Source organism: Aminobacter sp. 01T433 (genome assembly GCF_056398585.1).
In genome coordinates, this window is the sequence record NZ_JBFTPR010000013.1 from 1 (window position 1) to 54,986 (window position 54,986).

60 protein-coding genes and 5 pseudogenes (1 of these 65 running past the window's edge) are annotated in these 54,986 nt (G+C 59.4%); 35 read left to right on the plus strand and 30 right to left on the minus strand.

Translation table 11 applies throughout. From position 1 onward, the window contains the following. Window positions 1-282 (plus strand): response regulator transcription factor (locus AC1DLV_RS20905; protein WP_476836226.1); only part of this gene is annotated, 282 nt, incomplete at its 5' end. Window positions 283-1,177: 895 nt separating this feature from the next. After that, window positions 1,178-1,453 carry a hypothetical protein gene (locus AC1DLV_RS20910; RefSeq protein ID WP_476801995.1) on the plus strand — a complete coding sequence of 92 codons (276 nt, stop codon included), beginning with the start codon at window positions 1,178-1,180 and terminating at the stop codon, window positions 1,451-1,453. A gap of 99 nt (window positions 1,454-1,552) precedes the next feature. Here AC1DLV_RS20910 and AC1DLV_RS20915 read toward each other — a convergent pair whose 3' ends face one another. From AC1DLV_RS20915 to AC1DLV_RS20925, 3 genes are all read right to left on the minus strand, one after another. Further along, complete coding sequence (locus tag AC1DLV_RS20915) at window positions 1,553-1,957, minus strand: nuclear transport factor 2 family protein (protein WP_476836227.1); 405 nt, start codon at window positions 1,955-1,957, stop codon at window positions 1,553-1,555. Between the two features lie 57 nt (window positions 1,958-2,014). Continuing rightward, window positions 2,015-3,400: an aminotransferase class V-fold PLP-dependent enzyme gene (locus AC1DLV_RS20920; protein WP_476836228.1), complete on the minus strand. Its 1,386-nt coding sequence runs from the start codon at window positions 3,398-3,400 to the stop codon at window positions 2,015-2,017. Between the two features lie 140 nt (window positions 3,401-3,540). Beyond that, complete coding sequence (locus tag AC1DLV_RS20925; RefSeq protein ID WP_476836229.1) at window positions 3,541-4,488, minus strand: D-2-hydroxyacid dehydrogenase; 948 nt, start codon at window positions 4,486-4,488, stop codon at window positions 3,541-3,543. A gap of 197 nt (window positions 4,489-4,685) precedes the next feature. On the opposite strand from AC1DLV_RS20925, the gene AC1DLV_RS20930 reads away from it, so the two are divergent. Both AC1DLV_RS20930 and AC1DLV_RS20935 read left to right on the plus strand, forming a co-directional pair. Continuing rightward, entirely contained in the window at window positions 4,686-5,438 is a 753-nt protein-coding gene (locus AC1DLV_RS20930) for a GntR family transcriptional regulator (RefSeq protein ID WP_476801992.1), read from the plus strand. 11 nt (window positions 5,439-5,449) lie between these two features. Next, window positions 5,450-6,238: an HpcH/HpaI aldolase family protein gene (locus AC1DLV_RS20935; protein ID WP_476801991.1), complete on the plus strand. Its 789-nt coding sequence runs from the start codon at window positions 5,450-5,452 to the stop codon at window positions 6,236-6,238. A 61-nt stretch (window positions 6,239-6,299) separates the two neighbouring features. On the opposite strand, the gene AC1DLV_RS20940 is transcribed toward AC1DLV_RS20935, so the two are convergent. Together AC1DLV_RS20940 and AC1DLV_RS20945 are read right to left on the minus strand one after the other, a co-directional pair. Continuing rightward, the gene (locus AC1DLV_RS20940; RefSeq protein ID WP_476801990.1) at window positions 6,300-7,190 is read right to left on the minus strand and encodes an aldose 1-epimerase family protein; all 891 of its coding nucleotides are present in this window, start codon (window positions 7,188-7,190) and stop codon (window positions 6,300-6,302) included. Next, a complete protein-coding gene (locus AC1DLV_RS20945; protein ID WP_476801989.1) occupies window positions 7,187-8,065 on the minus strand; it encodes a cyclase family protein in 879 nt (292 codons plus the stop codon). The genes AC1DLV_RS20940 and AC1DLV_RS20945 overlap by 4 nt, the downstream gene beginning before the upstream one ends. A 117-nt stretch (window positions 8,066-8,182) precedes the next feature. Between AC1DLV_RS20945 and AC1DLV_RS20950 the strand changes: the two genes are divergently transcribed. The 16 genes from AC1DLV_RS20950 to AC1DLV_RS21025 all read left to right on the plus strand — a co-directional run bounded on the left by AC1DLV_RS20950 (window position 8,183) and on the right by AC1DLV_RS21025 (window position 27,022). Further along, window positions 8,183-8,539: a RidA family protein gene (locus AC1DLV_RS20950; protein ID WP_476801988.1), complete on the plus strand. Its 357-nt coding sequence runs from the start codon at window positions 8,183-8,185 to the stop codon at window positions 8,537-8,539. Then, window positions 8,536-9,615, plus strand: coding sequence for an alanine racemase (locus AC1DLV_RS20955; protein ID WP_476836230.1), 1,080 nt, complete (start codon window positions 8,536-8,538; stop codon window positions 9,613-9,615). Before AC1DLV_RS20950 ends, AC1DLV_RS20955 begins: the two co-directional genes overlap by 4 nt. Window positions 9,616-9,717: 102 nt before the next feature. After that, complete coding sequence (locus AC1DLV_RS20960; protein WP_476801986.1) at window positions 9,718-10,887, plus strand: mandelate racemase/muconate lactonizing enzyme family protein; 1,170 nt, start codon at window positions 9,718-9,720, stop codon at window positions 10,885-10,887. Next, the gene (locus tag AC1DLV_RS20965; RefSeq protein WP_476801985.1) at window positions 10,887-12,386 is read left to right on the plus strand and encodes an NAD-dependent succinate-semialdehyde dehydrogenase; all 1,500 of its coding nucleotides are present in this window, start codon (window positions 10,887-10,889) and stop codon (window positions 12,384-12,386) included. The genes AC1DLV_RS20960 and AC1DLV_RS20965 overlap by 1 nt, the downstream gene beginning before the upstream one ends. 19 nt (window positions 12,387-12,405) lie before the next feature. Further along, the gene (locus tag AC1DLV_RS20970) at window positions 12,406-13,395 is read left to right on the plus strand and encodes an SMP-30/gluconolactonase/LRE family protein (protein WP_476801984.1); all 990 of its coding nucleotides are present in this window, start codon (window positions 12,406-12,408) and stop codon (window positions 13,393-13,395) included. Beyond that, window positions 13,392-14,663, plus strand: coding sequence for an ABC transporter substrate-binding protein (locus AC1DLV_RS20975; protein WP_476801983.1), 1,272 nt, complete (start codon window positions 13,392-13,394; stop codon window positions 14,661-14,663). Before AC1DLV_RS20970 ends, AC1DLV_RS20975 begins: the two co-directional genes overlap by 4 nt. 192 nt (window positions 14,664-14,855) lie before the next feature. Then, window positions 14,856-15,710, plus strand: a complete 855-nt coding sequence (locus AC1DLV_RS20980; protein WP_476801982.1) for a carbohydrate ABC transporter permease — start codon at window positions 14,856-14,858, stop codon at window positions 15,708-15,710. A gap of 4 nt (window positions 15,711-15,714) precedes the next feature. After that, entirely contained in the window at window positions 15,715-16,608 is an 894-nt protein-coding gene (locus tag AC1DLV_RS20985; RefSeq protein WP_476801981.1) for a carbohydrate ABC transporter permease, read from the plus strand. Between the two features lie 3 nt (window positions 16,609-16,611). Then, window positions 16,612-17,721, plus strand: coding sequence for an ABC transporter ATP-binding protein (locus AC1DLV_RS20990; RefSeq protein WP_476801980.1), 1,110 nt, complete (start codon window positions 16,612-16,614; stop codon window positions 17,719-17,721). Window positions 17,722-17,730: 9 nt separating this feature from the next. Further along, complete coding sequence (locus tag AC1DLV_RS20995) at window positions 17,731-18,498, plus strand: SDR family NAD(P)-dependent oxidoreductase (protein ID WP_476801979.1); 768 nt, start codon at window positions 17,731-17,733, stop codon at window positions 18,496-18,498. Between the two features lie 84 nt (window positions 18,499-18,582). After that, on the plus strand, window positions 18,583-20,712 hold the full coding sequence (locus tag AC1DLV_RS21000) for a ThuA domain-containing protein (protein ID WP_476801978.1): 2,130 nt from the start codon (window positions 18,583-18,585) through the stop codon (window positions 20,710-20,712). Between the two features lie 105 nt (window positions 20,713-20,817). Beyond that, window positions 20,818-21,693, plus strand: coding sequence for an NAD(P)-dependent oxidoreductase (locus AC1DLV_RS21005; protein ID WP_476801977.1), 876 nt, complete (start codon window positions 20,818-20,820; stop codon window positions 21,691-21,693). A 110-nt stretch (window positions 21,694-21,803) separates the two neighbouring features. Next, window positions 21,804-22,151: a hypothetical protein gene (locus AC1DLV_RS21010; RefSeq protein ID WP_476801976.1), complete on the plus strand. Its 348-nt coding sequence runs from the start codon at window positions 21,804-21,806 to the stop codon at window positions 22,149-22,151. Beyond that, the gene (locus tag AC1DLV_RS21015) at window positions 22,127-22,258 is read left to right on the plus strand and encodes a hypothetical protein (protein ID WP_476801975.1); all 132 of its coding nucleotides are present in this window, start codon (window positions 22,127-22,129) and stop codon (window positions 22,256-22,258) included. The genes AC1DLV_RS21010 and AC1DLV_RS21015 overlap by 25 nt, the downstream gene beginning before the upstream one ends. Before the next feature lie 218 nt (window positions 22,259-22,476). Beyond that, on the plus strand, window positions 22,477-23,169 hold the full coding sequence (locus AC1DLV_RS21020; RefSeq protein WP_476801974.1) for a tyrosine-type recombinase/integrase: 693 nt from the start codon (window positions 22,477-22,479) through the stop codon (window positions 23,167-23,169). Window positions 23,170-23,854: 685 nt separating this feature from the next. Next, window positions 23,855-27,022, plus strand: a complete 3,168-nt coding sequence (locus tag AC1DLV_RS21025) for an autotransporter outer membrane beta-barrel domain-containing protein (RefSeq protein ID WP_476801973.1) — start codon at window positions 23,855-23,857, stop codon at window positions 27,020-27,022. Between the two features lie 849 nt (window positions 27,023-27,871). On the opposite strand, the gene AC1DLV_RS21030 is transcribed toward AC1DLV_RS21025, so the two are convergent. The 4 genes and pseudogenes from AC1DLV_RS21030 to AC1DLV_RS21045 form a co-directional block, all read right to left on the minus strand. Then, the gene (locus AC1DLV_RS21030) at window positions 27,872-28,045 is read right to left on the minus strand and encodes a hypothetical protein (RefSeq protein WP_476801972.1); all 174 of its coding nucleotides are present in this window, start codon (window positions 28,043-28,045) and stop codon (window positions 27,872-27,874) included. Between the two features lie 66 nt (window positions 28,046-28,111). Then, window positions 28,112-28,505 (minus strand): annotated as a pseudogene (locus tag AC1DLV_RS21035) (hypothetical protein). Window positions 28,506-28,575: 70 nt separating this feature from the next. Then, window positions 28,576-30,210, minus strand: coding sequence for a chaperonin GroEL (gene groL / locus AC1DLV_RS21040; protein ID WP_476801971.1), 1,635 nt, complete (start codon window positions 30,208-30,210; stop codon window positions 28,576-28,578). A gap of 40 nt (window positions 30,211-30,250) precedes the next feature. Next, entirely contained in the window at window positions 30,251-30,565 is a 315-nt protein-coding gene (locus AC1DLV_RS21045) for a co-chaperone GroES (RefSeq protein ID WP_476801970.1), read from the minus strand. 515 nt (window positions 30,566-31,080) lie between these two features. Between AC1DLV_RS21045 and AC1DLV_RS21050 the strand changes: the two genes are divergently transcribed. The 6 genes from AC1DLV_RS21050 (at window position 31,081) to AC1DLV_RS21075 (ending at window position 32,867) form a co-directional block, all read left to right on the plus strand. Further along, on the plus strand, window positions 31,081-31,341 hold the full coding sequence (locus tag AC1DLV_RS21050; protein ID WP_476801969.1) for a hypothetical protein: 261 nt from the start codon (window positions 31,081-31,083) through the stop codon (window positions 31,339-31,341). Next, window positions 31,338-31,613: a hypothetical protein gene (locus AC1DLV_RS21055; protein ID WP_476801968.1), complete on the plus strand. Its 276-nt coding sequence runs from the start codon at window positions 31,338-31,340 to the stop codon at window positions 31,611-31,613. Before AC1DLV_RS21050 ends, AC1DLV_RS21055 begins: the two co-directional genes overlap by 4 nt. A 160-nt stretch (window positions 31,614-31,773) precedes the next feature. Further along, window positions 31,774-32,010, plus strand: coding sequence for a hypothetical protein (locus AC1DLV_RS21060; RefSeq protein ID WP_476801967.1), 237 nt, complete (start codon window positions 31,774-31,776; stop codon window positions 32,008-32,010). Beyond that, the gene (locus tag AC1DLV_RS21065; protein ID WP_476801966.1) at window positions 32,007-32,333 is read left to right on the plus strand and encodes a hypothetical protein; all 327 of its coding nucleotides are present in this window, start codon (window positions 32,007-32,009) and stop codon (window positions 32,331-32,333) included. Before AC1DLV_RS21060 ends, AC1DLV_RS21065 begins: the two co-directional genes overlap by 4 nt. Further along, entirely contained in the window at window positions 32,330-32,605 is a 276-nt protein-coding gene (locus AC1DLV_RS21070; RefSeq protein ID WP_476801965.1) for a DUF1488 family protein, read from the plus strand. Before AC1DLV_RS21065 ends, AC1DLV_RS21070 begins: the two co-directional genes overlap by 4 nt. Before the next feature lie 16 nt (window positions 32,606-32,621). Continuing rightward, the gene (locus AC1DLV_RS21075) at window positions 32,622-32,867 is read left to right on the plus strand and encodes a hypothetical protein (RefSeq protein WP_476836231.1); all 246 of its coding nucleotides are present in this window, start codon (window positions 32,622-32,624) and stop codon (window positions 32,865-32,867) included. Window positions 32,868-32,885: 18 nt separating this feature from the next. Here AC1DLV_RS21075 and AC1DLV_RS21080 read toward each other — a convergent pair whose 3' ends face one another. Continuing rightward, entirely contained in the window at window positions 32,886-33,272 is a 387-nt protein-coding gene (locus tag AC1DLV_RS21080; protein WP_476801964.1) for a hypothetical protein, read from the minus strand. A gap of 228 nt (window positions 33,273-33,500) precedes the next feature. On the opposite strand from AC1DLV_RS21080, the gene AC1DLV_RS21085 reads away from it, so the two are divergent. The 3 genes from AC1DLV_RS21085 (at window position 33,501) to AC1DLV_RS21095 (ending at window position 35,123) form a co-directional block, all read left to right on the plus strand. Further along, window positions 33,501-33,878 carry a COG4315 family predicted lipoprotein gene (locus AC1DLV_RS21085; protein ID WP_476802005.1) on the plus strand — a complete coding sequence of 126 codons (378 nt, stop codon included), beginning with the start codon at window positions 33,501-33,503 and terminating at the stop codon, window positions 33,876-33,878. 179 nt (window positions 33,879-34,057) lie between these two features. Further along, window positions 34,058-34,522, plus strand: a complete 465-nt coding sequence (locus AC1DLV_RS21090; protein WP_476801963.1) for a pyridoxamine 5'-phosphate oxidase family protein — start codon at window positions 34,058-34,060, stop codon at window positions 34,520-34,522. Window positions 34,523-34,763: 241 nt separating this feature from the next. Then, window positions 34,764-35,123 carry a hypothetical protein gene (locus AC1DLV_RS21095; protein WP_476836232.1) on the plus strand — a complete coding sequence of 120 codons (360 nt, stop codon included), beginning with the start codon at window positions 34,764-34,766 and terminating at the stop codon, window positions 35,121-35,123. A gap of 56 nt (window positions 35,124-35,179) precedes the next feature. Here the strand turns inward: AC1DLV_RS21095 and AC1DLV_RS21100 are convergent, their stop codons facing one another. From AC1DLV_RS21100 to AC1DLV_RS21125, 6 genes and pseudogenes are all read right to left on the minus strand, one after another. Next, a complete protein-coding gene (locus AC1DLV_RS21100) occupies window positions 35,180-35,797 on the minus strand; it encodes a hypothetical protein (protein ID WP_476801961.1) in 618 nt (205 codons plus the stop codon). A gap of 27 nt (window positions 35,798-35,824) precedes the next feature. After that, a complete protein-coding gene (locus AC1DLV_RS21105) occupies window positions 35,825-36,136 on the minus strand; it encodes a PepSY domain-containing protein (RefSeq protein WP_476801960.1) in 312 nt (103 codons plus the stop codon). Between the two features lie 269 nt (window positions 36,137-36,405). Then, window positions 36,406-37,514 (minus strand): annotated as a pseudogene (locus AC1DLV_RS21110) (extracellular catalytic domain type 1 short-chain-length polyhydroxyalkanoate depolymerase). Between the two features lie 178 nt (window positions 37,515-37,692). Further along, on the minus strand, window positions 37,693-38,622 hold the full coding sequence (locus tag AC1DLV_RS21115) for a hypothetical protein (RefSeq protein WP_476801959.1): 930 nt from the start codon (window positions 38,620-38,622) through the stop codon (window positions 37,693-37,695). 162 nt (window positions 38,623-38,784) lie between these two features. Continuing rightward, entirely contained in the window at window positions 38,785-39,282 is a 498-nt protein-coding gene (locus tag AC1DLV_RS21120) for a YciE/YciF ferroxidase family protein (protein WP_476801958.1), read from the minus strand. Between the two features lie 169 nt (window positions 39,283-39,451). Further along, complete coding sequence (locus AC1DLV_RS21125) at window positions 39,452-39,634, minus strand: DUF3606 domain-containing protein (RefSeq protein ID WP_476801957.1); 183 nt, start codon at window positions 39,632-39,634, stop codon at window positions 39,452-39,454. Window positions 39,635-39,916: 282 nt separating this feature from the next. Between AC1DLV_RS21125 and katE the strand changes: the two genes are divergently transcribed. Continuing rightward, complete coding sequence (gene katE / locus AC1DLV_RS21130; RefSeq protein ID WP_476801956.1) at window positions 39,917-42,028, plus strand: catalase; 2,112 nt, start codon at window positions 39,917-39,919, stop codon at window positions 42,026-42,028. Window positions 42,029-42,138: 110 nt separating this feature from the next. On the opposite strand, the pseudogene ligD reads toward katE, so the two are convergent. Both ligD and AC1DLV_RS21140 read right to left on the minus strand, forming a co-directional pair. After that, window positions 42,139-42,303: pseudogene (gene ligD, locus AC1DLV_RS21135) on the minus strand (non-homologous end-joining DNA ligase LigD); the annotation flags it as partial. A gap of 67 nt (window positions 42,304-42,370) precedes the next feature. After that, complete coding sequence (locus tag AC1DLV_RS21140) at window positions 42,371-42,607, minus strand: hypothetical protein (protein WP_476801955.1); 237 nt, start codon at window positions 42,605-42,607, stop codon at window positions 42,371-42,373. A 251-nt stretch (window positions 42,608-42,858) separates the two neighbouring features. On the opposite strand from AC1DLV_RS21140, the gene AC1DLV_RS21145 reads away from it, so the two are divergent. Next, a complete protein-coding gene (locus AC1DLV_RS21145; protein ID WP_476801954.1) occupies window positions 42,859-43,116 on the plus strand; it encodes a hypothetical protein in 258 nt (85 codons plus the stop codon). Between the two features lie 686 nt (window positions 43,117-43,802). Here AC1DLV_RS21145 and AC1DLV_RS21150 read toward each other — a convergent pair. Next, entirely contained in the window at window positions 43,803-44,360 is a 558-nt protein-coding gene (locus AC1DLV_RS21150) for a cysteine peptidase family C39 domain-containing protein (RefSeq protein ID WP_476802004.1), read from the minus strand. A 310-nt stretch (window positions 44,361-44,670) separates the two neighbouring features. Between AC1DLV_RS21150 and AC1DLV_RS21155 the strand changes: the two genes are divergently transcribed. Beyond that, window positions 44,671-44,847, plus strand: coding sequence for a nucleotidyltransferase family protein (locus tag AC1DLV_RS21155; protein WP_476836241.1), 177 nt, complete (start codon window positions 44,671-44,673; stop codon window positions 44,845-44,847). 164 nt (window positions 44,848-45,011) lie between these two features. Here AC1DLV_RS21155 and AC1DLV_RS21160 read toward each other — a convergent pair whose 3' ends face one another. The 9 genes from AC1DLV_RS21160 to AC1DLV_RS21200 form a co-directional block, all read right to left on the minus strand. Further along, window positions 45,012-45,611 (minus strand): SOS response-associated peptidase family protein, encoded by a 600-nt coding sequence (locus AC1DLV_RS21160; RefSeq protein ID WP_476802002.1) that lies wholly within the window; start codon window positions 45,609-45,611, stop codon window positions 45,012-45,014. A gap of 289 nt (window positions 45,612-45,900) precedes the next feature. Further along, window positions 45,901-46,266 carry a hypothetical protein gene (locus AC1DLV_RS21165; RefSeq protein WP_476801953.1) on the minus strand — a complete coding sequence of 122 codons (366 nt, stop codon included), beginning with the start codon at window positions 46,264-46,266 and terminating at the stop codon, window positions 45,901-45,903. 109 nt (window positions 46,267-46,375) lie between these two features. Then, entirely contained in the window at window positions 46,376-46,747 is a 372-nt protein-coding gene (locus AC1DLV_RS21170; protein WP_476801952.1) for a hypothetical protein, read from the minus strand. Window positions 46,748-47,176: 429 nt separating this feature from the next. Then, window positions 47,177-48,211 carry a succinylglutamate desuccinylase/aspartoacylase family protein gene (locus AC1DLV_RS21175; protein ID WP_476801951.1) on the minus strand — a complete coding sequence of 345 codons (1,035 nt, stop codon included), beginning with the start codon at window positions 48,209-48,211 and terminating at the stop codon, window positions 47,177-47,179. A gap of 17 nt (window positions 48,212-48,228) precedes the next feature. After that, a complete protein-coding gene (locus tag AC1DLV_RS21180; protein WP_476801950.1) occupies window positions 48,229-48,978 on the minus strand; it encodes an amino acid ABC transporter ATP-binding protein in 750 nt (249 codons plus the stop codon). 68 nt (window positions 48,979-49,046) lie between these two features. After that, window positions 49,047-49,706 carry an amino acid ABC transporter permease gene (locus tag AC1DLV_RS21185; protein ID WP_476801949.1) on the minus strand — a complete coding sequence of 220 codons (660 nt, stop codon included), beginning with the start codon at window positions 49,704-49,706 and terminating at the stop codon, window positions 49,047-49,049. Continuing rightward, the gene (locus AC1DLV_RS21190) at window positions 49,696-50,355 is read right to left on the minus strand and encodes an amino acid ABC transporter permease (RefSeq protein ID WP_476801948.1); all 660 of its coding nucleotides are present in this window, start codon (window positions 50,353-50,355) and stop codon (window positions 49,696-49,698) included. The genes AC1DLV_RS21185 and AC1DLV_RS21190 overlap by 11 nt, the downstream gene beginning before the upstream one ends. Continuing rightward, window positions 50,352-51,239, minus strand: coding sequence for an ectoine/hydroxyectoine ABC transporter substrate-binding protein EhuB (ehuB, locus tag AC1DLV_RS21195; RefSeq protein WP_476801947.1), 888 nt, complete (start codon window positions 51,237-51,239; stop codon window positions 50,352-50,354). The genes AC1DLV_RS21190 and ehuB overlap by 4 nt, the downstream gene beginning before the upstream one ends. A gap of 75 nt (window positions 51,240-51,314) precedes the next feature. Beyond that, window positions 51,315-51,944 carry a hypothetical protein gene (locus AC1DLV_RS21200; protein WP_476801946.1) on the minus strand — a complete coding sequence of 210 codons (630 nt, stop codon included), beginning with the start codon at window positions 51,942-51,944 and terminating at the stop codon, window positions 51,315-51,317. Window positions 51,945-52,017: 73 nt separating this feature from the next. Between AC1DLV_RS21200 and AC1DLV_RS21205 the strand changes: the two genes are divergently transcribed. After that, entirely contained in the window at window positions 52,018-52,362 is a 345-nt protein-coding gene (locus AC1DLV_RS21205) for a helix-turn-helix transcriptional regulator (RefSeq protein ID WP_476801945.1), read from the plus strand. Between the two features lie 361 nt (window positions 52,363-52,723). On the opposite strand, the pseudogene AC1DLV_RS21210 reads toward AC1DLV_RS21205, so the two are convergent. Then, window positions 52,724-52,954 (minus strand): annotated as a pseudogene (locus tag AC1DLV_RS21210) (transposase); the annotation flags it as partial. 17 nt (window positions 52,955-52,971) lie between these two features. After that, a pseudogene (locus tag AC1DLV_RS21215) lies at window positions 52,972-53,121 on the minus strand (IS6 family transposase); the annotation flags it as partial. 293 nt (window positions 53,122-53,414) lie between these two features. On the opposite strand from AC1DLV_RS21215, the gene AC1DLV_RS21220 reads away from it, so the two are divergent. After that, window positions 53,415-54,440, plus strand: a complete 1,026-nt coding sequence (locus tag AC1DLV_RS21220; protein ID WP_476801944.1) for a LacI family DNA-binding transcriptional regulator — start codon at window positions 53,415-53,417, stop codon at window positions 54,438-54,440. An 88-nt stretch (window positions 54,441-54,528) separates the two neighbouring features. Next, window positions 54,529-54,986, plus strand: partial view of a xylose isomerase gene (xylA, locus tag AC1DLV_RS21225; RefSeq protein WP_476801943.1) — the 5' portion only. 853 nt of this gene lie beyond the right edge of the window; the window shows 458 of its 1,311 coding nt (coding positions 1-458); its start codon is at window positions 54,529-54,531; the stop codon falls past the right edge of the window.

Consider the following 54,986-nt stretch of genomic DNA (forward strand, 5'->3'; position numbering starts at 1 on the left):
CGGCTTGAAGGACGACTTGAACCCGAACGCGGCCCGACCCTAGGGCAACGAGAAGCCGAGGTTCTCCAGTGGAATGCCCAGGGCAAGACCGCTGGAGAAACAGCGATCATACTGAATGTGTCAAAATTTACAGTTCAAGCCCATCTCCGACATATCCGTGAAAAGCTCGGAGCAAACAACGTCTCGCGAGCAGTGACAAAAGCAATGGCGCTCGGAGAAATACAGGCTGGAACTGACGAGATTGGGGATAGCGACAGACGCAAGGGCAGGAGGTCGCCATGAAGCTTTGCACCGCAACTGTCCGGAAGGCCGCCCAATGAGTAGCTGAGAACCGCCCGACCATTCGAAGCTTATGTTGTCCGTGCATGCTGAAAACGAACCGGCAGCGGCACTCTACCGTAGCTGTGGCTTCAATCTGACTGGGGCTACGTTTGGTCCCGAAAGGATCATTGCGGGAGAGGTCTCGACCAGATCCGCCTAAGCGAGAATTTGTTCGGCCTCAGCACCACGCGAGTTGCTGGCAAACAATCGCTCGAAGGGAATGACCGCTTTGCGCCTCAAAATCGGACGTTTAAGCGATTCATACCCTCGCCCGAAACCAGTCACTCGGGCAGTAGAGATCAGCTTCATCGCTGTCTAAAGAAGATGTTTCCTACTACCAGTGACAAGTCGAGCTTGTACGAAAAGCCATCAGCTGCTGCTACGCATCCGGGCCGTCGCAGTCTGAGAATTTCCGAAGCGCCTGCGGGTTTGTCACAGTGATGGATCGATACGTGGACGTTACCCAGCCGGCGAAGGTGAAGCTTCGCATCGCCGCGTTGACCTGTTTGCTCGAGGCATTCGCCATGACGAGGTCGGACTGAGATAACGGGATCGGCATCGTCACGGCGGGTCGAACGCGCTGGTTCGGTGACAGCGGAACGGAGAACGTTTGCTGGTTTCGGTTCACGCGCGATCACAAGGCCGGCTCTGTCTTCCATAATGGCGATCCAATCGCCTCGCACATTACCGCCTGCGAGGAATGCAGCGTCGCCTTCCAATCGTCCAGGACCGACGCAAAGACCTATTCGGACCGTTGCCGGAAGCGCCTGCAACGGCGGCGTTGCGCTAACGGTAACGCATCCGTGACAGAGACGACTTGCGAAGTTTCCGCTCACGCAATGCAGGGAGGATCGGCGTGAACGAGGATGACGATGAACTGGGTCGCATCGACGGTCCGAGCCAAGCCCTTGTGACGGCCCAACGGTGGGCGATCCGCGCGGAACTTAGCATCGAGCTTAAGGCCCATGTCCACCTCGGCTCCGCCGCGCTCAAACGCGGTGAATACCTACTGCACGACGCGGCTTGTCAGCAGGAACGGTGGTACGGTAGACCGCATACCATCTCATGGAACCCGACCATGAAGTTCACTTCAAGGAGAGGAATTTGCCATGGCTACCGCGGCCGCGCGTAGCGCAAAGCCGATCTGCTGCCGGACGGATACTTCCACGTTGTGTTCACGCTGCCTGCCGAGATTGCGGTCGTCGCGTTCCAAGTGTTATTTGGCAAGATTTCATCTAAAAACAAAGTCCGGCCTAAGGTATTTGATTAGCCAGCTACCTTCGTGCCGTTGAAACTGATAAAAGACATCACCAATACTGATGGTAGGGGGTGTGGCGGCGGAGCCATCCTCGCCTTTGCGGCCCCGAAACGGAATGAGATAGGCTGTCGCCTTAGCGTCGTGGTTCGAGACCCCCTCCACGAATATGTTGGTGATGATGTGTCGGGAGATATCGGACTGGGGTCGTTGCCTGAGCGAATTCAGAATGGATACCCGGCCGACAACCGGCCTTCCGCCCCGCACCCAGATGGCGTCATCCGTGAAAAGTGCTGAGGCTTCGTCATACCGCCTTTGGTCCATGAGGCTATAAGAGCCGATAACGAGCCTTTGGCACGCCATTTCGGTCGCATTGTCCATAGTTGCTCCACTTGAATCGCCCACTCGAGACAACGAATGGCGCAATCTTGAAAGATTTTACGGCCTCGTCGCACGCCAGGTCGCTTGTCCGTACTGAGTATAGCTGACCACGCCGCGGGTGCCCGGCGTTGTACTGCCAAGGTCGACTGTCCCTTGCAGCGTCCTGCCGGAGATCTCGCCGGAAAATCTGAAGGTAACGATTGCTGCTTCGAAGATTCCCTCAAGCTGGAAGAACACCTTGTCGCCCTCGACTGTCCCCGAAACGTTGCCGCAGAGCGCGTCGGCGCAGTGAGTTCCGCTCAGGGTTCTCCCGTTCTGGCAAAGGGTCAGGCTGTGCTTTCGGGCCCAGCGCAGAAAATCGACATCAACGATCCAATCTCCCGACACGTCGAGAGCAGGCGCCGTCGAAGAGGGGAACGGCAGAGATCTGGCTCCGGCCAGTGCTGCCGCAATGGCCCGGCCGACGACTTCCGCTTCTCCAGGCTGAAGGCTGAAAGGTTCGATCACGATCGAACCCTCGCCGGCCGACATGTCGTCCAGCATGATCCTGGGCGTGCCTTCGAGCAACTGTCGGCGCAATTCCATGCCATCAATGGCGACCAAGTCGCGCGACCAGGTTAGCTTGAGCTGAGGCTGCTCGTCGCCATCATCAGGGGGCAACATGTCGGCCGAACACCCCTCGATCCGAGAGACTTGATCGGCGATGGTGTCGAGATCGTTCTGCCAGGCGCGATGGGCGGCACCCCGGTCGCGGCCAAACCAGAGCTCAAGTGCTGCCAGAACTCCGATGACGTCTTCCTTGCCGACTTTCATCGGGCGGCCAAAAGCGCGATGCGGCGATGAATTCGCCCAAGCGCTGTTGATCAAGTCGCGACGACCAAGGAGCAGCCCGCTGGTCTGGGGACCGCGCAGGAATTTGCCGCCGCTGTAGACGACCATATCGGCGCCGCGTTCCAACCAGGGATTGGGGCGTTGAATATGCTCCGACGCGGCATCGACCAGAACTGGCACGCCATGCGGTCGCGCTGCCCGAACGAGATCTTCAAAGCCTAGCGTCGTACCAGAATCCTTCGATCCGACAATCGCCAACATGGCGATGGTCGAGAAATCGAGCGCTTCCAGATCGGCGAGGGTTTCCACCTCCACGATCTCCGCGCCCACCATGCGAATTGCCTGGTCATAGGGAAAGCGATGCGACTTTGGCATCACTACGCGACGGACCATATCGTCGGTAAAAGGCAAGGCTAGCATCTTGATCGGATCGTTGCCGGCGATCGCCGCCGTTGTCGCCAGCGCGATGGCCGCCGCGCTTCCGCAGGTGACAATTCCCGAAGGCGCGCCCGTCAGTTCGGCAATACGAGCGCTCGCGCCGGTCATCAGCTCATTGATGTTCACGAAATGCTTGGCCGCCGCTTGCATGGCGGCGACCACTTCGGGAAGCATGATGCTCCCTCCGTGCACCGAGCGGGTCGAACAGCAGTTTATGAACGGCCGGACGCCGATGGAGTGATAGGGATCAGACATCATCGTTGTTCGACAAAATCGGGAGAGCCGGGCCGACAAAAGCGCAATGACAGGCCAATTCAGTAACCGGCGAGCTTATCGACGAGATTCCTCAGCGGCTGGCCATCGAGATAGCGCCGCAGGTTGTCACGAAAGATCTCGAAGCCTCGGCGATGCGTGGCCAGCGTCGTGGCGCCATTGTGCGGAGTGATGATCGTGTTGGGCAGAGCCCAGAACGGGCTATCCGCCGGCAGCGGCTCTGTTCCGTGGGCGTCAAGCCCGGCGCCGGCGATCCATTCCTCGCGGATGGCCCGTTCGAGAGCGGCGTCGTTGGCAACTCCGCCGCGCGAAAAGCATATATAATAGGCTGTTGACTTCATCAGACGGAACTCGGTCTCGCCGAGCATGTCGCGAGTTTCGGGGGTGATCGGGGCGGTCATCACCACAAAATCGCTTTCCGCCAGAAGCGCGTTGAGCCCATCCCTGCCATAAACCTTGTCAAAGCCAGGAGTGGCGACCGGGGTCCGACGTAGCCCCAGGACATCCATGTGAAACGACTTGCATTTCAGCGCTAGGTCTGCGCCAGAATTGCCCATGCCTATGATGCCGACGGTCTTGCCGCAGAGCTCGCCGTGGACAAAGGAATCCCAGCGCCGATCCGACTGTGCCTTTACCCAACGCATGGCGTTGCGATTGAGCATCATCATGAGCATCATCGCATGTTCGGCCAACGGGATCGCGCCATTTCCCTTGGAACAGGTGAAGGGAATTGAACTCTCCACGAGTTCCGGGAACAGCTGTTCGTTAGGTCCGGCAAGCCAACTGTGCAGCCACGCAATGTCTTTTGCCCGGACAAAGGCCTCGCGGCTCAAAGGGCCGGCGACCACTTCGGCATCGGCAAGGCGGCCGTCGAGATCATCTTCGGAACTATAGCGCCTGATCTCGACGACACTGGAGAGAGAGCCAAGTTCGTCTGCCCAAGAATCGCGTACATTTTGACTGACGTATACGACAACCCTGGTGGCCATGCTTTCAGCTCTCTATTGATTTTCGACCGCCCACTCGCAGCCGACCGGACAGACTGGCCAATCCAAGCGCGCTGAAAAAGGGTCAATGGGTTATTATTGCGACAGATAATCTGCGATTTCAATATATAATATCGATTTTCATATAGATTTTGGGTGGACGAACCGTGTAGAGTAGGCCGAGTTGCGAGGAGAGAATCGTGAAAGAGACGCCGACGCCCTCAGGGGTCAATTACCAAAGGGTCCGGGATGTTGTGCGCATGGACATCCTGACCGGCGTGTTCGCTCCTGGCGAGAGGCTGAAAATCAATGACCTGGTCGAGCGCTATGACGTTGGCGCGAACCCAATCCGCGAAGCGCTGCAGCAGTTGCGGGGCGAGGGCCTCGTCGAGATGATCCCCAATAGGGGCGCGATTGTCCGCTATCTCGATGAACGTGTGACGCGGCAGATGCTGGAATTGCGGCAGGCGATTGAATTGATGGTTGCTCGAAAGTTCGCACAGATCGGCTCCTACAAACTCCTCGACGAACTCAAACAGGCGCAGGAGCGATTTGAGCAGGCCGTTCGGGATGGGCGTAAGAGCGAGTATCACGCACTCAACAACGCCTTTCACGACATCATGATACGGGCGGCGGACAATCAGGAAGCAGAGTTGATCATGTCGCGAACCTCACTGCTCATCCGCGCCGTCCGCGAAAGCGTTGGCTATGGACCGGAGCGGATCGGCTCGATCCTTGCGGAACATCGCGCCCTGCTTGAGGCCTTTGAACAACGGGATGCGGCAAAGGCTGGTGAAATTGCCTGGTTGCACGCCAGCCGTGCCAGCGACGATCTGCTGGATCAATATCGGCGGATGATGAACGCACGGGTTAGCACCGAACAAACAGGGCAAAGCAAACGATCTCGCGTACCGCGTGGCTGGACGCCAGATCTCGCCAACAAGCGCCCATGACGGAACGAACTATGCCCAATTTAATCGACCGCTTGAAAAACGGCCCGGCAGCCCTGGCCTTGTGGCACCAGTCGGCGTCTGAGTTGATGGTGGAGTTGGCCGCGCTCTGCGGCTTCGACACGCTGGTCATCGATAACGAGCATGGACCGGCGTCGATCGGGGAGACGCTTCGATTGGTGCGCACGGCTCAAGGCGCCGGCGCAAAAGTCATCGTGCGGGTGAACAGTCATAGCCGCAACGAGATAAGCCGTACGCTGGATACGGCCGTCGACGGTTTGATCGTCCCGATGGTGAATACCGCGACTGAGGCTCGCGCTGTCGTCGAAGCGTGCCGATACGCGCCCATAGGCTCCAGGGGCGTAGCCGCGACAGTCGTACGTGCTTCTGGTTACGGAACCAATGCCGGTTATATCGAGGCGGCCAACAGTTCGGTGCTTCTCGCGGTGCAGATCGAGAGCCGCGAGGCGGTCGAAAACATCGATGAGATACTCGGCGTAACCGGAATCGACATGTACTTCATCGGACCGAGCGATCTCGCTTCTTCGATGGGCTACCTAGGGCAATTGTCCGCTCCCCCGGTCGTCGGCAAGATCGAGGAGGCGCGGGTAAAAATCCTGGCGGCGGGAAAATTGGCCGGAACCGTTCCGCGGCCGGACGCCAACGCCGAGCAACTGATAAAGCAAGGGTATCATCTCGTCGTCGACGGATCGGACATCGGCCTGTACCGCGGCGCCCTGCAGGCCAAGCTTGCCAACAACCACAACACCCTGGCGCCGATGGCGTCGAGGGAATCGTATTAGCGCCAGGTTTTTCGGGCACTTCGTCAAGAGACTGGTTCGATTCCCGACTACTGTCTGTTTATCACGACCGCACGGGCGTCAGCTTCATCGAAAAGATCTCCACTTTATTCGGAGGCAGGATTATTGCGCCATTGCGCGCCTCCAGATGATGGGCGGCATCGCTAAATGGCGCGGTTCCATGCCAGGGCTCGATGCAGAGATAGGGCGCGCCCGGTTTTTGCCATAGACCAAGGTGGGGAAGGTTTTTCGTCATCACGTCTATGCGCGCCCCCTTGGAGGCGAAGGTAATTTCGTCACCGATCCCATCGAGGAAGATCATAGCGTCATTCTCGAACATGATGGGCGTGGGCACGAGTCGCCCCTCTGAAAAGGGAGAAGGTTCCGGCTCGCGGATCAGAAGCTTTTCGAAGTCGAGGCGGTAGCATGGCGGGGCAGCGTCCAGCCCCAGTTCTATCGAATGCTCGGCCCCTTCCGCGCCCGGAAGCGGCCAATTGAACCCTGGGTGGAACCCGAATTGCGCAGGCATCGGGGATGCGCCGAGATTGTGCAACTCGGCCTCCACCAACAATGAGGGACCTTCAAGGCGGTAGGTAACGGTCAAGGAGAAGTCGAACGGATAGCTTGTGTATGTCTCCTCACGGGCATGCAAAGAGAATTCGACCCGTTCGGCGGTGGCGCTGCGAACCTCGAAATCAACCGTTCGCGCAAATCCATGTGGCGCCATTGGATAGGATTTTCCGCCAATCAACATCGTGCCGTCTCGGCTTCGCCCGACCACCGGAAACAGCAGCGGTGAGCGGCCGGCCCACCAGGCCTCATCGCCTTGCCATAGCCATTCAGCGCCATCCGCTGTTTGAAGCGAGCGCAATTCTGCGCCGAGCGGACGAACTGCGACACGCAGGTGCTCGCTCCGCAGGCGGATAAGGCTCTGCTGGTTCCCGATATTTTTCAAAGGATGGCAATCGCATTGGCTGGGGAGCCAAAGGCGCCTTTGATGTTGAGCGGGCTGCTCGCAAGGGCAAATTCCCAGACGTTTTGCGCGCGGCAGATCTCAACCAGTTCGTCCAGCGCCCAAAGCTCGCCGAGATAGATGCCAAGACCTTTCATGGCGCCTGCGTGCAACGGACCTTCGCCCATGGGCATCGGCTCGACGGCGGGATTGTCGGAGACCAGCGCAAAGGTCCTGGATGCCTCCCAAAGCGGCAGACTGTCGGCGAGCAGGCCAGGCGCTATCGGGTCGTACTCAGGACCGCCGAATACCCAGGCTTCGGGTTTGGCCGCAAGCCGGCGCTGGAAGCCGGTATAGAAGATGACCGCATCACCCTGCGAGAGTGTGATCTGCTGGCGAGCAAGCGCGGCCTGGACCTCCTCCAAGCCGAAGTTGCTGCCGTCGGCCAGAAAGGGTGTCTCCGGGCCTTGTATGCTTCCGACCATGTCAAGCAGCACCGCGCGGGTGAAAATGCCGCCCGAAAGCGTGTCGATGCCGAGGGTCTTGGAGCCGAATTTGGGAAATGTATCGCGAAGGCCTTCGCCGCCAAAAAAGACCCCATCCGTCCCCGGCTCTATGACACCCCAGTGTGCGAGGGCGTCCCAGTGGCTGTGCGACTGCAAAGCCAACGTGACGACATCGTCGTTCACGACGTTGAAGCGGCCATTGGTGATTGGCCGCACCTGATTGTGCATGCGAGCGTGATGCTCCAGCGCCGGGCGTCCAAGGGTAGGGCCGTCAAGCGGCAGGTTGAGGGGGACGACCTGCCCGCGCCGGACGAGCCGCGACGCGCGGAGCGCAGCGGCATCGTCGACAAACCGCAGCGCGCCTGCAGCCATCAGAGTCCAGCCCGTCCAGACAAGGTGTTTCCGATCACGATAAGCCTTTCCGAAAAATCATCATTTCCCATATTACATATAATATGATTTGATCATAGGTAAAACAAGGAGTTGGAAATGCGCTCTGTCACGAGATTGAATCCCGGCCCACGTATGAGCCAAGGCGTCACGGCCAAAGGCATGTTGTTCATCTCGGGACAGGTTCCGACCGACAAAAGCGGCGACATCAAGGATCAGACCACTCAGGTCCTGTCCAAGCTGGACGAGATCATGGAGAAGGCGGGGACCGATAAATCGAGCCTGTTGTCAGTGCAGGTCTTCCTCGCGCACATAACGGACTTCGCGGCAATGAATAGTGTCTATGACAGCTGGATAGACCCGCAAAATCCACCTGCTCGGGCTTGTGTGGAAGCGCGACTTGCAAATCCCGGCATAAGGGTCGAAATCTCCGCAGTTGGCCTGGTCGGCCAATGACGAGCCTTGCTCGCGCAACCCTGCAGGCGTCAGACACTCCCTGCGTCCTGGTCGATCTGGACATCGTCGACCACAACATCGAAGCCGCTCAAACCCTGCTTTCTCGAAAAGGCTTGGCTAATCGTCCGCACGTCAAGACACATAAGATTCCTCAGATAGCCATGCGACAACTGGCTGCCGGGGCTATCGGCCTGACGTGCCAGAAAATCTCGGAAGCCGAGATTTTTGCCGATGCCGGCTGCTCTGATATCTTGATTCCTTTCAACATCCTCGGCGATGTGAAATTGGCTCGCCTCCAGGCTCTTGCCGAACGAGTGAAGCTGACCGTAAGCGCTGATTCCGCGGAGACGATCGGCGGTTTGGCCCGGTGGTTCAACCGAGCCTTGGCACCACTTGGCGTGCTTGTCGAATGCGATACGGGCCAGCATCGCTGCGGAGTGCGTCGCCCGGATGACGTGCCGGCGCTGGCGTCGTTGATCGCTGAAAGCCCGGGACTTCACTTCCTGGGTTTGATGACCTATCCTCCCAGGGGATACAATGCCGACGTCAACGCCTGGCTTGAACGGGCGCGCGACCTTTGCGTCGAGGCAGGGTTCCCGGTAACGACAATTTCGGTCGGCGGTACGCCACAATTGCCCGACGCCGGCGACTTTAAAGTCGCCACCGAGTACCGACCGGGAACCTATGTCTACAATGACCGATCCTTGGTTGCCAAAGGCCTGTTTGGTTGGGACCGCTGTGCCCTGCGCGTCGCTGCGACGGTTGTAAGCCGTCCGGAAGAGAACCTCGCCATCATCGACGCCGGATCAAAGATCATCACCACCGATCTCATGGGCCTCGAAGGCTTTGGCTACATTCCGGAGTATCCGGAAGCCAGGCTTCGCGCGCTCAATGAGGAGCATGGGTATCTTGACCTGACTGCCGTCGGCAAGGACAGGCCGCGTATAGGCGAGGTGATCACGGTCATTCCAAACCACGCCTGCGTCGTCTCCAACATGGTCGATTCGCTGATCTTTCATCGCGGCGGAGATGTGGAGGGATTTGTACTCGTTGCCGCCAGGGGGCGGGTGGCCTGAAGCGGGGAAATCGAGTGGAAATGACAGGCAATCCAGAATCGATATTGACGAGTCAAAAATTATAGATAATTTGGCCAATGATCGTTTATGAATGGATTGCAGATGACTAAAGTCAGAGACGTTCTCGTCCATCACGTGAATCTGCATCCCAACGAGGAGAGGGCCGCGTACCGGCTCGTCATCGTCGAGATTCATACGGAGGATGGCGTTGTCGGGTTTGGAGAAGTCGGGTTAGCCTATGGCGTGGGCGCCACCGGGGCGGTTCAAGTCGTTTGCGAGATGGCCCGCAATTACCTCATTGGCCACGATGCCCGCCAACCTGCCCGATTTGCGGATCGTGTCTACCATAACTCATTCTGGATGCAGGGCGGCGGCCCGATACTTCTAGGCGCGCTGAGCGCAATCGATCAGGCGCTTTGGGACATCAAGGGCAAGTTGCTGGGCGCCCCCGTGCATGAGCTACTGGGCGGTGCGATGCGGGATCGCATCCGCCTCTATTGCAATGGCTGGTCGCGCAGCATCGGCTCTCCCGAAGCCTTGGGTGAGCGCGCGCGTCAGGAAGCGAATGCGGGATTTACCGCTCTCAAGTTCGATCCCTTCAAATACATGCCCGACGGCTCGCGCGCGCCACTGGGCGGCCGTATGGATGCCGATCTGCACCGTTTGGGTTTTGATCGGGTGCGTTGCGTCCGCGAGGCGGTTGGAGACGCCGTCGAGATCATCCTCGAATTTCACGGCGGCCTGCGGCCTCTGGACGCCCAGAAGGCGTGCGAAGATATGAAAGAATTCGGCCCGCTGTTGGTCGAGGAACCCATCGACAGTTCGGACGCCGGCGTGCTGGCCAATTTTGCCAAGGGCATTACAATCCCCGTCGCGGCGGGCGAGAGAATTTACACGGCGGCCGGCTTTCGCCCCTATTTGGCGAGTGGCGCGCTGGCGGTGATACAGCCCGACATCGGATTGTGTGGCGGCATCACTGAAGCTGTCCGTATCGCCGCCATTGCCCAAGCGCATCAGGTCACAGTCCAGCCGCATAATTGCGGTGGGCCGATATCGACAGCGGCTTGCCTGCAGGTCGCCAGCGTTATCCCCAACCTGCAGTTCCAGGAGATATTTCCGTACTTCTCCGACGGTCGGCAGGACCTGATCTCCGAGCCATACGAGCAGAAGATCGTCAACGGGTATCTGAATGTGCCGACCGCGCCGGGCGTCGGGATCACGGTCAATGCGGAATATCTCGCGCGTTGCGCCAACACCATTCGTGCGTCATGATGAGCAAGCCAGTAGATCTCACAACTATTGCCGACTGCTACTCACGCCAGATGCTCTATATTGATGGCGAGTGGGTGTCGCCGGCGGAAGGAACTGTCTACGAAGTCGTCAATCCCGCAACCGAAGAGGTTCTGGGAGTCGCTCCGCAAGCTGGCATACAAGACGCGAATGCGGCGATTGAAGCGGCGTCTCGAGCCTTCAAGACCTGGCGGCACACACCAGCCTCGGAGCGCTCGGCTTTTTTGCGCGCGATTGCCGCTGAACTGCGCAACCGCAAGACGAAAATCGCCACGTTGATCACGCTCGAAATGGGCAAGCCCTTTGCCCAGTCTCTCGGTGAGGTAGAATCCTCTGCTGGTCAGTTTGAATGGTTTGCCGAAGAGGCCACACGCGCCTATGGGCAGATTGTCCCGCCGCGCGGTCCGGGCGGCATCAGCACTGTCCACTATGAGCCTGTTGGCGTGGTTGCGGCTTTCACGCCGTGGAACTTCCCGGTTTCCATGCTCGCCAGAAAGATGGCGACGGCGCTTGCCGCAGGCTGTACTGTCGTGGCGCGACCCGCGGAAGAAGCGCCAGGCGCAGTCGCCGAGTTCTTCAAATGCATTCAAGCTGCTGGGCTGCCGAAGGGTGTGTTGAATCTTTTGCTCGGCGTACCCGAGCCGGTTGCAACGACACTGTTGCAGTCGAAGAAGGTTCGTAAGCTGACGTTTACCGGGTCGGTCGCCGTAGGCAAACATCTCTACGCCGCTTCGGCCCCGACGTTGAAGCGCGTGTCGCTGGAGCTGGGAGGGCACGCTCCGGTCGTCGTCTTCGACAAAGCCCGTGCTGCGAGTCTAGGCACGCTTGCAGCGCAGCGAAAATATGCCAATGGCGGACAGGTGTGCGTTTCACCCACCCGGTTCTATGTACAGCAGGACGCGCTCGGCGCCTTCACGGAAACATTTGTCGAGACCGCCAAAGCTCTGTGCGTTGGTCCGGGCCTGGACCTGCAAAGCGAAGTTGGTCCATTGGCCACTTGTCGGCGCCGGGACTGGATCGAGCAACTTCTTGAGGAAACCCTGAGTTCCGGGGGAAAGCTTCTTACGGGTGGCCGTCGGCCGAGCAAGTTCAACAAGGGCTTCTTCTTCCAGCCGACGGTGGTGACCGACGTCAAGGACGACGACCGCGTCATGTCCGAGGAAGTCTTCGGGCCAATCGCGCCGATTGTGTCGTTCAAGACAGAGGCGGAAGTCGTCGAGCGAGCCAACGATTCTCCGGTGGGACTGTCCGGCTACGTATTCACGTCAGACTTTTCACAAGCACAGCGCCTCATGCGGGACCTTGAGCTCGGCATGATCGGCGTCAACACGCTCGTCCTCGGTCGACGCGAAACCCCGTTTGGCGGAACCAAGGAGTCTGGCTTCGGCCGTGAGGGAGGGGCGTTCGGCATATACGAATTCCTGGAGCCCAAATGGTGTGAGATTGCCTTCGATCCCGCCCCGAACGGCGGTGCCGCGTGATGCGGATCCCACCCATGCCATGGAGTTCGACGTGATCGCCGCGGATCGTTCGGCAGATGTGCTGTTTCCAGCGACCTATCAGTTGGCCGAGAGCGCGCTGTGGTGTTCGCACAGCGGCAAGCTGGCGTATGTCGACATCGCGGCAGGCAACGTGCATTGCTTGGATGTGACTTTTCCTCGGGAGGCCGAGACCTTCTCATTTGACGGCTGGGTCAGCGCGATCGTGCCCGCGACCGACGGTCGCCTACTCACCGCGACGGAAGCCGGCCTTGGCCTGCTTGATATAGTCAACGGCTCTTTTGAAACGCTGGTTGAGCCCGACTCTCACCTAGATGAACACCGGTACAATGACGGCAAGTGCGATCGGCATGGCGGACTCATCTTGAGCACCATGTCTAAGAACCCGCCACGGAACGCGACTGGAAAACTGTACAACTTCAAGGGTCTTAGGCGCTCGACACTCCTTGATAATCTAAGGGTGCCGAATTCCATCTGCTTTAGTCCAGATGGGTTGCGCCTCTACGCCTGCGATACCGTGTCCGGGATTATCTGGTCTTTCAGCTACAATCCCGATGAGGGTACGATCGGCGAGCGGCGCGAATTCGCGCCGGTCGACATCGCTCCGGGCAAGCCCGACGGGGCAACCGTCGATGCCGAGGGATTTGTTTGGAGCGCTCGCTATAATGGCGGCGTTGTCGTCAGGCTGAGCCCCGACGGCAAGCTCGACCGCGTGATCCAGTTGCCGGTCACCCAGATCACGAGTTGCGCGTTCGGCGGCGCGGAACTCGATACGCTGTTCATCACCACGGCCCGTCAGAACCTCGATTCGGAAAAACTCGCCAAACAGCCGCTTGCTGGTTCGATTTTCGCTGCCGCCCCGGGCGTCAAAGGCCTTCCCGAAACCCCTTATAAGGTGGTGCCTAACCCAAGACTAATAACATCCCGGATCAACCGGGAGGTGGTTACAAATTCTATATTTGTAAATCAAACCCCTGGAGAGAGAACATGATGACATCAAAATATCTTGGACTGTTTGCGGCGGCAGTGCTTTGCACTTCCGCAATTGTTCGGCCAGCCTTCGCCGATCCGCAGGTCGAACTCATGCATATGTGGACCTCGGGTGAATCCGCTGCTGCCCTTGCAAGCCTGAAGGATCGTTTTGTCGCCTCTGGCGGCGTATGGGTAGACAGCGCCGCGGCGGGTTCGACATCGGGTCAGATGGCGACGCTGAGGGCGCGCGTTCTGGCCGGCGATGCGCCGACCGCTTCGCAACTCGAAGGCACCAACATCACCGAATGGGCCGCCGGCGGCTATCTCGCCAACCTCGATGAGGTCGCGAAGGCGAATGATTGGGACGCCGCGATGCCGGACGCGCTGAAGCGCGTGATGGTCTATGACGGCCATTACGTCGCCGTGCCGCTGAACATCCACCGCATCAACTGGGTCTACTACAATCCGGTTGTGTTGAAGGAACTCGGGCTCGAGTTTCCCAAGAATTGGGATGAAATGAATGCCGCCATCGCGAAGGCGCAGGCCGCCGGCTACCAAGGCTTTCATCACGGCGGCCGTCCGTGGCAGGACCTGACCCTGTTCGAGGCCGTCGCTCTTGGCGTGGGCGGTGTGGACTTCTACAAGAAGGCCTTCTACGACCTCGACGAAGCGACCCTGTCGGGCGATGCGATGCTCAAGGTCTTCACCGAACTGCGCAACCTGACCTCGACCTTCGACGAGGCTTTCCCGGGCCGCCACTATTCTGAGGCGCTGAAGGCTATCGGCCAGAAGAAGGCCCTGTTCACGATCATGGGTGACTGGTCCGTCTCCTACTTCATGGCGAACAACTACAAGTATGGCGTCGACTTCGCCTGCGCGCCGGTGCCGCAGAACGACGGCCGCCACCCCTTCACCATCAACTCCGACGCTTTCGGCTTCTTCACCCAGACCAATCCGGACCGGATCGAGGGCCAGAAGTTGGTGGCGAAGATGGTCTTCGAGCCGCAGACGCAGATCGATTTCAACTTGAAGAAGGGATCGATCCCCGCACGCCAGGGTATCGACCTTTCCAACTTCACGCCATGCCAGCAGCAGTCCGCCGCCGACTTGAAGACGGCCGACGGCGAGGACAGCCTGCTGATGAGCTTCGCGCAGAGCATGGCCCAACCAGGCGCCATTTCGGGTGCGGCCGAGGAGGTTATCACCACCTTCGTTGCCACGCCGGAAACCACTCCAGACGAGGGCGTTAAGCTTTTCGCCGCCGCGATTGCAGCCGCCAAGCACTAACCCGAAGCGGGGCCGCTCTCCGCGGCCCCGCTTCGCTCAAGACAAGCGACGCCTTCAGATTTCAAGGAGCTGGGGTAGATGACCGTTGCCAACCCTATCGTTGACCATACGAAATTTCGTGCCGATCTTGCGGACGGCAACGTTACCCTTCATCGCGTCAAGCCGCGCATTGGCGACCGCATCAACAGCATCATGCCGCAATTGGCCATCACGCCGGCTTTTCTAGCCGCCCTGGTCCTGATGATCGGGTCCGTCCTGTGGACCGTCTATCTCAGCTTCACCAACTCGACGTTAATGCCCAGCTACGACTTTGCCGGTCTGATCTCCTACCAGAAACTATGGGCAAATCCGCGGTGGATCCTGTCCTACACCAATCTGCTCCTTTTCAGCGTGCTGTTCATAAGCCTGACTCTGGCGTGCGGGCTGGGACTGGCGGTGCTGATGGACCAGAACATTCGTGGCGAGGCGATGTTTCGCTCCATTTTGCTCTATCCGATGGCGATCTCGCTCGTGGTCACCGGAACGGTGTGGCGTTGGCTGTTCAACCCCGACACCGGCGTCGAAGCCTTTGTCCGGGGGCTTGGTTGGACGGATTTCAACTTCGACTGGATCGTCCAGAAGGACAAGGCGATTTACGTCGTCGTGCTGACCGCTATCTGGCAAGGGTCGGGGTTCATTATGGTCCTGCTGCTGGCCGGCTTGCGCTCGGTGGACATCAGCGTCGTCAAGGCGGCTCAGATCGACGGCGCGCCCATGAGCATGATCTATCGTCGTGTCATTTTTCCGATGATCACGCCGATATTCATTTCGTGCTTCATCATATTGCTGCAGCACTCGATCAAGACATTTGAACTGGTCGCCGCCTTGACCAGCGGGGGACCCGGCACGGCGACGACGGTGCCGGCAATGTTCGTCTTCGATGTGTTCTACGCACGTGGACAGATAGGGCAGGGCGCCGCAGGCGCGGTGATGATGATGTCCGCGCTCTTCATCTTCCTTATTCCGTTCAACATCTATCAGCGGTTCCGCCGCAGGCAGGAAGGCTGAGCCCATGGACAGGACCCAGTACCACCCATCTCAACTTGGCAGCAAGCAACGGCAGCGTCTTTTGCACCTAGTGGTCTACACGCTGCTCGGGATCACGGCGCTTGTATACGTTCTGCCGCTACTGATCGTTTTCGTGAACAGTTTTCGGGATTTGCAGGAGATAAACCGCACCTCCCTTATCGGTATTCCGCAATCCTTCAGTCTGGATGCCTGGATCAGGGCCTGGGGTGAGGTGCAGATTGGCGGAAACGCCGGCGGCATCAGCCCGTATTTCATCAACTCCTTTATGATGGTTGTTCCCGCCACGCTTATCTCCACCGCGGTAGGGGCAATCAACGGGTATGCCCTATCGATCTGGCGCTTTCCCGGTCACAGATGGGTGTTTGGCATCATGCTGTTCGGTATTTTCATTCCGGGCCAATTGATGTTGCTGCCATGGAGCATGCTTCTGGGGGCTCTCAAACTATCCAATTCCTGGATGGGGTTGGTTCTTGTCCACGTCGTGTTCGGCATCGGCTTCGTGACGCTGTTCTTTCGGAATTTCTATGTGCAGATCCCCGACGAGATCATCCGCGCGGCGCGTATCGACGGGGCGGGTTTCTGGCGGATCTTCTGGAAGATCATCCTGCCTCTTTCTCCGCCTATCATTGTCGTGACGATCATCTGGGAATTCACGCACGCCTGGAATGAATACCTCTATGCGTCGACCTTCACCTCTGGCTACAATCGTCCGATCACCGCGGCGCTGATCGCTATTTCGGGCACCAATCAGACGGCGCCCGAGTACAACATTCAGTCCGCCGCCGTGATTATCGCGGCGCTTCCGACACTCGCCATCTACCTGTTTGGCGGTCGTTATTTTCTGCGTGGCCTGACGGCTGGCGCCGTGAAGGGATAGAATATGTCGGTTCTGCGAGCGATCAACATCAACAAGACCTTTGGCAGTGTCGGCGTCTTGCGCGGCATAAACCTGGATGTCAGCGATGGGGATTTCATCGTTCTCGTCGGGCCATCCGGTTGCGGGAAATCGACGCTCCTGGCGATCATTGCCGGCCTCGAACAGTCGACCTCCGGCGACATCGTGATCGGCAACCGTGTCGTCAATCAAGTTCACCCGAAGGACCGGAACATCGCCATGGTGTTCCAGAACTACGCCCTCTACCCGACCATGAGCGTGCGGGAAAACCTAACGTTTGGACTGCAAGCTCGGAAGGTTCCGAAAGCCGAACATGCTCCGGCGGTCGACCGCGTGGCGAAATTCCTGCAGATCGAGCCGCTTCTTAACCGAAAGCCGTCGCAATTGTCGGGCGGGCAGCGCCAGCGCGTCGCCATGGGAAGGGCATTGGTCCGCAACCCGGATTTGTTCCTGTTCGACGAACCGCTTTCCAACCTCGACGCCAAGTTGCGCGCCGAAATGCGCGTCGAGATCAAAAGGCTGCACCGGACGGTCGGCACGACGACCGTCTATGTGACCCACGACCAGGTGGAAGCCATGACCCTGGCGACGAAGATCGCCGTGATGAACGATGGCCTCATCCAACAGTTTTCCGACCCACAGACCATCTACGAAACGCCGGCCAACACTTTTGTGGCCACCTTCATGGGGACGCAGCCGATGAATTTGGTCTCGTCGCGGATAAGACGGTCGGTCGGAGGACTGCAAGTGTTGTTGCCCAATGCCGACGACCGGAATGGCGCGCTGACAGTTCCGTCATCGTGCCTGGGCGGACTGCAGGATGGCGCCAGCATGATCTTGGGGTTCCGGGCGGAAAATGTTGCGGTGGCGAGCCCCGACGAGCACATCGAGGGCCGCGGCTATTTCGTGGGCAAGGTCACCTCCACGGAGCCGCTCGGCCCGGAGACCATTGTTCTCCTCGATATCGGCGGCACGCAAGCCTCAGTGCGGGTGCCGCCCGATCATACGCCTCGTTGGGACGACGTCGTGCGCTTCTCCATGGACATGCGCAAAGTGTCATTCTTTGAAGCGAAGACCAACGTCCGCATCAATTAGAGAAAAATCATGACCAGCCATTTTGCTACCTATCCGTCGCTGCGCGACAAAAGCGTTGTCGTCACAGGCGGAGCCGCGGGAATTGGCGCCGACATCGTGCGAAATTTTGCATTCCAAGGCGCTCGTGTCGCTATCATTGACATCGACGTCGATGCCGGTGCAGCGCTGGTAGAGGAACTGGGTTCGGCAACCCACAAGCCGATGATGGTTGAAGCCGACCTCCTGGACGTCGATAAATTCGATGAAATCGTCTCGGACATCTCCGGCCGAAATGGAGTGCCGACAGTCCTAGTCAACAACGCGGCCAACGATCTGCGTCAGCAGGTCGGCTCGATTACCCGCGAAGACTGGGACTGGTCAATAAACGTCAACCTGCGGCACTTTTTCTTCATGGCCCAGGCCATCATTCCGGGCATGAAGGAAAAGGGCGGTGGTTCGATTGTAAATCTGACCTCGATCACCGCCATCAATGGAAGTCCCGATCTGCCTGTCTATTCCGCTGCCAAGGGCGCCATAATCACATTGACGAAGACGCTCGCCCGGAAATTTGGTGAGTATGGCATTCGCAGCAATGCCGTGGCGCCCGGCGCCGTGGTCACTCCGCGCCAGAAACGTCTTTGGGTAAGCGACGACAAGGAAGCCGAGTTCCTGCGCCGTCAGCCGATCCATGAACCCGTGACGACGACGGCGATTGCCGACGCCGTCGTTTTCCTCTCGTCTGATCAGGCTCGGCTGATCACTAAGCAAGTCATGATTGTGGACGCTGGGCTTCTGTAGCGCCGTCGCGGGCGCAAGGTATCCCACAATGTACCCACATGTGCCTCTCCCGGCTTCAGTTGCCACTATGATTTGGAACCACAGATGAACGAGACAATCAGGGAGACGGGCGGCTTGCGATCGCCCACATGGTACGAGACCGCGACGCGCTGGACACAGCTGACGTTGGTCGAAGACGATCCGCAGACCTACGATCTCGATTTCTGGCTGAAGATTTTCGACGAGACGCAATCGAACGCAACCTGCCTCTCAGCCGGCGGGTATGTCGCATACTATCCAAGCAAGATCCCGTTGCAGCATGTCAGCCGGTTCATCGGCGCCCGCGACCCGTTCGGCGAACTGGTGGCGGGTGCGCGGGCGCGGAACATGCATGTGGTGGCGCGAGTCGATCCGCACGCCGTGCATGCCGATGTCGCCGTTTCCCACCCTGAATGGATTTCGGTAATGGCGGACGGTGAGCCGAGAAGGCACTGGTCGTTTCCCGGCGCCTACATAACTTGTGCATGGGGAGACTATAATCGCGGCTTCATGAGCGAAGTGATCCGCGAGGTTGCGGCGAACTACGATATAGACGCGGTGTTCGCAAATCGCTGGTCCGGCCATGGGGTCTGCTATTGCGCCCATTGCGTCAAGGACTTCAGGGCAAAGACGGGCTACGAGTTGCCGCGGGCGCGCGACGCGCACGATCCCGTCTGGCAGGCTTGGCTGGGCTGGTCGCGCCGTGTGCTCACCGATCTCATCCACCATTGGAACGGCGTCGTCGCCAGCGTGCGCCCGCATGGCCGGTTCATTCCCAACATCGGCAATTCCTCGATGCTGGACTTCGACCTCGACGAGGTCGAAGCTTATTGCAAGATCCTGTTTGTCGACCATCAAGGCCGAACGGGCGTCATTCCCATCTGGTCGGCGGGGCGCGACGGCAAACGGATGCGCGGGGCCATGGGCGATAGGCCGATTGGACTGATTACCTCGACCTCGGTCGAGGAGAAATGGCGCTGGAAGGATTCCGTGCAGTCGCCTGAGGAAATCCGCATGTGGATGACCGACGGCATCGCCCACGGGCTGCGGCCGTGGTTCACCAAATTCAACGCCAAGGTGGCGGACAACCGCTGGGTCGCGCCGATTGCGGAAACGTTCCGGCTGCATGCCAGGCTCGAAAAGGATCTCGTGTCGATGCACCCGACGGCGGAAATCGCCATGCTCGATCCCTCGACGACCCTGCGCAGTTGGCATCCCGACGATCTTGAGGACGCGGAAGGCCACGAACTCGGCCTGTATCAGGCCCTGGTCGAGGCGCGGTTGCCGTTCGACCTGCATTCCGACTTCGACCTCAGCGATGCGGCGCTTGACCGCTACAAGCTGATTGTGGCGGCGAACGCAGCGTTTCTCTCCGAGGATCAGTGCGAGAGCCTATCGCGCTACGTCGAACGCGGCGGCAGTCTCGTCACGAGTTTCGAGACGTCCCTCTATGACGAGTGGGGTACGCGCCGCGAGGATTTCGGGCTGGCGAAACTGTTTGGGGCGAGCGTTGCCGGTAAGACAGTCGGGCCGTTGAAAAATACCTACATCGAACTCTCCGACCGGGATCATCCGCTCACGCAGGGATTCGGCGATGCGCGACGAATCATGGCGGGCACCCACCAGATCGCAGTGAAGATGCATGATGGGGTGAAGGCGGATATCCCGTTCCGGTTCATCCCTGCCTTTCCTGACCTGCCGATGGAGGAAATCTACCCGCGCGAACCGTCTACGGCGCCGGCCGCGATCGCGCGGCAGTTTCCGGGCGGCGGGCGCGTCGTCTATTTGCCCTGGAACCTGGGCGAGGTCTTCTGGGACGTACTCAACTTCGATCATGCCATCCTGATTCAAAACGCCGTGCGCTGGGCGTTGGGCAACCCGCCGCGCGTCGAGGTGCGGGGCAGGGGGGTGATCGACATCGCGACGGTCGAGGGCGGCGGCAAGCTGGCGGTGCACCTCGTCAATCTCACCAACCCGATGATGATGAAGGGACCAATCCGCGAGATCATTCCGGTAGGCGAACAAGTGGTCTCCGTCGCCTTGCCAGACGGCGTCACGGACGTATTTGCTCGGCTTCTGGTCTCCGAAGCGACGCCGGTGACCCGCGTGGCAGATGGCCGGATCGAGATCGTTGTTCCCGCTATCGCCGCGAGCGAAGCGGTTCTGATCGATTTCAACCTCGGGCCGGGATGCTGACGTCGTCTTGAAGCGGCTCCGTAGCGGAGTTCCACCTGCACCATAAATGGAAAAGCCCCGAACGCGTTTCGCCACACTGAACAACTCACAAACAGGAACTGGACAATGGTCAAGGCAGCATTTCTCGGGCTCGGCGTGATGGGCTATCCGATGGCGAGGCACCTTAGCGCGAAGGGTCATGACGTCACGGTATACAACCGGACCGCGGCCAAGGCTGAGAAATGGGTTTCCGAATATGGTGGGCGGTCCGCGGCCACACCGGCCGAAGCGGCTGTGGGCCAAGACATCGTGTTGGCCTGCGTCGGCAACGACAACGATCTGCGCTCGGTAACGCTAGGTGAGAATGGCGCCTTCAAGACAATGGCCAAGGGCGCCATCTTCGTTGACCATACGACGGCCTCCGCCGAGATCGCGCGCGAACTCGATGCGGCGGCGCAGGCAGCCGGTTTCGGGTTCCTGGACGCGCCGGTGTCCGGCGGGCAGGCCGGCGCGGAGAATGGCCAGCTGACGGTCATGGTCGGCGGTGAACAGTCGGTGTTCGACGCTGCCCAGCCGGTGATCATGAGCTTCGCCAAAGCGGCTCGGCGGCTCGGTCCGTCGGGAGCGGGCCAATTGGCAAAGATGATGAACCAGATCTGCATCGCTGGCGTCGTGCAAGGGCTCGCCGAAGCCATCCATTTCGGCAAGAAGGCCGGCATGGACATTGAAGCCGTCATCGATGTCATCTCGAAGGGTGCGGCTCAATCCTGGCAGATGGAGAACCGCTACAAGACGATGAACGCCGGCAAGTTCGACTTCGGCTTTGCCGTCGATTGGATGCGCAAAGACATGTCTATCGTTCTGGAAGAAGCGCGCGCCAATGGATCACGACTGCCCCTGACGGCGCTTGTCGATCAGCTATATGCCGAGGTTCAGGCAATGGGCGGGAACCGCTGGGATACATCTAGCCTCCTGGCGCGCCTCGAGAGGAGTTCGACCTAGTCCCTTGAGGCTAGCGGGTAGACTAACTTCGATCCTGTGGCGACCGCGCGCGGATAGCGGTAATATGATACCGCTATCCGAATGGGAGCAGCAAGTGCGGAGGCCATGATATGCCGGTCGAGATCCGCATCGTGCCGACCCAGCGGCAGTGGGATTTTATCACTTGTCCGGCAGATATCATCCTGTTCGGCGGCGCGCGGGGTGGTGCAAAGACGATCGGCTCGCTTCTCGACTTCTGGTACCACGCCATCGAGAACGGCCCGAACGCGCTCGGCCTGATGGTCCGCCGCCGGCGCACCGATCTCAAGGACACCCAGCTGGCTGCAATGAACATCTATGGAACGTCGCCGAGTGGAAGGAGCACGGTAGCTACTTCCAGCTCGCCAACGGTGCCCGGCTGTGGTTTGCCTATCTCGAGAGCGAGAAGGACGCGATGGCGTATCAGGGCTTCAGCCTGACCCGCGTCTATATCGAGGAGGTCGGGCAGTTTCGGTCGCTCGATCCGATGTGGAAGCTGATGGCGACGCTGCGTTCGGCGGTCGGGGTTAGTGCCCGATGCGAATGACGGCCAATCCCGGCGGTCCGTCACATTTCGCACTGAAGTCCTATTTCGTCGATAACGGCCCCGACAAGATCGTTCGCGATCCCGAGACCGGTCTAACGCTGTTTCATACCCTCGAAGATCGTCGACAACCCGCATCTCCTGGCGGCCGACCCCAACTACATCAATCGCCTGCGGGCCTCCGGCAGTCCCTAGTTGCAACGCATGTGGATCGAGGGTGATTGGGACGCTGGGCTCGAGGGCAGTTCTTCACCGAATGGAGCGGGGCCAAGCACGTCATCGACCCTTTCGAGATCCCGCGGCACTGGGGACCCGCATCCGCAGCGGTGACTGGGGCAGCGCCAAACCGTTCGCATTCCATTGGGCGGTGGTCGTCCAGGACACGTTCCAGCACGACTGCAGAACCCTGCCGCGCGGGGGCTGGTAATCTACCGCGAGTATTATGGCATGCAGCCAAGCTTCGCGGCCGCGACCTGATCAAGATCAAGATCCGCGATCTGGCCGCGGGGCCGGAAATTAGGACCCGTGCGATCATCGTTCAGAAAAAGACGGGGCGGCCGGCCCAGTTCGAGATCACCAGCGACGTAAGAGCCAGCCTTATGGCTTGGCTCGAAAGGCGTGGAGGCACGTTCGATGACTACGCATTCCCAAGCCGGATCAATCGCGCCCACCACATGAGCACGAGGCAGTACGCCCGTCTGGTTGACGAATGGGTTACGGCGATTGGCCTGCGTCCTGAGGAGTATGGCACTCACTCGCTTCGTCGTACGAAGGCATCAATGATATATAAGGCGACCGGGAATCTCCGAGCCATCCAGATCCTGCTTGGCCACTCCAAGATAGAAAACACCGTTCGGTATCTTGGTGTCGATGTCGAGGACGCACTGCTATTGGCAGAGCAAACTGAAATCTGACATCTGGGCAGTCACCCGATGCACTACGGATGACCGCATCAGCCTGCCGAATACGTTCCTGCTCTGGCTGTCTCGGGGTGGGAACCTGTCCGTCCGCTTTCCATGGACGAGTGATACAAACGGACGTGCGGTCAGCCGAAGCGACCGCCAGCTTTGCGCCATCGCGGCCATTGCTCCGATCCAGCCCATTCACCAAAAGCGGACATCATCAGTATTATCTCGACCCTTCGGAATGGGAATTGAAGAATTGCCGGGCATTTGAAGAGACATCAGGGCGAAACACACGACTCGTCTCGTGGTTCGAGGTCTGCAGCACGCACTTGGCCCCGGCGCGGGCCGCCACACTGTCTCTTTGCGGCAACACTCTGCCCATTTCCGCGAGACCGCTCTCGCGGCGGAGGATTCTGTTCTTTTGAATTCGAGTGGTTCACGGCAACATTGCCTCTGATGCTGCTGGGGACGTGAGGGGCAGGCAGCATCGGGCACGGGGGTGCTTGGCCGCAGGCTACCAATGCTTGCGGGGAGAAAGAAGGTGCCTATGCGCGCTCTTGCCCGCCGGAGGATCGTTCCCTCGCGCCCCAAAGGCAATCGGGATTTGAGAGGCGCAGGTTTGTGGAGCATGCTGGCCGCCGCTGGGGTACTGGCGCCGCGCAGTGCAGCCGTGGTCTCGGTTGGACTTGCAATAATGACGCACACTACGTCCGCCCAAGCACAGGTCAAAACCTGGAACGCCACTACGGGTAACTGGGTCGTCGGCGCCAACTGGTCTCCAACAGGCGCACCGGCCGCGGCCAACGATGTAGTCGTCAACAATGGCGGCACCGCGCAGATCACGAGCAGCGTCACGGCAAGCAGGCTCGTCCTCGGTCAGAACGCCGGAACCAGTGGCACTGTGACCATAGGTACGGGCGGATCGCTTACGACAGTGAGTGGGGGGAGTGGCGACGATATCGGCTTCCGCGGCTCGGGGACGCTGAGGCTCACAGGCGGGGGCCTTTACAACTTCGGGAGCCACATTTTTGTCCTCGGCCTTAACGCGGGGAGCAGCGGCACCGTCACCATTGACGGCCCTGGCTCTCGCCTGTTTGGCACTGGTGACGCATTCATAGCCACCCTAGGCACAAGTTCGATGACCCTGACCAATGGCGGGGCGTTTGCGGCCGCCAATCTTCGAATTAGCGACAACACCAACGCGCAGACCGGCACGCTGAACGTTTTCAGCGCAAGCCAGGTCACTCTCACGGGCAGCCTGACCGCTGGAGCGAACAGCGGCACCAGGGGAATTGTCAACGTGGACGGGACAGGCTCCCTGATAACGAGCAATGGCGCGATTATCGGCTCGACCGGCACTGGCATCTTAACCCTGACCAACGGCGGAACCTTCAATGCCGGCAGCACCATGACGTTGGGAAGGGGCTATTCGGGGACGCTCAACATCGGCGTAGGCGGTGCTCCGGGGTTCGTGGTCGGCAACGTTGCTGGCGGCGTCGGTGCGGCAACTGTCAATTTCAATCACAACGATCCCGCCTATGTGTTCTCATCGTTGATCTCCGGGGGGACGCTAGCCGTCAATCAAATCGGTACCGGCACGACGATCCTCACCGGCGCCAACACCTATGCCGGCGGCACGACCATCTCGACGGGCACGTTGCAGCTCGGCAACGGCGGTACGACGGGCAGTATTGTCGGCAATGTCACTGACAACGGCAGGCTGGTCTTCGACCGTTCCGATGTTGTCACCTTCTCCGGACTCATCTCGGGAAGCGGTGCGGTCAGCCAGATAGGCACCGGGATGACGGTGCTGACTGCAAACAACACCTATACCGGCGCCACGACGATCTCGGCGGGCACGTTGCAGCTCGGCAACGGCGGCGTCACCGGCTCTGTCGTCGGCGATATCATTGACAACAGTGTGCTCGTCTTCGATCGCTCCAATGTCATGATATTGCCGGGCGTCATTTCGGGAACCGGCACCGTGACCCAGGCCGGAACCGGGACTACGGCACTTACTGGCAACAGCACATATACCGGCGGCACGACCATTTCGGCGGGCACGCTGCAGCTTGGCAACGGCGGCACGACGGGCAGTATTGTGGGCAATGTCACTGACAACGGCGTGCTCGCCTTCAACCGCTCGAACACACTCGATTTCGGCGGTGTCATTTCCGGCAGTGGTGCGGTCAGCCAGATCGGCACCGGCACGACTGTGCTTGGCGGTGCCAACACCTATTCGGGTCCGACCACAGTTGCAGCCGGAACCCTGCGGGCAGGTGCAAAGGGGGCCTTCAGTCCCAATTCGGTCCATACTGTGGAGGCTGTAGGAACCCTCGATTTGGCGGGGTTTGACCAGACCATTCCAGGCCTCTTCAACTTCGGAAAGGTCATCACGGGGGGCGCGCCTGATGCCGGAGCCGCCGCGACGCTGACGGTTGCCGGCAACTACACCGCCCATAGCATCCTGCAACTGACAACCGTGCTGGCCGGCGACGGCTCGCCTTCGGATTTGCTGGTCATCGACGGAGGCACTGCCACCGGCAACACCTCCATAGTCGTCAACAATGCCGGCGGTCCTGGTGCGGTAACCACCGGCGACGGCATTTTGGTGGTCAACACGACCAATGGCGGCACCACGTCGCCCGGCGCTTTCGTCGCGGGCGCGCCGGTCGTGGCGGGACCGTACGAGTACACACTCGAACGCGGCAGCATTGTCGGTGGCAACGCCCAAGCCTGGTTCCTGCGCTCCGCCCTCGACTGCGCGCTCGTGCCCTCGCTTCCGGAATGTGTCGGCCCCAAGCCACCAGAGCCGCCGCCGGTTCCACCGACGCCGCACTACCGGCCGCAGGTGTCGCTCTATACCGCCATCCCACCGATGGCGGCGATCTACGGCCGCCAGCTTATAGGAACTCTGCACGAGCGCGTCGGCGAGGAGGAGCAGTTGAAGGGTCGCGTGGATCTGCGCGAGAAGCCGAACTTCAACGGCGCCTGGGGCCGCGTGATCGGTCAATGGGGTCATGCAGACGGCGATGCGCTCGGCATCTACCGCGGCGGCCCGGAATACGACTACGGCTTCGGCGCTTTGCAATTAGGCACGGATGTCTACGGCAAGGAGTACGACAACGGCGCGCGCGACCATGCCGGGCTCTATGCGGCCTTCGGTCATGGCGACGTCGATGTCACCCACAACCTCCTGGAACGCTCGTTCGATGCCGGCTCCGACGATTTCAACGCCTTCACCGTGGGTGGCTACTGGACGCGTTTCTGGGAGAACAACGCCTATCTCGACGGAGTCGTGCAGGGCACCTGGTATGACGTGACGTCGAAGTCACAGCGCAACACGCTCCTGGGCTTTCCCGACCAGCAGGTCAACGGTTTCGGCTTCGCCGCTTCATTGGAAGGCGGCTATCCATTCTACTTCGGCGACGGCTGGCAGATCGAGCCGCAGGCGCAGATGATCTACCAGGCAATCAGCTTCGATACCTTCAACGACGGCGCCGCCGACGTGCGTTTCGAAGACACCAATTCACTGCCCAGTCGCATCGGAGCGCGCTTGGCACGCAACTGGACGGTCGAGGAGGCATCGGGCGACAAGCCGGTGCGCCTTGCCACGGTGTGGGGCCGGGTCAATCTGTGGCACAATTTCCTCGATGCCGATGTCACGACCTCATTCTCCTCGGCGAACGGCTTCATCCCCTTCACTGCCAATCTGGAGGACACCTGGATCGAAGCCGACCTCGGTGGCACGCTTGAGCTGACGCCGGCGGCCTCGCTCTATGGCAACGTTGATTTCTCGACCTCCTTCGACGGCGACGCATACAGCATCGGCGGGAAGCTCGGGCTGCGGATGAACTGGTAGAGAGCGTTGCCAGGTCGCGTAGCGATTACCATCAATTAATGCGCTGGACTCCGGCAAACGGTAGCCGCATCCAATACCGGCGTTTGGGAGGCATAGAGCCGCATGTCAGACTGAAGCTTCCGGCCGGCGTGGGCAGCGAGTTCGACTGCTTGTGGCCAGACGCGGGACATCTGCTTTCTCCAACACGCAACCGAAAGCGGTCAGTCAGCAAAACACGCCGATATCAGGTCGCTGTACGTAGGACAGGCTATGGGCAGCGACCGTGACAAGCTGAACGACCGAGATGGGGTCGGTTGCCGAATGGCAGCTATCCGTTGACCTTGCCCCGTTAGCGGACCGACGGCTAGCGGCCGCGAAATTGCTGTAAGGAATTATCTCCGCAGGCCTCCAAATGACAAACATCGTGCTAGGGCGCAGTCAGATTTGATGTGCTCGCCCCGCCCGCCCGGAGAGCGCCGGCGTGAAGCCTTATATGGTGCGGGGTCGCCACGGCTCGTGCTCGTGCGCCAGCCAGACCAGTTCGGGGTCGAGCGCGAGCACCCGCAGATGGCCTTCGCTGTGCGGCTCGTCAAGTTCGCCGAACCAAACCGCCACGTGTCCGCCAACTAGTTGTAAGATAAAATCAGCTGATCTTATCCTTTCGGACGCGCTTGGAGAAAGCCGCGTTGGTCCTCCGGCGAACACCGGATCGACCGCTTACCGCCCCCCAATTACCGACCTTACCGCGCCAAGCCTGGCGCGGCCTGTGGTCGAAACCATCTAGGCCATTCGACCAAAGGCGGTGCAAGGTCCGAGATGGGCCAGAAGCGGGCGGTCGAAAAAGGCGCAAGGAACGCCGAATTTAGCCTGTCAGATAAGCTGGCTATCCTCAGCTCTTCGGCGGTCGCGGCGACGTGCGTCATCCGCATCCGATTTCTTGTGCATTTGCGCTGCAACCCTGCGAATCTGCTCGAAGCGGTTGCCGTCATCTTCTTTGGCCAATGGCTGCAACTCGGCCTTCTTCACAAAGCGATCATTGCTCATGCTCCTTGATCAATGCAGTTGACGGGCGTGCGCCGCGGACGCCAGTACGGCCGCGGCGAAGCCGGCTCAGGTCGCGAGTGCGGTGGCGCAGCCTATGGATGCGCGCCGATCAGGAGTGGTCTCTCCCGGCATGGTTGCCCAGCCGCCGGCCTCGACGAACTTCTGCCTATCGTAGCCGGCGGACTTGGCCTTCAGTTCGGTCAGCTTTGCCGCTGCATCGGGTGCTGCATTGAACCTATCGACGCAAATGGTCGAGGCGAGTTGACCGCGCGCCACGTCGCCGGCCGTCGTCGCAAGTGTCTGCGAGGTGCCGCCTGTGACCCAGCCGCCCCAGCTGAAGCCGATGATCATGGTGGCGACGGCGGTGCCGACGCATGTCCACGCGAGCGTCGATTTTGGACGGCTGGTAGTTTTCCCATCGTGCGGCGACGGACTGCTTTTGGTTGGTCTGCATAGCCATGGAAATGCTCCTTGTTGAAAGGTGGGCAGTCACATCTGGCCGCGTGGCGGCCGGATGGTTTAGGCGTCGCTTAGTAACCCATTCCGCCCATACCGGCGGGGCCGCCGCCGTTGGACGCGTCTTTCGCCGGAACGTCGGCGATCATGGCTTCGGCGGTGATCAGCAGGGCTGCGATCGAGCCAGCGTCCTGCAAGGCCGTGCGCACCACCTTGGCCGGATCGACGATGCCGGCCTTGATCATGTCGACATAGGTTTCCGTCTGTGCGTTGAAGCCCAGGTTGGTATCGTCGCTGTCCATCAGTCTGCCGACGACGACGGAGCCTTCGACGCCGGCATTCTCGGCGATCTGCCGGATGGGAGCCTCGAGCGCCTTGAGCACGATCGAAATGCCCGCTGTCACATCGGCATTTGCACCGACAAGTGTTTCCAATGCCGCTTTGGCGCGCAGCAGGGCCACGCCTCCACCGGCAACGATGCCTTCTTCAACGGCAGCCCGGGTGGCATTCAGCGCATCATCGATGCGGTCCTTCTTTTCCTTGACCTCGGTCTCGGTCGCGCCGCCGACACGGATGACGGCAACGCCGCCAGCGAGTTTGGCCAGGCGCTCCTGCAGCTTTTCCTTGTCGTAGTCCGAGGTGGTTTCTTCGATCTGCATCTTCAGCTGCGCGATCCGCGCCGCAATGCCGGCCTTGTCGCCGGAGCCGTCGATGATGGTGGTCGTATCCTTGTCAATAAGCACGCGCTTTGCCCTGCCGAGCATGTCGATGGTGACATTTTCGAGCTTGATACCGAGATCCTCTGAGATCATTTGGCCGGCGGTCAGGATCGCGATGTCTTCCAGCATCGCCTTGCGGCGGTCGCCGAAGCCCGGCGCCTTGACGGCGGCGACCTTCAGACCGCCACGCAGCTTGTTGACGACAAGCGTTGCCAGCGCTTCGCCTTCAACGTCCTCGGAAATGATCAGCAGTGGCTTGCCGGTCTGCACCACGGCTTCGAGGATCGGCAGCATCGCTTGCAGATTGCCAAGCTTCTTTTCGTGAATGAGGATGTAGGGGTCCTCCAGCTCGGCACGCATCTTGTCGGTGTTGGTGACGAAATAGGGGCTGAGGTAGCCACGGTCGAACTGCATTCCCTCGACGACGTCGAGTTCGGTCTCGGCGGTCTTGGCCTCCTCGACGGTGATGACGCCTTCATTGCCGACCTTGTCCATCGCCTTGGCGATCATGTCGCCGACGGTTGCGTCGCCATTGGCAGCGATCGTGCCGACCTGGGCGATCTCGTCGGAAGACTTGACCTTCGTGGAGCGCGCCTGGACGTCCTTGACGACGGCCGCGACCGCAAGGTCGATGCCGCGCTTGAGATCCATCGGGTTCATGCCGGCTGCAACCAGCTTGGCGCCCTCGCGCAGGATGGAGGCGGCGAGCACGGTTGCTGTGGTTGTACCATCGCCGGCGAGATCGTTGGTCTTAGAGGCCACTTCGCGCACCATCTGCGCGCCCATGTTCTCGAACTTGTCGGAAAGCTCGATCTCCTTGGCGACGGTGACGCCGTCTTTGGTGATGCGCGGCGGGCCATAGGCGCGATCGATGATGACATTGCGGCCTTTCGGGCCAAGTGTCACCTTGACGGCGTTGTTGAGCAGCTCGACGCCGCGCAGCATGCGGTCGCGGGCATCGGTGGAAAATTTGATTTCCTTGGCAGACATGATTTTTCGTCCAGTTCGTTCTTGAGACCGCACAGCCTGATCAGGCCGCTTTTTTGGCCGCTTCGCTATTGTCGACGATGCCCATGATGTCGGTCTCCTTCATGATCAGGAGATCGGCACCGTCGATCTTGACCTCGGTACCCGACCATTTGCCGAACAGCACGGTGTCGCCTGCCTTGACGTCAAGCGGTATCAGCTTGCCGCTTTCGTCGCGCGAGCCCGGTCCTACTGCAACCACTTCGCCCTGCTGCGGCTTTTCCTTGGCATTGTCGGGAATGATGATGCCGCCTTTGGATATGAGGTCGCCTTCGGCGCGTCGGATAACGACGCGGTCGTGAAGTGGTCGGAATTTCATAGAGGTTCTTTCTGCAGTCGGCGCGTAGGGCGGCCGCGTCATATATGTGGCGTCATTGGCACTCGATTGATAGGAGTGCCAGAAATAATTACCGGCCATGTCTGAAATTGTTTCAAAATATAACGTAGTGGCGATAGTAAAAATTATTGCCCATTCGAATGGAAAATAGATTGGAAGCGGATTTCAATGTTTAAGATATAAAGATAAAGATTTGTTTCCCTCGCAAGAAATTAATATTTCATATTGAAAAAATTCCGGCAATGGCGTATATGTTGAACTCGTTGATTTGGCCGACTTGGCTTTTCGCGGTGTCAGAGACCCTGGACCCGCCATTCTCCACCGAATTCTCGACAGCGAATACAGGGTGCCGATCCGGCAGTCCTGTCGCTCGGCCAGAACCTGAATGAAGCCTGACGCTGACCACGGATGTACTGGCAGCGCGTGCGACATTCCGGTCCGGGCCGGAACGATGCAGGGAGTGCGCATCCCGCGCCATCCTTGCGGAGAACGCAACCATGACCAGTCGCACCACACAATCCGTCGCCCGCTTTACATCCGCGTTTTCGCTCGCGGGTCTCGATGCGCCGCAATCGGCCGGAGACTACCGGATCGACAGCGACGAAGACTCAATCGAGGGCATCTCCCGGCTAGCTTGGCTGCGGACCAGTACCTTCATCCATTTGCCGGCGATCGCTGTGCAGGGCACGAAGCAACAGATGGTACCGATCGATCCGGCAGGCCTGGAAGCGGCGCTGGAAAAGGACCGACAATCATGACCGCGACATACATCATGCGAGGCAACCGTCCGACCCGGCGTGACCCGGCAACTCATCGCTTCGCGGTGGGGCAGACCGTCCCTGGGGCCGGCATGTCGCCTTACCGCATTACCGCCACGTTGCCGCCGAGGGAAAACTCCCCTCAGTACCGCATCCGCAACGAAGAAGAGCGCCATGAGCGCGTGACGACCGAAGACAGCATCGAGCTGATCGGCGCGTCGCTGGCCCGGAATGGCGCAGATCTCATCGAAAGGACTTTCGGCAATGGCTAAGGGCCAAAAGCGCAGCAGCCGCGAGATCAGAAAGCCCAAGCAGGCAAAGGTGAAAGCCTCACCGACGCCAGAAAGCACGTTCGGCAGCCAGATTAAGCTCGCCGCAAAAGCGGTCCCGGGCGGCAAGCGCTGACGGCCATGCTCGGGAGTCGGGCTGCAGATGAAGATCGCGATCGAATTCTATCGGACCCGCGGCAAGGATGACGCGCATGCGGTCGTGGGCCGCGAGACTAACGAAGCCGCCGATGTCGAGGGCGCGATCGAGATCGCGCGGCGCTTGTCGCAAACCCTCGATTTGCCGCAGCGACCGGATGCCATGACGATCGCCGATGCGAATGGCAGGATCCTCTATTCCGGACCTATCGATACCGACGCACTCCCTGAAGGAAGGCCATGACCATGAATGCACGCAGCAACGATGTCCAACGCAGACAGGATGCTGCCGCGATCTGCATCTGGGAAAATGAAGGCGGCGCGCCCAGCCGCGATGGTATCCATCATCAGTTCGGGCGGCGCATTGAACCGGATCGCTCTTGGACCGTCTATCATGTCTTCACCGGCATTCCGGCGATTGTCGGCGGCCAGATGATGACCGGCCTGACCCGGTCGGATGCGACGGATGGGATGATGTCCCTCAATCTTCGCAATACCGGTCGCCGCAAGGAGCGGATAAGGCTGGCCGCACTTGGGCTGAACAGCAACATAGCAGGCAACACATGACGTTAGCCTTTCTCAATCCGAGCCGCAGTTTCGATGAAGCCAAAAAGGCTGTCCGCTTCATCGGCCATGACGGCATGTTCGAAGTGCCATTCTTCATCGAGGCCGGTGCACTGGCGAAAGCGGGCGCCAAGTCAGGCAGAACGCAACTGTCAGAGGCAGAGTGCCTGACGGCCTTCGATGCGGCGCGTAGGTCGATCCACGATGTCGCACGCGAGGCCTATTCTCACGGGCGTCGCACCTACTACACCTTGACAGCCGCCGATTTCCGATAGCGGCGCGCTTGGGTGCATGACCGAGAACCGCTTCTCGGTCATGGGCGCTGGATGCGGCAGGTCAGCGCGCCTCATCGTGCATGCGAGACGTAGGCATGTCGCGCGCCAGCAGATCGCCAAGAACCCGAGACGTCTCACGCAGCATGGCTTACATCTCCTGCTTGCTCAGAGAGTGCGGCTCATTCGCCGCATCGAGAAGTTGGACGAGCAGTTCAAGGCCGCGCTGATGCAAGACCGCCATCACGGGTCACTTCCATTGTAAACATCGCCAGCAGACGGTCTAAATGAGACGGTTGCGTTCGTGGATATCTCTTGCGCGCCGGCGCGTGCCAACGGTGTCGCTGACATGCTGCCGATCAGCTTCGTCGTGTCGAGGCTTCAGGGGCTTAGAAGCCACTGACCACAGCATCAGACGTTCTGGTGCTGGGGGCTTCCCAACCGTCCCGTCCTTGTCGTCCCATCGATTAACGCTGTGCTGGCTGGCATGGCTCTCCAGCCGCCTGCGGAGGCCGTCGATGGTTTTTGTTCCACCTTGGAAGCTCTCTACCAGGAATCGTGCTGTCGCAGTTTCCCGATCGGCGTCGGGCCTGGAGCTACGTGGCCGGATTTCGGCAAGCAGGCGTCCGATCATGTTCATGTTTTCGGATGTCAGATAGTTGGAAGACATGGCGTCCTCCTTTCGATTGGGGCTAGGGCTCGATGGCCGCCCTCAATCAGCCGCGCCCTGAGATGAGCGGCCGACAAACGACCATGCGCCTTTACGGTACCTGCGTCCACCGAAAGTTAATTTATTGAAGAAGTAAATAATTCTTCTAATATCGGAACGGAATCCCCCAAACAGCCGTTGTGTTTCTGGCGGTGATTTGTCGCCCACCAATAAACAAGGAATATGGATATGAAGCGCATTGCATTGGGAATTTCAGCTGTACTTATGACGGCCGAAATAGGTTTCGCAGCCGAACCTGCAATGTTGGCGAAGACACCGAAAGATGAAATCTACACGACTGTGAAGGGCATGACGCTCTATACGTTCGACAAGGACAAGGCGGGCGCATCAAGCTGTTATGATGCCTGCGCCACAACCTGGCCAGCCCTCAAGGCTGACGCCAAGGCAAAGGCCGAAGGCGCGTGGACAGTGGTTGACCGCACCGACGGCACCAAGATGTGGGCGTATGACGGAAAGCCGCTTTACACCTATGCCAAGGACAAGAAAGCCGGCGATATGAACGGTGAAGGCATTGGCGGCGTTTGGCATATGGCCAAGGCCAGCTAACCATCATTTGCAGGGGGCGTCTCCAAGGGCGCCGCCGTTTGACGTCGAGATGAGGTGGTGTCCTGGAGCGCCATGTGTTCTTTCGCAAAGAACGCGCCATACCTACATCTTTGAACCTACGCATCGCGCTTCCGAAAATCGATTTTTTCGGACCGATGCGTTAGCCCAGGAGGGCAGTCATGGTCGTTCACGAGATGACGCGCGAGGAAAGTATCGCCGTACTGTCGTCCTGCCGGCTAGCCCGGCTGGCTTGTGTCAAGGACAACCAGCCTTATCTGGTGCCTTGCCACTACGCATTTTCCGACAATCATCTCTACAGTTTTGCCATGCCAGGCCAGAAGATCGACTGGATGCGAAAGAATGCTCATGTGTGCGTCCAGGTCGACGAATTGGGCGCCAATCGACAATGGCGCAGCGTCGTCGTTTACGGACTGTTTGAGGAGTTGCCGGAGACCCCACAATGGCAGCGTGAGCGGACGCATGCCTGGTCGTTACTTGAACAGCATGCCAACTGGTGGGAGCCCGGAAGCCTGAAACCCGGGTCCGCTTCAAACGGAACCGCTTCGCCGCTGGTATTCTACAGGATCAAGATCGAGAACATCACCGGTAGGCATGCGCGCGACGAAGATGAGCCGTCCGATTAAGTGCGAGCGCCTTATGACTGCCTTCAGACTGTCTTGTGATTCTTGACTCGCCTCGGATGCCCGAATTTTCGCCAGATACGTCTCTTGCGATGACACACTGCTCGAAATGGTGCAGCGGCAGACTGTGCGCTATTTCTGGGAGGGGGCCCATCCAGTCAGCGGCCTCGCGCGGGACCGGCTGAAGACGACAGGCGATAGGCTAAACGATCTCGTTGCGATTGGAGGCTCCGGCTTCGGGATCATGGCCGTCGTGGTTGCCATCGAGCGCGGCTGGATTGATCGCGTCGAAGCCCTAAGCCGGTTGCACAGAATGCTCGATTTGCTTGAGCGCTCTCCACGCTGTCACGGCATGTTCCCGCATTTTATCAACGGCTGTACCGGCGACACCGTTCGCTTCCGACGCAAGCACGATGGCGCGGATGTTGTCGAGACAACGGTTCTTTTCCAGGGACTGATCTGTGCACGCGAGTATCTGGATCGCACGGCAGATGAGGAGCAACGGCTGCGGGGTTGCGTGAATGCGCTGCTGGCGCAGGCCGAGGAGCGCGTTGACCTCACTACGACATCACCGTTTGTCGTGCACCGCGGAAGAAAAGAGTAACCCGCCCGTTTTCACCTGGCGGGTTACGCTCAATCTGACGCTTCTGAAGATGTGTGTCAGACGACTGGGGGAATACGCGTTGCGTAGCGTCGGCGCTCTTCTTCGATCTCTCTAGGGGAGAATGGGTCAGCGGTCTCGTCGAATGCGGTCCAACCGCCTTCGGTATAGGCTGCCCGACGCTGGTTGATATCCACCCAATTGGAGTTTTGAAGGATGGACCGGGCAGCGTCCTCCTCGGCTCCTTCCGTGACGCGCGCGGTAACGAGTGTCCCGCCACGGCGGACCCCTTCCGCATAGACATGGGCGTCTTCATCCGGCACTCCGGAATCAGTCAGCGCTCCGATAAGACCTCCGGTCGCGCCACCCGCGAGTGCACCGGCCGCAGCGCCTGCAGCAGTCGCTGCCAGCCACCCCGCTGCCACCACTGGCCCGACGCCCGGGATAGCCATAACGCCAAGCCCGGTTAGCAATCCGCCTGCGCCGCCAACCAACGCGCCGATGCCTGCTCCCTTGCCCGCAGCGTCGGCTGTGTCGGAGGCATGGTTGTCGTAAGAGCCATCTGCATTGCTGGCAACCAAGCCGATATCATCGTGCGGAATGCCAGCTTGCACCAGCTTATCGACCGCAGCTTTTGCGTCCGAATGATTGTCAAACAGTCCTGTCACACTTACCATTATTGTCATCCTTCAAGAGAGTAGGGGTTACTGCGCTACGACGTTGCCCTGGTAGTCGAGCGAAACGACTACTTCCTTGCCGTCTTTTGTGGCTTTGCCCTGCCAGATCCCTGTCTCGGCCTTCACCAGCGCCGACACATTTTGGAACCCGGCGTCCTGGATTCTCTCCTTGGCTTGGGCTTCAGTGAAGCTGTTTGCGCCCTCTACTGGCGCTGTTGGATTCGCAGAATCCGGAGTGACGATAGCAGGTGTCTGAACGTCGCTTGATGGCTGGGTCTGGGCGTGGGCAAAAAGCGCCGTAGCGGCGAGGAACGCCGCGCTAAGTATTAGCTTTTTCACTGTAGGTTCTCCTTGACTATTGTCGATAGAAGAACCTTTTTGGTTTGTAATAGTTCCCAAAAAATTCGGATATATGTAATATCACCGATCGTGCGCTTGCTCGCGGATATGCGAGTTATAGACAGAAAACAAATGGACTACCAAAGGTTGTACGGCTTGAGGTGGCTTCAAGTCCCTAAATGGTGAAAGGCACATTTGGCGCAGCTGGTTGAACGGCTGGAAGGTGTTGTCGGGATTAGTCGGTACAGGAAGAGCTGACCGCGATGCCCTTATCGCATCAGGCCTGCAGATCGGAGCGCGTCTTCAATCACTTTCCTTATGCCATCTGACGGCGGCCCTTCCTTTTTTGACCCTCTCGATGTTGCTAGGGTCCTCTCGGTCGTGAGCCCTTTCGGCAACTGCTGCTCTGCAATCCCCCAGAATTGCGCAATCCGCCGCGTTGATGAGATCCCGGCCTCAATCATGAAAAGGCCGGTTGCCCCCAACGTCTCCTGGCCGACTTCTTTTTTTTGGCAGCCAGGGGCGTGCCGTGACCCATTCCGGCAATTTCGTATTGCTCAATGACGTCCTGCCCCGAGCTGTCTTTCCACGCGCGCCGGCTATGGCCATCAACCATCGTCTCGGATGGCATGGACCCGTTGGGGATTCCGTGAATGGCCGCCCATTGCGCGACGATGTCGTCTGCGTTTGAGGAAACCACGGTCTTGTCGGATGAACCGTGCCAGACAGAGATCGTCGGCCACGGTCCCGCGTGTGGTGACGCGGCGCGCACCAGATACTGGAGCCGGCCCTCTGAAGGCGCGCCGTGCCCTCGCATGCGGTCAAACGCCTCCGGGATGGAGTTGGCGCTGCCGTAGGGCAATCCAGCGATGATCGCGCCGCCCGCGAACACCTCTGGATAGTTCGCAAGCATCACCGACGTCATTGCGCCACCCGCGGAAAGTCCAGTGATGAAGATCCGTCTGCGATCAAGCCCATGGGTTGTGACGAGCGTCTCGATCATCTGCCGGATCGAATGAGGCTCGCCGCCGTTGCGTCTCATGTCGCCAGGCTCGAACCAATTGAAGCACAGATTGGCATTGTTGGCGCGCTGCTGCTCTGGGAAAAGCAGGGCAATGCCTTCGCTGTCAGCGAGACTGGACCAGCCTGAGCCATGGTTGTAGCTCGCTGCTGTCTGAGTGCAGCCATGCAGAACTACAACGAGCGGGGCGTGAGCGGACAGATTTTCGGGGATGTATGTTTTGGCTCGTAGCGCGCCGGGATTCGCTCCGAAGTTCACCAGATCCGAGAGCGTGTCGTCGTTGTGCGACGCGGCTTGGGCTTTTTGCTGTAGGCGGTGAGCTGCAAGGCGTGAAATCGTGTCCGACAAGTTTCTCATGGGAGCATCCTGTTTCCGCGTCCGGACGGGACAGCGCGGTACACAACGCCGGTGCAAACATATCGTTGCTGCAGTGCACAATAAAAGCCTCTGCAGAGTTGTCGGCCTAGCCGGCGAATGAAAGGCCTGCCGAGATTACTCAACAGGCCTTGCAGAGGAATGAGATTTCATCCGGTGTTTAAGCAACTCGACGTCCGGCAGGCTCTGATCGACCCGACAGGTAGAGCGTCTCGTCGTCGTCCCGTTGCTTGCCGCCCAATGCGGCAGCAGCACTTGCGATGAACGCACCGATCGCCAGCGAAAGTGCGGTAACGAGTGCAAATGTGGCACTTGCTTTGCGTGCGGTATCTGCGGCCTCCTGGGTCTTGACCTTGGCTTCATTGACACGAGTGACGATCGCATCGACGCGCGCCAGGGCATCGGCTTCTGATAAACCGGTTCGTGCGGCAACCAATTGCGACAGATAGGTGCGGTCCTCCGCAGAGACCTCACCCGACGCAGCACTCGTCACCAAGATACGAGACGCCTGCATTGAAGCTTGTTCGTCGGTCGCATTGGCAGAAGCTAGCCTGGCTGGGTCCGATGGTCGGAACAGCGTGTCTACGAAGTACGACGTTGCATTGTCGGTGGTCTGCGACCCCGCATTTGCAGCAGCGCCCATCGCCGCGCCCGAGGCAACATTCGACGCTGCCTGGACGCCACCGCCGACAGCTGCTGAAAGGGCCGAACCCAGGACGCCGGCGACAAGAAGAGTCGCCAAGGCCCAGGCAAGGAAACCGTGCGCGGTGTCGCGGAAATAGACCTCGTCAGTATGGATGCCGACCCATTTGGTGCGCAGTCGGCCAGTCAGATATCCGCCCAGCCCAGCCGAGAGCCATTGGACCACGATCAGCCAGATGGCCGTGGAGACCGCGAAGGTGGTGGCGGAAACGCCTTGGGCGGACCAAGGCGAGACCATTGTCAGCCCGAGCCCGGAGCCAAGCAACATCAGGATCAACGTGGTTGCGGCCGCCGTGAAAGCGCCTGCAAGCACGGGAGCCCAGCTGACGGCTGGAATGGAGGATTCGATCGGTGTGGAAACGTCCAGTGCGGATACGTTTGTTTGCATCGGAGTCTCCTACCGAGCGAAGAGAAGAATGAGGATGATGATCGGGATTGGAATGCCGAGCAGCCAAAGTAAGATACCGCGTCCCATAGGGGCCTCCTCTCAGAGGAAAAGAAGGGAGTAGGAGCCAGCCATCGAGGCGTGGTCACGATGGCTGGGAAGGGGTCAGGCCGCTTTGGCCATCTCGTTTGCGAAGGAATCTGCGAGCCCGGTCAGGGCTTCGTCAGTCTTGGCCTCCTCGGCGAGGGTCTGGCCAAGCAGCTTGGCCGCGTCGCGCATTCCGAGCACTTCGGCCCAGCGCTTCAGCGTTCCGTACCGGGTAATTTCGTAGTGCTCGACCGCCTGGGCGGACGAGATCAAACCGGCGTCGATGGCAGGCATGCCCTTGAAGTTGTCAATGATCTCTTCACCTTCAGCAACAATGCCCTCGATGGCGTCGCAGGTCTTGCCCTGGGCGCGTTTGCCCATCAGTTCAAACACCTGCTGCAAGCGCTCGACGTGTACCTCGGTCTCGTCTTTGTGCTTCGTAAATGCGGCCTTGAGTTCAGGTGACTGCGCCGCACGCGCCATTTTCGGGAGGGTCTTCAGGATCTTCTTTTCGGCATAGTAGATGTCCTTCAACGTGTCGTGAAACAGCATTTCCAGGTTTTTATCGGTAGCCATGAGGGGGTCCTTTTAGGTGCGCATCTGTGTGCGCGTGCGCTTCACGGGGACGTGAAAGAGCAAGACAGAAGCGCGCGGCAAGGTAAAAGGTTCCACCGAAAGGCTACCCGCGCTCTCGCGCCATGATTCTTGAGGGGACGGGGAAATTCGATGATACGGGAGTCGGCCATCAGCCATGGGGCCGCTGAGCGATTATGGCGTCAAGCTTGCTCCGTGACGGGCCGTAGCGCTTTATCATCGCCGCAGCCTCACCGCGCATGAGGTCATATTTGTGGGCAAATTCCTCGATCTCATACTCCTGCGATGATATGAGCTTTCGGTCTTCCTTGGTCTTCATAGGGTCGTCTGGCACTGTGGCCTCCTTCGTTAGAAGAGGCTGAAACGCGCAAGTTGCCTAGATCGATCCCGCCAGCGCAATCGACAGATCTCGTGAGTGACGTTGCGGTCGCCATCTTCAGAAACTCGTCGAACTGACCGCCTGAGCTTTCGATTAAAATAAGATCCCAATTGTCGTTGGTGGCGGATCTGATCCAGGTTCGTGCAGGCAGACCCGTGGAACCGTAGCCTTGGCAAGGCATTGTGGACGTATGCGCGGGGGAACCGCGAACAGCCCTCAATGTCCAAGGAAGAAGTCATGGCCAAATCATCGACTCGCTCGTCCGGAAAAGTGGCAACGATCCATGATCAGAAGCTTCAGCGCGGCGAAGGGGGCGAACTGCATCAATTCGCTGAAGGCGATACCCCGGTGCTCACCACCGCCCAGGGTGGTCCGGTGGCCGACGATCAGAACTCGCTGAAGATTGGCGCACGCGGGCCAACGGCGCTTGAAGACTTCCACTTCCGTGAGAAGATTTTCCATTTCGACCACGAGCGCATTCCTGAGCGCGTAGTGCATGCCCGGGGCTACGGCGCGCATGGCTATTTCGAGACCTACAAGTCGTTGGCCAAATACACTCGTGCCGACATCTTCCAACGTGCTGGAGAAAAGACTCCAGCCTTCGTGCGCTTCTCGACGGTCGCGGGCTCCAAAGGTTCGGTTGATCTGGCGCGCGACGTTCGTGGTTTCGCGGTCAAGCTCTATACCCAAGAGGGCAACTGGGACATTGTTGGTAACAACATCCCCGTGTTCTTCATCCAGGATGCGATTAAGTTTCCCGACATCATCCATGCTGTGAAGCCGGAACCCGATCGCGGCTTCCCCCAGGCGCAATCCGCACACGACAACTTCTGGGACTTCATATCGCTGACCCCTGAAAGCATGCACATGGTCATGTGGGTCATGTCCGACCGGGCGATCCCGCGCTCCTTCAGGTTCATGGAGGGCTTCGGCGTCCATACGTTCCGGATGGTCAATGCCAAAGATGAATCGACCTTCGTGAAGTTCCACTGGAAGCCGAAGCTTGGGCTTCAGTCAGTGGTGTGGAATGAGGCCGTCAAGATTAATGGCGCAGATCCCGATTTCCACCGCCGTGATCTGTGGGACGCGATCCAGTCCGGCAATTTCCCCGAGTGGGAACTCCAACTCCAGCTCTTCGACCAGGATTTTGCCGATAGCTTCGACTTCGATATCCTCGATGCGACCAAGCTCATCCCGGAAGAACTGCTGCCACCCATTCCGGTCGGACGCCTGGTCCTGGACCGCATGCCGGAGAATTTCTTTGCCGAGACCGAACAGGTCGCGTTCATGACGCAAAACGTGCCGCCCGGCATCGACTTCTCCAATGATCCGCTATTGCAGGGCCGCAACTTTTCCTACCTGGATACCCAGCTCAAGAGGCTCGGCAGCACCAACTTCACTCACATTCCGATCAACGCGCCGAAATGCCCGTTCAATCACTTCCAGCAGGACGGGCACATGGCGATGCGCAATCCTGTCGGTCGCGCAAATTACCAGCCGAACTCGTGGGGCGATGGCCCGCGTGAATCGCCACAGCGCGGGTTCCGATCCTTCGAAGATGTCGAACAAGGGCCGAAGCAGCGGATACGTGCTGAAAGCTTCGCCGACCATTACAGCCAGGCACGGCAGTTCTTCAAAAGCCAAAACGCAACCGAACAAGGCCATATCGCCAATGCGCTGACCTTTGAATTGAGCAAGGTGGAAAACCCGACGATCCGGGATCGGATGGTCGCCCATTTGCTTAACATCGATGAGAGCCTTGGGGCCACAGTCGCCGAGCAGCTGGGTATCAAAGATCTCCCACCACCCGCAGATTCGGCGGTGGAGGTTCGCGATGATCTTCCGCCATCGCCAGCATTGAGCATCATCGAAAATGGCCCCCAAAGATTCGAAGGCCGCAAAGTGGGGGTACTGGTGAGCGACGGGGCAGACGCCAGTCTTCTAGATAGCCTTCGTTCGGAGCTAGCGAAGGAAGGTGCATCCATGGAGGTGATTGCGCCCAAGGTCGGTGGTGCTGAGGCCGCTGGCGGAAACTGGATTGATGCCAAACACATGATTGGCGGCGGCCCCTCCGTCCTGTTTGACGCTGTGGCCATTGTGGTTTCGCAGGAGGGTGGGCAGCAATTGTCCGATGTGGCACCTGCGAGGGACTTTGTTGCCGACGCCTTCGCGCACTGCAAGTTTATCGCTTATGTCGAAGCAGCCTGGCCCTTGATGGAGAAGGCTGGGATCGGAGACGATCTTGATGAGGGCATACACATGATCGGGAGTCGTGGCGACGTCGCAGCCTTCGTTCAAAAACTTGGGGCTCTTAGATTTTGGGCAAGAGAACCGAGAGTTAGCCTATAGGGGCGCACCACACGGCATTTTCCTCAGGGATTGGTTCTCAAGGAGGCAAACCGCGACGGCGTGTTCAGAACCAGATGCAGGTCGGAGCGTGGAATTCAGTTCCTCCCAGGCTATGGCATGGACACGGTGGCCCCGGGTTGAGCCCGGAAGTAGGGTGCGGCAGCTGTCGCGCCCCGTTGATTGCGAAGGTAGATGAGAATACTGCGGCGCCGCTTGGATTTGGTAGTCGTCGACACGAAACGATCTGGGCTGTCCGATGCCATGGCGTCACCGCGGCTTGACGCAAATTGGCCCGGCTATCGACGCTGCTTGAGGCTGCGGTCCGGGGAAGTGATCAGCTCGTCAAGCAGGATCTGAAGACCCGCCGTTGGCGTTCGGAGCCAAAACGCCAAAATCCTGAGATTTCACACCGACTTCCGCCGACAAAAAACCTTCGGCCGCAAGACCGCGCCGTAGTAGCTCGCGAACCGCTGCTGCTCGGCTGGGCATTCTTTTTTGGAAGCGGAAATCCTCAACTGCCGACAGTTCTTCGCCGTTCAGCATGATCTGCAGGCGTTCACCGCGTTCGAGCTCTGCCATCGCGACACCTCTGGTACTGATGTGCTGAATGAGTAAGTGACTATAATGTGGATTTAACAGCCAAGTTCGTCAAGACAGATATCAACTAGCTAAAGGGGAAGCGGCCAACAGGAGGTGGTGGCTCACTCCGCCTCTCGTGTTCATTCGGCTTACTTGCCTAACTATTTGATTTCATTAAATTTTATTGGCGCGCACCTTGCCAATTTGCACAAATGAGAGGAAAATCGGCGACGTAACAAAGGTGTCGAAAAATGCACACAATCTCCTCATTGCTGATGGAACGAATTTCGTCGGCCATTGCCGAAGCGCGCAAAAGCGGGGATCCAATCAATGTGATTGAGATTGCGGCGCGAGTGCAAAATGAAAATCCAGGCGAAAACGTTGCCCTCGAAGATATCCAAAGCGCGGTGCTGGATCGTGCTCAGGTCACCGGAAGGCCCATCATTTTCGAGACGCCGACTGGACCCAAGCAGGTCAATGGCTGGGCCGATGCACCCTACGCAGTTTAGCCGGATTTTTGTATCCAATGGAGCCGGGGCGGGCTCGTGGTCCTCCGCGGCAAGAAGCACCCCTAAACTGTTGCAATCGTTTCGAAGAGCAGCTCAGGGAGTGTTCGGCACCGGTCGTCGGGGAAACGGCCGCAAGACCGTGACGGCTTCGGCACGGCTCTCGAGAAAGCGGCCTTGCGCGGTCTTGACGGGAGTATCGAAAGGGCTTGGCGCGGCGACGGGATGTCCTTGTCACTCAAGGTGTCTCTCGCGAGCCTGGTCGCCTGAAAAAGCGCCGAAGGCTTTGTCCCGCCTTTGTGGCTAACGGACCCAGCCACAGGTTACCTTTCCGACCCTCGCGCGGGGATTGGGCGGTTTTGGAGCTAATTTTTTGATTTCGCCGATATAGAACACTTGTCAAACTTAAAGGTCAGCGGTGTTCTCAGGCCACAGCCTTGAGCTCTGGAACGGCGATGTAGGCCCAGGGCAGGAGATCTCGATCTGGGTGCTTAGGTAGCCGTTGTCGGCGACGAAGGAAGCGGCCTAAGGCGCGCTCTGAAGCTGGCACACTGCATCAGAGCGCGAGCCGGTCAGTCAATTATCTGTATGACCTTGCGGGCCTGCGGGTCGATGAGCACGGTACGGCCGTCCATGACCACAGAGTTCGTCCCGTTGCTTCCCGCCGATTGAGCGCTTTTAAGGCGGCGTTACAAACTCACGGCGATCCCGCGACCGGCGAAGAACCGATCGAAGACATCGAGCGGCAGAACGGCGTCTGCCTGGCTGGCTTGATCATGGCCGGATGGATTATGAAAACGGAGAGCTTGCGGAGAGGCTGATGACGTTATCAGCACCAGATGGCCGCCCTTTGAGGGAGGGCTCTGATCGGGCCAGCGGATGGAATGGTGCACAGAGGCCATGAAAAACTGCCATCGTGAAAGAAGCTCCGGAATGGCGGTCGCCTCGACACCGGTCATGATTTCCGCTTTCAGCCCGAAACGGCTGGACACCATTTCGACAAACGGTGCGTAGATTAGCCCTTTGATGGAAGCCCCGTCTTCACTGACGACATAACCGCCGCGCTGGGTGCAGGCGCGGGCAAGCTCAAGCGTGGGGTAATTCTCGCCCCGCGTTGCGAGGATCATCTTCAGGCACGCCATGCCGCAGAGGTTTACCGCCCAATGCGCGTATTCCTCAACCGTCTGCGCTCCGGATTGACGCCAAAGCGGATCATCCAGCAAGGCAACCGCTCCATTGACTGAAATACGGCACGTTCTTCGTTGGCATTCTAGATCCTTGACTTCCGTTGGCTCACTTGGAGGGTTGGAAAAGTGAATCAGTACACAACAGGCTCAGTTTAAAAGGCCACTGTAAAGGAGGGCGTCGCGTTGGTTTCCCGCTGAACAACGGTTGGCGTGAACAGGGGCAGAACACTTAGGCCGCCCGCGCTCCATCCGAAAGGACCAGAGTTTTCGGCGATCTGCTTTGTGCGGCCTGCTGCCAGAGGAAATCACCCGCTTATGAAACCGACGTGAGCATCGAGCGGAAATTGCGCCTCTGCTTACCGGCGCTCGACTGGTCCGTGAAAAATCAGGCGCGAATCTGGCGCCGTTTGGCCTGGATGACCTGTTTGCGCTACGCTTGAGGCCAACCCCTCGCTTCGCTTCCCAAAAGCGACCAATATTCCAGCAAAGACTGGCTGATAAACAGTGGTTGCAACGATATCCTATGCTTAAAATCTCGCCGAGCTAACGCCGCACAACTGCCCCCCTGTTTGTTCTCTCCTATCGTTATCTGGGTACTTTCCACGCTACGCCCTCCAAACGTTGCGAAATGCTTCGTCGGCCGCCTCCTGGCAATCGATGCCGCGGTCTGGATAGGTCTCCTGGCGCTTGGGCGGTCTTGCCATTCAATCCTCAGAACGACATTTGCACTTCAGCGGTAGCGGGAGCAGCCGGCTTGTCGACGATCGTCAGCAATTCATCGGGCAGGGGACGTTGTAGCGCTTTTGCTGCCGACCATGGCGCTGTCAGCCACATCTCAATCTCGTCGGCAGTGGTGAGGATGACCGGCATGGCCTTGGGATGGATCGGCTTGACGACGCTGTTCGGGTCCGTGGTCAGGAAGGCGTAAACCTCCCAATCGAGCGCGCCGTCGCGGATGGTGCGGGCGCCACGCCAGGGCGTCCATAGCCCGGCAAAGACGGCAAGCGGGCGGCTGTCGTTCAACGCGAACCAGAAATTGCGGTGCCGGCCTGTGTCTGGGTCTTTGTCGTTCTCGTGCGGGCTCGGCTCGGCAAAGCTGGAAAACGGAACAACGCAGCGATTTTCAATACTGAGATACGGCGCCCAGTGTTGGCTTGTGGTGGCGCGGATATTGGTGACGCCGCTGTCGGGCTCTTTCTTGAGCAGATCGTCGAAGTCGACCGGCTTGCCCTTGGCCTGGAGTTTCTGCGCGCGTTTCTTCGTGGCGTCCAACATCACCTTGGCCGAGGTCGGCATGCTCCAGTTGAGCATCGCCAATTGCCGCCGCCTTCGAAGTTGCGCACAACTGGCCCGTTTCTGCCCGGGTAGACGTCAAGCGTTGGCTCAAGGTTGCCGGCGATATCGTCGAAGGCCTTGGTCAGGCCACGCAGCTCATCTTGGGTCGAGGAGATGTTGTAGAGGTTGCACATAGGCCAAACGTGCCCTGTCGCGCCGTGGGACATCAAGCTAGGCGTCTTTTCGATGGGCAGCTTGTAGCTTCCCGCAATCCCCAGACTTTTCCGTTCCGTGCGGACGCGGCGATGCCTGCGGGCAAGACCAGCTAAGCGGTTTGTTGGACGACCAACGTCAAAACACCTTCAGACGTAACCCCAGCCGCTAACACATGCGTGGGATTCAGCCCAGCCGCCGCAAGCGTGAACAGTGCCTGGCGCGAGTCGCCGGTGAGTGATTGCAATTCTTGCAACTCATCAGCGTTCGTATCTGCGATAACGGCTTCCACTTCCCTTTTCGTCGGCCCCGACAGGCTCTCGAACTCAACGACGACCACATCCGTATAGGTCTGGTTCGGTCCCAATGCAGGATCCGTTGACTCCCACGTTTGTTGCTGAGTGGGCGGCTCGTTGGAGGCGACGGGGAAGGTGGCAATCGCAGCAACGAAGGCAATCATAATGTTCAGGCTTGGCATGGGTGCGCTCCTTGGTGGTGGCTTGCGCTGGCTTAGGCCCTTCCGCACGGAACGCGGCTGAGTCACGCGCCGGCCTGGTGCGTCACGCCCCCCGGTGCAAGAGTTTAGACTAGCTCAACACCGGGCAGCTCGGCGCGCGGCCGAAGGTGACATAGATGCGATCGCCGTAGCGGTCGCGGCCTAAGACCTCGATCGTCCGTCTGCCGACATCCGTGATGCGGGCACGGCGTATGCCCATGCGTTCGGCCTTGTCGAGCGCCCGGCCCTCGGTGCAAGTCGGCTGCATACTGCGGCGATTGTCGGGGTAGTAGCCATCGCGGTAACCGTCCTGACTGCAATCCTCGTTGCGCGGGTTGCAGCCCTGATTCAGGCGCAGTCCATCGCGACCAAATTCAAGTTGGATGTCCTGCGCAGAAGCTTGCAGAGGCAACCCAACGCCCATGCCGGCAACGAGCGCACAACCGATCAGGATCTTACGCATCTTATCCACTCCTGTTGTTATGCTCATGGGTCTAAATGCAACGAGGACCCTCCAGGTTCCCTCTAGAGTAGGTTTTAAGGGACTATCCACGCCCCCAGTATCGGACCGTTCAGGGGCAGATAGACGAGGCATGACGCTGCAAGCGTACTGCCAAAATCCGCGTGGCCATAAAGCCCTGCTTTGTCTCGAAGACAAAGCGCAGTCATGGCGGCAGTCCTCGACGGCTTAGCGCATCGTGGTCAGGGTGTGAGAGGGACGGCGTTTGCTGAAAACGAACCGGTTGCGGTCTCTACAGTAGCTGTTGCTCAGTCTGACTAGGGCTACGTTCGCCGGCCGCATTAGTCCCGAAAGGACCAGAGTGGGAGAGGTCTCGACCATTCTCGCTGACGCGAGAGTTTGTTCGGCCTCAGCGGCAGGCGAGTTGCTCGTCTAGGCTTGGTGGGAGGGCCCTGCCGGATGCGGCACGTCCACCACAAGCTTGAACAGGCAGTCTCCGGGTTCGGTCAAGGCAGGGGCCCGTTGGCAAGCGACGAGGCCAGATTGTGCGAACTGAACCGTTCTGACCGGTTCCGAAGGCCCTGCAACCGGGTGGATGATTCCGGCAAGATCGCCGGCCCGGACCTCATCGCCCAGCGCTACCGCAGGCTCGAAGATGCCTCTGACCGGCGCATAGGTGAAGGCTTGCCTGCCGTCGACCCGCATGGATCTCGTCGGTCCGGCCGGTTCGACGATGGCGTCGGGCAGGATGCCTATGTGTTTCAGCACACGTTGCACGCCGACTCGCGCAAGAGTTTCGCCCTGGCGTGACATGGAGGCCCCACCGCCGAGTTCGGTGGTCAGGGCTGGAATGCCGAGCGCCTGGGCTGTTGCCGAGAGTGTTGTCGCACCGCCGCCACCCGAACCATCGCTGATCGAGCCGATGGGAGCGCCGAAGACATGCATCAGTTCGATGAGCTGAGCCGTTTCGGCTTCGCTCCTGCCAGTGCGGATCAGACAACAGGGCAGATAAAACAGCGAGGTACCGCCGGAGTGCAGGTCGATGACGATGTCGGCGAGAGGCAGCAATACCTGTGCGACGTAGTGGGCGATCATTTCGGTCGGCGAGCCATTGGCACAGCCGGGAAACAGCCGATTGAGATTGCCTTCATCGAGCGGCGATACCCGTTTGCCGGCGTCCACCGCGGGATAGTTCAGTGCCGGTAGAATGATGATGCGACCCCAGAGTTCGCTTGCATCAAGCTGCCGGGCGAGCTTGCTGAGCGCAACCTGGCCTTCATACTCATCACCATGATTGCCGGCGACAAGCAGGGCGGTCGGCCCGGGCCCGTTTTTGATAACGACGATCGGGATCGGAATGGTGCCATAGGCCGAACGGTGGCTCGAAAACGGCAGTCGCAGACAACTGATCTGCTTGCCGTCCCTGTCGAAGTCGATGTCCGTCCAGATGCGGGTGACGTTTGCCACTGTTGCCTCCCTCCGTTTCAATGCAACAGCGTGTTGAGGAAGGACCGGGCGCGGGGATGATTAGGTGTCGAAAAGAACGTCACCGGCGACGCCTGTTCGACAATGCAACCCTGGTCCATGAACACGACCTGATCGGCAACCTCACGTGCAAAGCCCATCTCATGGGTCACGCAGATCATCGTCATGCCCTCGTGGGCGAGCCCAGTCATGACGTCGAGCACCTCCTTGACCATCTCGGGATCAAGTGCGGAAGTTGGCTCGTCAAACAGCATCAGGCGCGGGTTCATGCACAGCGCCCGGGCGATGGCCACGCGCTGCTGCTGTCCGCCTGACAGTTGGGCGGGGTATTTGTGCGCCTGTTCGGGAATGCGGACCTTTTCGAGGAAATGCCGTGCCAGGCTCTCGGCTTCGTTGCGCGGCATGCGAAGAACCCGCCGTAACGCTAGGGTGCAGTTCGATAAAACCGTCAGATGCGGAAACAGGTTGAAGCTTTGGAACACCATTCCAGTCTGTCGCCGCGCCAGCGCGGTCTCCCTGGCGTTGTCGCCCAGCCGGATCGTGCCCAGAGTTACGGTTCCTTGCTGATAGGCTTCGAGCCCATTCAGGCAACGGATCAGGGTGGATTTGCCCGAACCGGACGGTCCGCAGATCACGACGCGAGACCCAGTTTGGATGGTGAGGTCGACCTCCTTCAACACATGGAAAGTGCCATACCACTTGTTGAGCGAGGTGATCTGGACGGCGAGCTTGTCGTCTGTCTGGGTCATGGTTCTCTCTACGCTTGAAGTGAGCAAGCTAAGTGTTTGATTTTGCTAAGACTTGACTGACCGCCGGGTTACCGGGTTGTCGGCCCAAGCAGGCGCATCTCAAGCCTTTTGATGGCCTGCGAGATGACGAGTGCGAGACCGAGAAAAATAAGGCCAGCCACCGTCAGCGGCTCGGCATAGCGATAGGTGTCAGACGCAATGTCGAAGGCGCGGCCCAGCATCTCTGGCACCGCCAGCACCGCCAGATACGGCGTCGCCTTGAGGATCGAGACGAAGTAGTTGCCCATGGGGGCTGCGATGTTGCGCAGCATCTGCGGGGCGATGACAAAGATGGTCTCATCCATTCTGCCGAGGCCAAGTGCCCTTGCTGCTTCCGCCTGACCATTGGGGATGGCATCGATGCCGGCCTTGAACACTTCTGCGAGATAGCCGCTGTAATAGAGGCTGAGCCCGATGATGCCGACGGCAAGCGCACCAAGGCGAATGCCGTAAAACGGCAAGATGAAATACAAGCAGTAGAGCCAGACCAGCACCGGCGTTGCCCTAATGAAGTCGATCACGAAGCCGACGAACAGGCCTCCGATGCCTCCCGAGCGGCGGATCAGTTCAAAGCCGAAACCGATTGCCGAAGCACCAACGCAGCTGAGGGCCGCCACCAGCAGCGTCATGCCGATGGCACTGAGGATGGTGGGCACCGTCGACAGCGCAAATGCAAAATCAAACGCCACGATGCGCCTCCCTGGCCGGATTGATGCGCCGTTCTGCCCAGCGCCCGAACAGCGCGACGGGATAGCAGACGATGAAGTAGGCCAGCAGTAGCGAGGTGTAGATCGGCACCGGGTCGTATTCGATCTGGGAGATCTCTTTGGCACGGAAGGTCATGTCGGTCAGCGTGACCAGAGAGACCAGCGATGTCGCCTTCACCAGTTGGATCAGTTGGTTGATGAAGGTCGGGCTCATCGCCACCAGTGCCTGAGGCAGTTCGATGCGCAACAAGATGGTGGAGCGCGTGAGCCCCAGTGCGTGGCCAGCTTCTTTCTGGCCACGGTCCAATGCTTGCAGGCCAGCCCTGACGGCCTGGCTGGCATAACCGCCAATGTTGAGCCCCAGCACCATGGCGGCGACTGTCATGGCTGACAGCGCCAGTCCGGCCAGGGGCAGGGCGTAGTAGAAGACAAACAGCAAGATGATGACGGCCGAGCTGCGCCAGAACTCGATGATCGAGGTCACGACAAACCGCGCAGGACCTGTCGTCAGATACTGGGCGACGCCGAAGAGAAGGCCGAAGGGAATAGCAAAGACAAGGCCATAGAGCGTCACCAAAGCGGTGACACGAAACCCCTGCAGGATGCCAAGCCAGATCTCGAGCATACTCACTTGTCCGCACCCACCGTGCCAGCACCACACAGCTTTTCTACGGTGATGGTATTGGGCACGACCTCCGTCGCGCCAAAGCCATATCGGGCCATGATCTTGGTCACCGTGCCGTCCTGCGTCAGGGCAGCCAATCGTTCATCCCACAGCGCTCGCAAATCCTGGTCTTCAGTGCGAAAGGCGACAGCCGCATAAGTCGCCTGTTTGTCTGTCGTCACAAATGGTGTCGCACTCTCCAGGCCCTTGGCCTTGCCGCCGGCGAGCAGGCCAATGACGGTCGGAGACGACAACACCGTCACATCAATGCGGCCGGAGCGCAGGGCCGAGATGTTGGCTTCAATGTCGGGGAACAGCAGCATGTTCTTCTCCGGCACACCGGCCGCAGCCGCATTCCTGACCGAGACACTGCCGCGTCCGGCGCCCATGATGATCTCTTTGCTGACAATGTCCGCAAAGCCATGAATCTGTTTTGGATTGCCAGCGAGTACGATGGCTGCGTCGTGGACCTTCAGATCCGGAGACCCGAAAGCAACCTGCCGACAGCGCTCCGGCGTGATGGAAAGACCAGAGGCAACGGCATCGAAGCGGCCCGCCAGCAGACCCGGGATCAAGGCTCCGAATTCGGTGACGCGGATATCGAGCTCCTTGACGCCGAGCTCGGAGAAGGCAGCCCTCAGCAGGTCCGGGTGCCATCCCTTTGCCTGTCCCGTGGCTTCATCGCGAAAACCCCAGGGTGAGCGGTTGTGGATGCCAATGACGATCTTGCCTTGGCGTAAGATCCGCTCCTTGGTGGTCTCGGCCAAGGCGGTGCCACCAGCCATGACGACGATCAGCGCCAGCAATGCGCTGCAGATGCGTACAAGACGTACTGGGCTTCCCAAGTTCATTTTTCTCTCCCTTTGATCTGATGATTTTTCCCGCGTGCCACTGCAATCTCGCCCTCCCGCGATCCTGCAGAGCGCTCAGCTTCGCGGTGGATCATTTCCGTTTAGGCGACTGATGTCGCCAGGCCGGTCGCGTTCGCTCAGGCGCTTGAGGTCGTCCAGAACCGACTGAATTTGCGGCCAGGGAAATGACGATATGTCACCCTGGCTCTCGCCGCCGCCGGCAATGATCGTCAGTTTGGCGATCACCCCGCCAAGCGACTGCGCTTGTGTGGCTGCAACGGCGTCGAGCAGCTCTTCTTCAGCCTCGATGGCCTCGATCTCGGCAGTACGGACGCGCGAGTAGCCGACCTCTTGGTCAAGTCCGTCCCAGCGTGCCTGCTGATGGTCTGTTAGGGCCAACTTCGACGCGCTCGTCCGATCCGTATCCGTTGCGCCGCCAGGACCAGAGGACCCAAGGGTGTTTCTTATCCGCGTCTCCAGACGCTGCTGCAGTCGACACAGCACCACGGCCATGTGGTGTGAGTGTTCCCACTCTTGCAGCAGGACCACGCATGGGTCGACAGGCGTAGGCAACCGCGAGCCAATGCTCTCGGCGAGTCTGGCAGCCGTGGCGCCACCTTTCCCATCGTCATCCACAGCACAGCTCTTCTTTCGTCTCCCTGGGATGACGAAAGGCAAAGCTGTGGTATTGTCGGAATCAGCCATGATCCGAGCTCCAACCAGCTAGGGTTTGGTCAGGCTGGCCAGGATGTTCGCGCATCACGGTCAGCCGATCTGAGTGGTCGGGCCAATCGGTTCACCGGCTCGACTTCAGAGACTTGATAGAAAAAATATCAATAAGCCTGTTTGGATGTCAATAGAAAATCTATCAAATTACCAGATCACTACTCGACAGGTGAAGGCGGCGCGAGCACTCCTCGGATGGTCTCAGGGAGATCTTGCCGATCATTCTGCCGTTTCGGAGCCGACTATTGCTCGCTTAGAAGCAGAGGATGGTGTTTTTGGTGGTCGTCCGGATACTAGCGCAAAGATTTTCCGTGCGCTGGTGAAAGCCGGCATCACATTCATTCCCGAGAACGGTGGTGGGGCAGGCGTACGGCTTGTTCGCCGTTCTATCGTTTGAGGAAGACGACATTCGGCAAACGGCTCAGTTGGGTAAGGCCGACCGCGAAATTTCCACGAGCGATTTCGCCGCAATGCGGACTGAATGCCGCTTTCCTTGACCGCATCAATTCTACGTCCGGCAGCACCCAGGTCTTGTCGAACCGCGGCTTTTTCAGGCCATAGATACGGAACAGGATCTCAAAGATTGAGCCAGTCTTCGTCGGTGTTCAATTGCTGTCTTTTCCCTTCGGTGCGGCGAGACCGAAATAGACATAGACCGAACCGTCCGCATTGACCTTGAGGCCCGGCGTGTTGGATGCGCGGCGGAAGTGGCTTGGAGAATCTACGCCAAGTGCATCATGCCGGTTGGGGGTAGGGGATCAGCCTGCCTCTCGCAAATGCGCTATGAAGACCTCTGCAGGCCTCCTGTATCCGAGGCACTTTCGTGGCAGCGAGTTCAGATGATGGGCGAGTTGGACAAGCTTTTGCTGTGAGACGTCCGTCAGGTCCGTGTCGCCGGGCAGGAAGCGGCGAATGCGCTTGTTGGTGTTTTCGACGGTCCCTTTCTGCCAGGGTGCACTAGGGTCACAGAGCCTGCTCTTAGTGCCGATATCGACGATTTCACCGACGCGAGTTTCCCAGCCGCTACTTTCCATTCCGCCATCGCTTGCAGACGGTGGATGTGGAAGGCGAGAGCAGAGCGTTTCGAGCGGGGCGGGACGAACAGATTGCGAAGAGCCGAGAAGATCGAGATGAAGCGTTGGAGGCTTCCTGGCGAATGGAGCCCAACCTGATCGACGGCCCGCCAAAGCCAGCAGCATTTCCTCGACCAAGCGCAAGCTCAGCGGAAAGCGACAGCAGAGCCACACCACATGGGCGATGGGTCCGAACAAGCGGCTACCGGGACAACACCGTTTCCAGCGGTTTCACCGGCGCGACGGCGGCCGGCTGGCAGTTCGGGGACGTGTACGTCAACGACGTCCAGCTGATCGGAGGTCCCTCAGTCTAACGACGTTGACGCCCCCGCCCAAGTGAATGTAGTGATGTACGTAACTCAGGAATGGAGCCACGATGCGCGCCACGGTCCATGACGTCGCCCGCGCAGCCGGCGTCAGCCTCTCAACGGTCGATCGCGTCATCAATGGCCGCGAAGGTGTGCGGGCATCGACGCTACAGCGCGTGGAGGCAGCCATCCAGCAGCTTGGCTTCGTTCGCAATCAGGCGGCGGCCAATCTGGCCAAGGGCCGTGTCTACCGCCTTGTCTTTATCATTCCCGAAGGGGCAAACAGCTTCATGCGCAGGCTCGAGGACGAAGCGCGCGAAGCCAGTCGCCAGATGGCACCGGACGGGATCGAGCTTGACGTGGTCACCGCGCCTGCCTTTGATGGGCAGGCGCTAGCCGACATTCTCAACCGACTGGACCTCAACGAGATAGGCGGCGTGGCGCTGGTCGCAACCGAAGCGCCGCCGGTGCGCCAGGCACTGGCGCGCCTGCATAGCGCGAATGTACCGGTCGTCACCCTCGTCTCTGACGCACCGTCCTTCCAGCGCTATCGCTACGTGGGCATTGACAATGTCGCGGCTGGACGCACTGCGGCGAGCCTGCTCGCGCGCTTCCTTCGGGGCGTGAAGGGCAAGATCGCACTGGTCGCCGGCTCCATGCTGGTGCGCGACCATGTGGAACGCCGCCTCGGCTTCGATCAGGTGATCCGCACCGAATATCCCAACCTGGAGGCGCTGCCGGTAGTCGAGGGTCGTGACGACCGAATTGCGACACGGCGCATCGTGGAGCAATGCCTAGATCGCGACCCTGACATTGTGGGCCTCTACAATATCGGCGCGGGCAATCTCGGTCTGATTGAGGCGCTTTCCGCACGCCCGCCCGAAAGGCGTCCGATGGTGGTCGCGCACGAATTGAGCGTCCATACGCGAGCAGCGCTGGAGAGCGGTCTATTTCAGGCCATCATCAATCAGGACGCCGGTCACGAGGTCCGCAGCGCCATCCGCACGCTCCGTTCGCTGACCGATCAGCGGACCCTCATCGAGGGGCAGGAGCACATTCGCATCGAGATATATCTGCGCGACAACCTACCTTGAGAGCCGGAATCTTGGCTGCCCCCTCTGGCGGGGGCCGCTCGTTCTGATATACGTACATCAGAAATTGTTGCACAGGGGTGGACAGGACATGGTCACCGGATTTTTTGGCGACACAAAACCGATCCGGTATGAGGGGCCTGGCTCGGACAGTCCGTTGGCCTACCGCTTCTACAATAAAGACGAGCTCGTGCTCGGCGAGCGTATGGAGGACCATCTGCGCTTCGCCGTGGCCTACTGGCATTCTTTCGCCTGGGAAGGCAGCGACCCGTTCGGAGGTCAAACGTTTGACCGCCCGTGGCTTGGTCCAACCATGCAGCATGCCAAACTGAAGGCCGACGTAGCCTTCGAAATGTTCTCGTTGCTCGGCACGCCCTATTATTGTTTCCATGACGCTGATGTGCGCCCTGAGGGTAGCAGCTTCACCGAAAGCAAGGACCGGCTCGACGAGATCGTCGACATTTTTGCGCAGAAACAAAAGCAGACCGGCGTGAAGCTGCTCTGGGGCACCGCCAACATGTTCTCCAACCGGCGCTGGATGGGGGGCGC

Excerpts from the sequence above, each read along its gene's own strand:
- AC1DLV_RS20915 (WP_476836227.1), bottom strand. The coding sequence starts at position 1,957 with ATGGACAATGCGACCGAAATGGCGTGCCAAAGGCTCGTTATCGGCTCT.
- AC1DLV_RS20920 (WP_476836228.1), bottom strand. The coding sequence starts at position 3,400 with ATGCTTCCCGAAGTGGTCGCCGCCATGCAAGCGGCGGCCAAGCATTTC.
- AC1DLV_RS20925 (WP_476836229.1), bottom strand. The coding sequence starts at position 4,488 with ATGGCCACCAGGGTTGTCGTATACGTCAGTCAAAATGTACGCGATTCT.
- AC1DLV_RS20935 (WP_476801991.1), top strand. The coding sequence starts at position 5,450 with ATGCCCAATTTAATCGACCGCTTGAAAAACGGCCCGGCAGCCCTGGCC.
- AC1DLV_RS20945 (WP_476801989.1), bottom strand. The coding sequence starts at position 8,065 with ATGGCTGCAGGCGCGCTGCGGTTTGTCGACGATGCCGCTGCGCTCCGC.
- AC1DLV_RS20950 (WP_476801988.1), top strand. The coding sequence starts at position 8,183 with ATGCGCTCTGTCACGAGATTGAATCCCGGCCCACGTATGAGCCAAGGC.
- AC1DLV_RS20955 (WP_476836230.1), top strand. The coding sequence starts at position 8,536 with ATGACGAGCCTTGCTCGCGCAACCCTGCAGGCGTCAGACACTCCCTGC.
- AC1DLV_RS20960 (WP_476801986.1), top strand. The coding sequence starts at position 9,718 with ATGACTAAAGTCAGAGACGTTCTCGTCCATCACGTGAATCTGCATCCC.
- AC1DLV_RS20965 (WP_476801985.1), top strand. The coding sequence starts at position 10,887 with ATGAGCAAGCCAGTAGATCTCACAACTATTGCCGACTGCTACTCACGC.
- AC1DLV_RS20970 (WP_476801984.1), top strand. The coding sequence starts at position 12,406 with ATGGAGTTCGACGTGATCGCCGCGGATCGTTCGGCAGATGTGCTGTTT.
- AC1DLV_RS20975 (WP_476801983.1), top strand. The coding sequence starts at position 13,392 with ATGATGACATCAAAATATCTTGGACTGTTTGCGGCGGCAGTGCTTTGC.
- AC1DLV_RS20980 (WP_476801982.1), top strand. The coding sequence starts at position 14,856 with ATGCCGCAATTGGCCATCACGCCGGCTTTTCTAGCCGCCCTGGTCCTG.
- AC1DLV_RS20985 (WP_476801981.1), top strand. The coding sequence starts at position 15,715 with ATGGACAGGACCCAGTACCACCCATCTCAACTTGGCAGCAAGCAACGG.
- AC1DLV_RS20990 (WP_476801980.1), top strand. The coding sequence starts at position 16,612 with ATGTCGGTTCTGCGAGCGATCAACATCAACAAGACCTTTGGCAGTGTC.
- AC1DLV_RS20995 (WP_476801979.1), top strand. The coding sequence starts at position 17,731 with ATGACCAGCCATTTTGCTACCTATCCGTCGCTGCGCGACAAAAGCGTT.
- AC1DLV_RS21000 (WP_476801978.1), top strand. The coding sequence starts at position 18,583 with ATGAACGAGACAATCAGGGAGACGGGCGGCTTGCGATCGCCCACATGG.
- AC1DLV_RS21005 (WP_476801977.1), top strand. The coding sequence starts at position 20,818 with ATGGTCAAGGCAGCATTTCTCGGGCTCGGCGTGATGGGCTATCCGATG.
- AC1DLV_RS21010 (WP_476801976.1), top strand. The coding sequence starts at position 21,804 with ATGCCGGTCGAGATCCGCATCGTGCCGACCCAGCGGCAGTGGGATTTT.
- AC1DLV_RS21015 (WP_476801975.1), top strand. The coding sequence starts at position 22,127 with ATGGCGTATCAGGGCTTCAGCCTGACCCGCGTCTATATCGAGGAGGTC.
- AC1DLV_RS21025 (WP_476801973.1), top strand. The coding sequence starts at position 23,855 with ATGACGCACACTACGTCCGCCCAAGCACAGGTCAAAACCTGGAACGCC.
- AC1DLV_RS21030 (WP_476801972.1), bottom strand. The coding sequence starts at position 28,045 with ATGAGCAATGATCGCTTTGTGAAGAAGGCCGAGTTGCAGCCATTGGCC.
- groL (WP_476801971.1), bottom strand. The coding sequence starts at position 30,210 with ATGTCTGCCAAGGAAATCAAATTTTCCACCGATGCCCGCGACCGCATG.
- AC1DLV_RS21045 (WP_476801970.1), bottom strand. The coding sequence starts at position 30,565 with ATGAAATTCCGACCACTTCACGACCGCGTCGTTATCCGACGCGCCGAA.
- AC1DLV_RS21050 (WP_476801969.1), top strand. The coding sequence starts at position 31,081 with ATGACCAGTCGCACCACACAATCCGTCGCCCGCTTTACATCCGCGTTT.
- AC1DLV_RS21055 (WP_476801968.1), top strand. The coding sequence starts at position 31,338 with ATGACCGCGACATACATCATGCGAGGCAACCGTCCGACCCGGCGTGAC.
- AC1DLV_RS21060 (WP_476801967.1), top strand. The coding sequence starts at position 31,774 with ATGAAGATCGCGATCGAATTCTATCGGACCCGCGGCAAGGATGACGCG.
- AC1DLV_RS21065 (WP_476801966.1), top strand. The coding sequence starts at position 32,007 with ATGACCATGAATGCACGCAGCAACGATGTCCAACGCAGACAGGATGCT.
- AC1DLV_RS21070 (WP_476801965.1), top strand. The coding sequence starts at position 32,330 with ATGACGTTAGCCTTTCTCAATCCGAGCCGCAGTTTCGATGAAGCCAAA.
- AC1DLV_RS21075 (WP_476836231.1), top strand. The coding sequence starts at position 32,622 with ATGACCGAGAACCGCTTCTCGGTCATGGGCGCTGGATGCGGCAGGTCA.
- AC1DLV_RS21080 (WP_476801964.1), bottom strand. The coding sequence starts at position 33,272 with ATGTCTTCCAACTATCTGACATCCGAAAACATGAACATGATCGGACGC.
- AC1DLV_RS21085 (WP_476802005.1), top strand. The coding sequence starts at position 33,501 with ATGAAGCGCATTGCATTGGGAATTTCAGCTGTACTTATGACGGCCGAA.
- AC1DLV_RS21090 (WP_476801963.1), top strand. The coding sequence starts at position 34,058 with ATGGTCGTTCACGAGATGACGCGCGAGGAAAGTATCGCCGTACTGTCG.
- AC1DLV_RS21095 (WP_476836232.1), top strand. The coding sequence starts at position 34,764 with ATGGCCGTCGTGGTTGCCATCGAGCGCGGCTGGATTGATCGCGTCGAA.
- AC1DLV_RS21100 (WP_476801961.1), bottom strand. The coding sequence starts at position 35,797 with ATGGTAAGTGTGACAGGACTGTTTGACAATCATTCGGACGCAAAAGCT.
- AC1DLV_RS21115 (WP_476801959.1), bottom strand. The coding sequence starts at position 38,622 with ATGCAAACAAACGTATCCGCACTGGACGTTTCCACACCGATCGAATCC.
- AC1DLV_RS21120 (WP_476801958.1), bottom strand. The coding sequence starts at position 39,282 with ATGGCTACCGATAAAAACCTGGAAATGCTGTTTCACGACACGTTGAAG.
- katE (WP_476801956.1), top strand. The coding sequence starts at position 39,917 with ATGGCCAAATCATCGACTCGCTCGTCCGGAAAAGTGGCAACGATCCAT.
- AC1DLV_RS21140 (WP_476801955.1), bottom strand. The coding sequence starts at position 42,607 with ATGGCAGAGCTCGAACGCGGTGAACGCCTGCAGATCATGCTGAACGGC.
- AC1DLV_RS21145 (WP_476801954.1), top strand. The coding sequence starts at position 42,859 with ATGCACACAATCTCCTCATTGCTGATGGAACGAATTTCGTCGGCCATT.
- AC1DLV_RS21160 (WP_476802002.1), bottom strand. The coding sequence starts at position 45,611 with ATGCTCAACTGGAGCATGCCGACCTCGGCCAAGGTGATGTTGGACGCC.
- AC1DLV_RS21165 (WP_476801953.1), bottom strand. The coding sequence starts at position 46,266 with ATGCCAAGCCTGAACATTATGATTGCCTTCGTTGCTGCGATTGCCACC.
- AC1DLV_RS21170 (WP_476801952.1), bottom strand. The coding sequence starts at position 46,747 with ATGCGTAAGATCCTGATCGGTTGTGCGCTCGTTGCCGGCATGGGCGTT.
- AC1DLV_RS21180 (WP_476801950.1), bottom strand. The coding sequence starts at position 48,978 with ATGACCCAGACAGACGACAAGCTCGCCGTCCAGATCACCTCGCTCAAC.
- ehuB (WP_476801947.1), bottom strand. The coding sequence starts at position 51,239 with ATGAACTTGGGAAGCCCAGTACGTCTTGTACGCATCTGCAGCGCATTG.
- AC1DLV_RS21200 (WP_476801946.1), bottom strand. The coding sequence starts at position 51,944 with ATGGCTGATTCCGACAATACCACAGCTTTGCCTTTCGTCATCCCAGGG.
- AC1DLV_RS21220 (WP_476801944.1), top strand. The coding sequence starts at position 53,415 with ATGCGCGCCACGGTCCATGACGTCGCCCGCGCAGCCGGCGTCAGCCTC.